This window comes from Polaromonas sp. P1_E3 (genome assembly GCF_056405935.1).
The window spans coordinates 1-56900 of sequence record NZ_JBFUBD010000002.1; the positions used below are offsets into that span (position 1 = coordinate 1).

General features: G+C 63.8%; 50 protein-coding genes and 1 pseudogene (1 of these 51 running past the window's edge). 27 read left to right on the top strand and 24 right to left on the bottom strand.

The features are described 5' to 3' along the window. Positions 1-636 (top strand): phosphoenolpyruvate carboxykinase domain-containing protein (locus tag AC1D0Z_RS00560; protein ID WP_477656297.1); only part of this gene is annotated, 636 nt, incomplete at its 5' end. Between the two features lie 140 nt (positions 637-776). Here the strand turns inward: AC1D0Z_RS00560 and AC1D0Z_RS00565 are convergent. Beyond that, positions 777-1433, bottom strand: coding sequence for a hypothetical protein (locus AC1D0Z_RS00565; protein ID WP_477656298.1), 657 nt, complete (start codon positions 1431-1433; stop codon positions 777-779). Between the two features lie 193 nt (positions 1434-1626). Here AC1D0Z_RS00565 and AC1D0Z_RS00570 point away from each other — a divergent pair, with 193 nt between their 5' ends. Continuing rightward, complete coding sequence (locus AC1D0Z_RS00570; RefSeq protein ID WP_477656299.1) at positions 1627-2583, top strand: LysR family transcriptional regulator; 957 nt, start codon at positions 1627-1629, stop codon at positions 2581-2583. A gap of 218 nt (positions 2584-2801) precedes the next feature. Here AC1D0Z_RS00570 and AC1D0Z_RS00575 read toward each other — a convergent pair whose 3' ends face one another. Beyond that, on the bottom strand, positions 2802-3437 hold the full coding sequence (locus AC1D0Z_RS00575) for a response regulator transcription factor (protein WP_477656300.1): 636 nt from the start codon (positions 3435-3437) through the stop codon (positions 2802-2804). 109 nt (positions 3438-3546) lie between these two features. Here AC1D0Z_RS00575 and AC1D0Z_RS00580 point away from each other — a divergent pair, with 109 nt between their 5' ends. The 5 genes from AC1D0Z_RS00580 to AC1D0Z_RS00600 all read left to right on the top strand — a co-directional run bounded on the left by AC1D0Z_RS00580 (position 3547) and on the right by AC1D0Z_RS00600 (position 14251). Next, entirely contained in the window at positions 3547-5370 is a 1824-nt protein-coding gene (locus AC1D0Z_RS00580; protein WP_477656301.1) for an ATP-binding response regulator, read from the top strand. A 213-nt stretch (positions 5371-5583) separates the two neighbouring features. Further along, on the top strand, positions 5584-8613 hold the full coding sequence (locus AC1D0Z_RS00585) for an autotransporter outer membrane beta-barrel domain-containing protein (RefSeq protein WP_477656302.1): 3030 nt from the start codon (positions 5584-5586) through the stop codon (positions 8611-8613). Positions 8614-9077: 464 nt separating this feature from the next. After that, complete coding sequence (locus AC1D0Z_RS00590; protein WP_477656303.1) at positions 9078-11846, top strand: autotransporter family protein; 2769 nt, start codon at positions 9078-9080, stop codon at positions 11844-11846. 132 nt (positions 11847-11978) lie between these two features. Next, positions 11979-12863 carry a hypothetical protein gene (locus AC1D0Z_RS00595; RefSeq protein WP_477656304.1) on the top strand — a complete coding sequence of 295 codons (885 nt, stop codon included), beginning with the start codon at positions 11979-11981 and terminating at the stop codon, positions 12861-12863. Positions 12864-13273: 410 nt separating this feature from the next. After that, positions 13274-14251 (top strand): Bug family tripartite tricarboxylate transporter substrate binding protein, encoded by a 978-nt coding sequence (locus AC1D0Z_RS00600; RefSeq protein WP_477656305.1) that lies wholly within the window; start codon positions 13274-13276, stop codon positions 14249-14251. 107 nt (positions 14252-14358) lie between these two features. Here the strand turns inward: AC1D0Z_RS00600 and AC1D0Z_RS00605 are convergent, their stop codons facing one another. Next, entirely contained in the window at positions 14359-14535 is a 177-nt protein-coding gene (locus AC1D0Z_RS00605; protein WP_477656306.1) for a hypothetical protein, read from the bottom strand. Between the two features lie 91 nt (positions 14536-14626). Between AC1D0Z_RS00605 and AC1D0Z_RS00610 the strand changes: the two genes are divergently transcribed. Beyond that, positions 14627-16267: a sensor histidine kinase gene (locus AC1D0Z_RS00610; protein WP_477656307.1), complete on the top strand. Its 1641-nt coding sequence runs from the start codon at positions 14627-14629 to the stop codon at positions 16265-16267. A 16-nt stretch (positions 16268-16283) separates the two neighbouring features. Here the strand turns inward: AC1D0Z_RS00610 and AC1D0Z_RS00615 are convergent, their stop codons facing one another. Further along, positions 16284-16703: a DUF1801 domain-containing protein gene (locus tag AC1D0Z_RS00615; RefSeq protein ID WP_477656308.1), complete on the bottom strand. Its 420-nt coding sequence runs from the start codon at positions 16701-16703 to the stop codon at positions 16284-16286. Between the two features lie 127 nt (positions 16704-16830). Between AC1D0Z_RS00615 and AC1D0Z_RS00620 the strand changes: the two genes are divergently transcribed. Continuing rightward, positions 16831-17682, top strand: coding sequence for a metallophosphoesterase (locus AC1D0Z_RS00620; RefSeq protein ID WP_477656309.1), 852 nt, complete (start codon positions 16831-16833; stop codon positions 17680-17682). 88 nt (positions 17683-17770) lie between these two features. Here the strand turns inward: AC1D0Z_RS00620 and AC1D0Z_RS00625 are convergent, their stop codons facing one another. Further along, entirely contained in the window at positions 17771-18346 is a 576-nt protein-coding gene (locus AC1D0Z_RS00625; RefSeq protein WP_477656402.1) for a TetR/AcrR family transcriptional regulator, read from the bottom strand. A gap of 290 nt (positions 18347-18636) precedes the next feature. Between AC1D0Z_RS00625 and AC1D0Z_RS00630 the strand changes: the two genes are divergently transcribed. Continuing rightward, the gene (locus AC1D0Z_RS00630) at positions 18637-19182 is read left to right on the top strand and encodes a hypothetical protein (protein ID WP_477656310.1); all 546 of its coding nucleotides are present in this window, start codon (positions 18637-18639) and stop codon (positions 19180-19182) included. Positions 19183-19423: 241 nt separating this feature from the next. Here AC1D0Z_RS00630 and AC1D0Z_RS00635 read toward each other — a convergent pair whose 3' ends face one another. Both AC1D0Z_RS00635 and AC1D0Z_RS00640 read right to left on the bottom strand, forming a co-directional pair. Beyond that, entirely contained in the window at positions 19424-23491 is a 4068-nt protein-coding gene (locus AC1D0Z_RS00635) for a PAS domain S-box protein (RefSeq protein WP_477656311.1), read from the bottom strand. Between the two features lie 200 nt (positions 23492-23691). Then, the gene (locus AC1D0Z_RS00640) at positions 23692-24636 is read right to left on the bottom strand and encodes a LysR family transcriptional regulator ArgP (protein ID WP_477656312.1); all 945 of its coding nucleotides are present in this window, start codon (positions 24634-24636) and stop codon (positions 23692-23694) included. A 107-nt stretch (positions 24637-24743) separates the two neighbouring features. On the opposite strand from AC1D0Z_RS00640, the gene AC1D0Z_RS00645 reads away from it, so the two are divergent. Further along, positions 24744-26096 carry a D-amino acid dehydrogenase gene (locus AC1D0Z_RS00645; protein ID WP_477656313.1) on the top strand — a complete coding sequence of 451 codons (1353 nt, stop codon included), beginning with the start codon at positions 24744-24746 and terminating at the stop codon, positions 26094-26096. Positions 26097-26114: 18 nt separating this feature from the next. Here the strand turns inward: AC1D0Z_RS00645 and AC1D0Z_RS00650 are convergent, their stop codons facing one another. After that, entirely contained in the window at positions 26115-27065 is a 951-nt protein-coding gene (locus AC1D0Z_RS00650; protein WP_477656314.1) for a helix-turn-helix transcriptional regulator, read from the bottom strand. A gap of 98 nt (positions 27066-27163) precedes the next feature. Between AC1D0Z_RS00650 and AC1D0Z_RS00655 the strand changes: the two genes are divergently transcribed. Together AC1D0Z_RS00655 and AC1D0Z_RS00660 are read left to right on the top strand one after the other, a co-directional pair. Next, positions 27164-27685: a hypothetical protein gene (locus tag AC1D0Z_RS00655; RefSeq protein ID WP_477656315.1), complete on the top strand. Its 522-nt coding sequence runs from the start codon at positions 27164-27166 to the stop codon at positions 27683-27685. 14 nt (positions 27686-27699) lie between these two features. Further along, complete coding sequence (locus AC1D0Z_RS00660; protein WP_477656316.1) at positions 27700-28335, top strand: LysE family translocator; 636 nt, start codon at positions 27700-27702, stop codon at positions 28333-28335. Here the strand turns inward: AC1D0Z_RS00660 and AC1D0Z_RS00665 are convergent. Continuing rightward, a complete protein-coding gene (locus AC1D0Z_RS00665; RefSeq protein WP_477656317.1) occupies positions 28332-28751 on the bottom strand; it encodes a VOC family protein in 420 nt (139 codons plus the stop codon). The two genes, AC1D0Z_RS00660 and AC1D0Z_RS00665, sit on opposite strands and share 4 nt — an antisense overlap. 106 nt (positions 28752-28857) lie before the next feature. Here AC1D0Z_RS00665 and AC1D0Z_RS00670 point away from each other — a divergent pair. Beyond that, positions 28858-29403, top strand: a pseudogene (locus tag AC1D0Z_RS00670) (NAD(P)H-dependent oxidoreductase); the annotation flags it as partial. A gap of 94 nt (positions 29404-29497) precedes the next feature. Next, positions 29498-29794, top strand: a complete 297-nt coding sequence (locus AC1D0Z_RS00675) for a hypothetical protein (RefSeq protein ID WP_477656318.1) — start codon at positions 29498-29500, stop codon at positions 29792-29794. Positions 29795-29825: 31 nt separating this feature from the next. Here the strand turns inward: AC1D0Z_RS00675 and AC1D0Z_RS00680 are convergent, their stop codons facing one another. Continuing rightward, positions 29826-30698, bottom strand: a complete 873-nt coding sequence (locus AC1D0Z_RS00680; RefSeq protein WP_477656319.1) for a M14 family zinc carboxypeptidase — start codon at positions 30696-30698, stop codon at positions 29826-29828. 97 nt (positions 30699-30795) lie between these two features. Here AC1D0Z_RS00680 and AC1D0Z_RS00685 point away from each other — a divergent pair, with 97 nt between their 5' ends. After that, positions 30796-31314: a flavin reductase family protein gene (locus AC1D0Z_RS00685; RefSeq protein ID WP_477656320.1), complete on the top strand. Its 519-nt coding sequence runs from the start codon at positions 30796-30798 to the stop codon at positions 31312-31314. A gap of 23 nt (positions 31315-31337) precedes the next feature. Here the strand turns inward: AC1D0Z_RS00685 and AC1D0Z_RS00690 are convergent, their stop codons facing one another. The 4 genes from AC1D0Z_RS00690 to AC1D0Z_RS00705 form a co-directional block, all read right to left on the bottom strand. Then, a complete protein-coding gene (locus AC1D0Z_RS00690) occupies positions 31338-32330 on the bottom strand; it encodes a M14 family metallopeptidase (RefSeq protein WP_477656321.1) in 993 nt (330 codons plus the stop codon). A gap of 3 nt (positions 32331-32333) precedes the next feature. Beyond that, the gene (locus AC1D0Z_RS00695; RefSeq protein ID WP_477656322.1) at positions 32334-33416 is read right to left on the bottom strand and encodes an asparaginase; all 1083 of its coding nucleotides are present in this window, start codon (positions 33414-33416) and stop codon (positions 32334-32336) included. An 83-nt stretch (positions 33417-33499) separates the two neighbouring features. Further along, positions 33500-34516 (bottom strand): Bug family tripartite tricarboxylate transporter substrate binding protein, encoded by a 1017-nt coding sequence (locus AC1D0Z_RS00700; protein ID WP_477656323.1) that lies wholly within the window; start codon positions 34514-34516, stop codon positions 33500-33502. An 86-nt stretch (positions 34517-34602) separates the two neighbouring features. Further along, positions 34603-35496, bottom strand: coding sequence for a LysR substrate-binding domain-containing protein (locus tag AC1D0Z_RS00705; protein ID WP_477656324.1), 894 nt, complete (start codon positions 35494-35496; stop codon positions 34603-34605). Positions 35497-35571: 75 nt separating this feature from the next. Between AC1D0Z_RS00705 and AC1D0Z_RS00710 the strand changes: the two genes are divergently transcribed. After that, positions 35572-36471 carry a DMT family transporter gene (locus AC1D0Z_RS00710; RefSeq protein WP_477656325.1) on the top strand — a complete coding sequence of 300 codons (900 nt, stop codon included), beginning with the start codon at positions 35572-35574 and terminating at the stop codon, positions 36469-36471. A gap of 9 nt (positions 36472-36480) precedes the next feature. Continuing rightward, positions 36481-37680: a pyridoxal-phosphate-dependent aminotransferase family protein gene (locus tag AC1D0Z_RS00715; RefSeq protein WP_477656326.1), complete on the top strand. Its 1200-nt coding sequence runs from the start codon at positions 36481-36483 to the stop codon at positions 37678-37680. Between the two features lie 6 nt (positions 37681-37686). Here the strand turns inward: AC1D0Z_RS00715 and AC1D0Z_RS00720 are convergent, their stop codons facing one another. The 7 genes from AC1D0Z_RS00720 to AC1D0Z_RS00750 form a co-directional block, all read right to left on the bottom strand. After that, complete coding sequence (locus AC1D0Z_RS00720) at positions 37687-38499, bottom strand: SDR family NAD(P)-dependent oxidoreductase (protein ID WP_477656327.1); 813 nt, start codon at positions 38497-38499, stop codon at positions 37687-37689. Between the two features lie 61 nt (positions 38500-38560). Then, positions 38561-39304, bottom strand: coding sequence for an SDR family NAD(P)-dependent oxidoreductase (locus AC1D0Z_RS00725; RefSeq protein WP_477656328.1), 744 nt, complete (start codon positions 39302-39304; stop codon positions 38561-38563). 123 nt (positions 39305-39427) lie between these two features. Continuing rightward, positions 39428-40357, bottom strand: a complete 930-nt coding sequence (locus tag AC1D0Z_RS00730; RefSeq protein WP_477656329.1) for a branched-chain amino acid ABC transporter permease — start codon at positions 40355-40357, stop codon at positions 39428-39430. 46 nt (positions 40358-40403) lie between these two features. Beyond that, entirely contained in the window at positions 40404-41768 is a 1365-nt protein-coding gene (locus AC1D0Z_RS00735; RefSeq protein WP_477656330.1) for an ABC transporter substrate-binding protein, read from the bottom strand. Positions 41769-41798: 30 nt separating this feature from the next. Further along, complete coding sequence (locus AC1D0Z_RS00740) at positions 41799-42698, bottom strand: NAD(P)-dependent oxidoreductase (RefSeq protein ID WP_477656331.1); 900 nt, start codon at positions 42696-42698, stop codon at positions 41799-41801. A gap of 25 nt (positions 42699-42723) precedes the next feature. Then, the gene (locus AC1D0Z_RS00745; RefSeq protein WP_477656332.1) at positions 42724-44667 is read right to left on the bottom strand and encodes a bifunctional 5-dehydro-2-deoxygluconokinase/5-dehydro-2-deoxyphosphogluconate aldolase; all 1944 of its coding nucleotides are present in this window, start codon (positions 44665-44667) and stop codon (positions 42724-42726) included. Beyond that, entirely contained in the window at positions 44664-45557 is an 894-nt protein-coding gene (locus tag AC1D0Z_RS00750; protein ID WP_477656333.1) for a MurR/RpiR family transcriptional regulator, read from the bottom strand. Before AC1D0Z_RS00750 ends, AC1D0Z_RS00745 begins: the two co-directional genes overlap by 4 nt. Positions 45558-45750: 193 nt before the next feature. Between AC1D0Z_RS00750 and AC1D0Z_RS00755 the strand changes: the two genes are divergently transcribed. The 4 genes from AC1D0Z_RS00755 to AC1D0Z_RS00770 are packed head-to-tail and all read left to right on the top strand — an operon-like array spanning position 45751 to position 48874. Beyond that, complete coding sequence (locus AC1D0Z_RS00755; RefSeq protein WP_477656334.1) at positions 45751-46764, top strand: branched-chain amino acid ABC transporter permease; 1014 nt, start codon at positions 45751-45753, stop codon at positions 46762-46764. Then, positions 46761-47504 carry an ABC transporter ATP-binding protein gene (locus tag AC1D0Z_RS00760; RefSeq protein WP_477656335.1) on the top strand — a complete coding sequence of 248 codons (744 nt, stop codon included), beginning with the start codon at positions 46761-46763 and terminating at the stop codon, positions 47502-47504. The genes AC1D0Z_RS00755 and AC1D0Z_RS00760 overlap by 4 nt, the downstream gene beginning before the upstream one ends. Then, complete coding sequence (locus tag AC1D0Z_RS00765; RefSeq protein ID WP_477656336.1) at positions 47501-48247, top strand: ABC transporter ATP-binding protein; 747 nt, start codon at positions 47501-47503, stop codon at positions 48245-48247. The genes AC1D0Z_RS00760 and AC1D0Z_RS00765 overlap by 4 nt, the downstream gene beginning before the upstream one ends. Before the next feature lie 6 nt (positions 48248-48253). Beyond that, entirely contained in the window at positions 48254-48874 is a 621-nt protein-coding gene (locus AC1D0Z_RS00770) for an ATP-binding cassette domain-containing protein (protein WP_477656337.1), read from the top strand. Here the strand turns inward: AC1D0Z_RS00770 and AC1D0Z_RS00775 are convergent. Further along, positions 48844-50868 (bottom strand): acetoacetate--CoA ligase, encoded by a 2025-nt coding sequence (locus AC1D0Z_RS00775; RefSeq protein WP_477656338.1) that lies wholly within the window; start codon positions 50866-50868, stop codon positions 48844-48846. The two genes, AC1D0Z_RS00770 and AC1D0Z_RS00775, sit on opposite strands and share 31 nt — an antisense overlap. A 92-nt stretch (positions 50869-50960) precedes the next feature. Here AC1D0Z_RS00775 and AC1D0Z_RS00780 point away from each other — a divergent pair, with 92 nt between their 5' ends. From AC1D0Z_RS00780 to AC1D0Z_RS00800, 5 genes are all read left to right on the top strand, one after another. Further along, positions 50961-51404: a ribonuclease HI family protein gene (locus AC1D0Z_RS00780; RefSeq protein ID WP_477656339.1), complete on the top strand. Its 444-nt coding sequence runs from the start codon at positions 50961-50963 to the stop codon at positions 51402-51404. A 103-nt stretch (positions 51405-51507) separates the two neighbouring features. Beyond that, positions 51508-51900: a RidA family protein gene (locus AC1D0Z_RS00785; RefSeq protein WP_477656340.1), complete on the top strand. Its 393-nt coding sequence runs from the start codon at positions 51508-51510 to the stop codon at positions 51898-51900. A 75-nt stretch (positions 51901-51975) separates the two neighbouring features. Then, positions 51976-52596: a TetR/AcrR family transcriptional regulator gene (locus AC1D0Z_RS00790; protein ID WP_477656341.1), complete on the top strand. Its 621-nt coding sequence runs from the start codon at positions 51976-51978 to the stop codon at positions 52594-52596. A 227-nt stretch (positions 52597-52823) separates the two neighbouring features. Continuing rightward, entirely contained in the window at positions 52824-53708 is an 885-nt protein-coding gene (locus AC1D0Z_RS00795; protein WP_477656342.1) for an alpha/beta fold hydrolase, read from the top strand. Between the two features lie 82 nt (positions 53709-53790). Next, on the top strand, positions 53791-55077 hold the full coding sequence (locus tag AC1D0Z_RS00800) for a solute carrier family 23 protein (RefSeq protein ID WP_477656343.1): 1287 nt from the start codon (positions 53791-53793) through the stop codon (positions 55075-55077). A 150-nt stretch (positions 55078-55227) separates the two neighbouring features. Here the strand turns inward: AC1D0Z_RS00800 and AC1D0Z_RS00805 are convergent, their stop codons facing one another. Both AC1D0Z_RS00805 and AC1D0Z_RS00810 read right to left on the bottom strand, forming a co-directional pair. Next, positions 55228-56379, bottom strand: a complete 1152-nt coding sequence (locus AC1D0Z_RS00805; protein WP_477656344.1) for an ABC transporter substrate-binding protein — start codon at positions 56377-56379, stop codon at positions 55228-55230. Positions 56380-56603: 224 nt separating this feature from the next. Beyond that, positions 56604-56900, bottom strand: partial view of a hypothetical protein gene (locus AC1D0Z_RS00810; protein ID WP_477656345.1) — the 3' portion only. The gene runs 54 nt beyond the window's last position; 297 of the gene's 351 nt are visible here — the last part of the coding sequence; its start codon lies off the right edge, out of view — the gene reads right to left on this strand; it ends in the stop codon at positions 56604-56606.

Below are 56900 nucleotides of genomic sequence, written 5' to 3' on the forward strand. Positions count from 1 at the left end.
GCGCTGGACCCGGCCTGGAAYGACCCCGCCGGCGTGCCGATTGACGCCTTCATCTTTGGCGGCCGCCGTTCCAACACCGTGCCGCTGATCACCGAAGGCCGCAACTGGGTGGAAGGCGTGTACATGGCCGCCACCATGGGCTCGGAAACCACCGCCGCCATCACCGGCCAGGTGGGCGTGGTGCGCCGCGACCCGTTCGCGATGATCGCATTTGCCGGCTACAACATGGCCGACTACTTCCAGCACTGGCTCAACGTGGGCCAGAAACTGGAAGCCTCCGGCGCCAAGCTGCCCAAGATCTTTACCGCCAACTGGTTCCGCAAGGGCGAAGACGGCAAGTTTGTCTGGCCCGGCTACGGTGAAAACATGCGCGTGCTGAAGTGGATGATCGACCGCATCGAAGGCAATGGCCAGGGCGTCGAGCACATCACCGGCGTCAGCCCCCGCTACGAAGACATGAACTGGACCGGCCTGGACTTCAGCGCCGAGCAGTTCAAGACCGTGACCAGCATCGACAAGGCGGCCTGGCAAAAAGAGCTGGAACTGCACGCTGAACTGTTCAAGCAACTCGAACATCACCTGCCGAAAGAGCTGGAGGAGACCAAAGCCGCGATCGAGCGCCGCCTGGCTGCCTGACCGGCACGTCACGCGCGGGGCGTTTCGCATGACCTGCGGCGCGCCCCGTTCCTGGCGCATGACTGCGCCAGGGCAAAAAAAAGCCACCGGATCCGGTGGCTTTTTTGTGGGTCGCCGCTAAAGAGCAGCAAAGCTCACATTCAGACGTAATAGCGGTGGTAAGCGCGCAATTCGGCGCCTCCCAGGCGCTTGGCGCGCTGTGTCAGGCCGGCCGGAAGGGCCTCTTCAGCCGGAGCAGCCACAGCCGCTGCGGTTTCCGCGATAGCCTCGGCTTGCAGATAGGCCTTCAGCTCGGCGCCACCCAGACGCATGGCTCGCTGCGACAGGCCGGCTGGAGCGGATGCCACTTCAGCGGTAGCAACAACAGCCTCTTCAACGGCAACTTGCTGGCGCGCCATGGCGACTTGCAGGTCGGCCATCACGCGGGGGTCGTTCTTGGCGGCTTGCCACAGGCGCTGGTCGGCGCGGGCTTCAGCCACGCTGCGGGACCAGCTGTCCAGGCCGACCTTGAGGTGGGCAGCAGCATTGCGTGCAGCGCCGGCGAAAAGCGCCAGGACGACAAAAGCGATGGCCCACACGCCGATCCACATGACCAGCAGGTGGCCTTCAGCAACGCTGTCCATCACCTGGTAAGCCACCACCATCACGGCAGCCACGACAGCCGACAAAAGCAGCGCGGCAAGCCCGCGGGTGCCGGAGAAGGCATGTCCCAGCTGGCGTACGGCACCAAAGGCCGACTCAGCGCGGGCAACGCCGGGGTGCTGTGTGGAGTATTTGATATTGACGAAGCTGGTCATGATGGAATCCCTTTGGTTAACTCCGCTGAACCAAAATTGCAGCGGGTAAGGGGATATTAGGGTTACCACTGATGTTACTCAACTTTATCTTTATGATGTGATTCATTCATACTGGTGATAACCTGACGCTTTGATCATGCAGACCAAAGCCTTTTAACCCCTTTGCCCAAAGCGATCCAAGCCCTTTCAAGCCTTGAACCCCCTCAATTTCCGGACCCTGGACCTGAACCTGCTTCGCGTGTTCGACGAAGTGATGGCCGAGCGCAGCCTGACCCGGGCGGCGCGCAACCTGTCGCTGACCCAGCCGGCTGTCAGCAACGCCCTGCGCCGGCTGCGTGAGACGCTGGGCGACGAGCTGGTGCAGCGCAGCGGACAGGGCATGGCGCCCACCCCGCGCGCGGTGGCGATCTGGCCGGCGGTCCGCGAAGCCCTGCAGCAGCTGCAGGAGTCGCTGGTGCCCAACGAATTTGTGCCCGGCGAAGCCAACACCATTTTTGTGCTGGCGATGGCCGACGCCACCGCAGCCGAATTGATCCCCGGCCTGGTGGAAACGCTGGACCAGGAAGCCCCCGGCGTCTCGATACGCGTGATTCCCCTCACCACGCGCGACCCGCGGCGCCTGCTGGACGAGGAGCTGTGCGACCTGGCGGTGGGCTACTTTCCCTCGGTGCTGGCCGACCTGACGGCCGGCGCGCAAAGCGGCGAGCCCCTGCCGTTTTTGCACCAGCGCCTGTATGACGGCGAATATGTCTGCGTCATGCGCAAAGACCACCCGCTGGCCACCGGCCCCTTCACGCTGAGCAGGTTCTGCGCGGCGCGCCACATGCTGGTGAGTTTTTCGGGCCGCCCCTACGGCTTCGTGGACGAGGCCCTCGCCTCACTGGGACGGGAGCGGCATGTGGTGCTGACCGTCAACCAGTTCTTCACTGCGGGGCGGGTGGTGGCCAACTCAAACCTGCTCACCGTGCTGCCGCGGCATTTCGTCCGGGTGACCGGAATCGCCGAACAGCTGGTGCTGCGCCCCCTGCCGTTTGACGTGTCGCCGGTGCACGTCGACGCTGTGTGGCACCGGCGCTCACAGCAACGCAGCGCCCATGTCTGGTTGCGCCAGGTGCTGGCGCGTGCGGCCGACAAGGCGTTCTCGGCCTGACAAGCGCTACTAAATTCATAGCTGCTGGCGCTCGTCCATATTGATGTTCAGGCCAATATGACGGAAAAAGAGGCGTGCCGGGAGTGTTTTTTTTCAGCACCGCAGCGGCAAACAGCCGCCCCGGTGCCGGAAAGCAGCCAGTTTGAAGCATTAAATCAGGCTTCAGGCCAATATAGACGGGCGCTAGCAGCTATCGATTTAATAGCGGAAGTACCGGCTCAGATCAGCCCGGCCCGGATCGCAAAGGCCGTGAGCTGGGCGCTGTTGTGCATGCCCAGTTTCAGCATCAGGTTGCGGCGGTGCGTGCGCACGGTTTCACGCTGCAGCAGCAGGCTGGCGGCAATGAGCTTGCTGGACGCACCCTCCGCCACCGAGCACAGCACCTGTTTCTCACGTTCGGTCAGCTTGCGCAGCTCGGCCAGCGCGTCAATGCCCGGCGGCTGGCGCAGTGCGGCAATGGATTCTGAAAAGTGCAGGTCGCCTTCGGCCAGCGCACGGATCGCGGCGATCAGTTCGTCCGCCCCGCCACTCTTGTGCAAGGCCCCGTGCGCCGGGCTGGCAAAAATGCGTTCAATGTCGGCGCGCTCCTGGCTGCCGGTGATCAGCAGCACACGCGTCGGGCTCTGCGCGGCCTGCAAGGCCAGCGCCACGGCTACGCCGTCTTCGGGCGGCAACTGGAAGTCGATCACCGCCACATCGGGCGCCAGCGCCAGCGCCTGGGCAATCGCGGTGTCGCTGCCGGCCACTGATGCCACCACTTCGATGTCGTCACAGGAGGCCATCAACGCAGCCAGGCCGTCACGCACCAGGTCATGGTCGTCGGCGAGCAGCAGGCGGATGGGTGTTTGCGTCATATCGTCCAGGCAGGGGAATCAACTACGATCAGCAGGGGCCGGTGAAGCGGGGGCAGCACGGGCTGTGCACCACCGGCATGCCACGCAACCCTGACGGATTCTACGCACCATGACCTCTGCCCATCCTGTGCTGTTCGAGCAGGTCCAGACGCTGTACAAGCAGTCCACCAGCACCTTTCTTGGCACCCTGCTGGCGGGGACTGTCGCCGCCGTGGTGCTGCAGCCGTCCGGCCAGGCTGACCCATTGACCGGCCCACTGCTTTGGGGCTGGCTGGGCGCGGTGGTGCTGCTCACGGCCAGCCGGTTTGTCATGGTGCGGCGCTTTTTCCGGCGGGTGCGCGCCGCTCCCACCGGGCAGCTGGACCTCCACAGCACGCGCCGGGCGGCACGCGCGTTTGCGACCGGCTCTTTCATGTCGGGTTGCCTCTGGGGGATCCTGGGGCTGATGGCGTTTGATCCGCAGGCCTATGTGCCCACGCTGTTTCTGGGTTTTCTGCTGGGCGGCATGGTCAGTGGCGCGCTCGGTTCGCTCTCGGTGTATTACCCGGCCTTCATGGCCTATTCGATTCCCTCGGTGCTGCCGTTTGCCCTGCGCTGCATGACCGAAGGCCCGCGCGAATTTGCCGGCTTCGGCCTGCTGACGCTGGTTTTCATGCTGGTGTGCCTGGGTTATGGCCGCGGCCTGAACCGCAGCCTGCTCACCTCCATCGAACTGCGTTTTGAAAACGCCCAGCTGGTGCGCGACCTGGCGGCCGCACGCGACCGGGCCGAACTGGCCAGCGCCGACAAGACCGCGCTGCTGGCCGCTGCCACGCATGACTTGCGCCAACCCGCGTATGCCGCAGGCCTGTTTGCAACCGGCCTGAAAACCACGCTGGCCAGGGCCTTCACCGGCAGCAGCCAGCCCGCGGCGGTGCAGGCCCAGCGCATGGCCGGCCAGCTCGAAACCAGCGTCATGGCCTTCAACGGTTTGCTTGAAGGCCTGCTCGACCTGGCACAGCTCGACGCCGGCGCCACACCGCTGGCTGCGTCACCGCTGCCCGTCAGCACGATGCTGGATTCGGTCGCCGGCACGCTGGCCGCCACCGCCGCACAGCGCAACATTCAGCTGCGCGTGCGTGCCCGCGCCGACCTGTGGGTGAATGCGCCGCCCGATGCACTGCAACGCATCGTGCTCAACCTCACCAGCAACGCCATCAAGTTCACCACAGGCAACGCGGTGCTGCTGTTTGCCCGGCCACGGGCCGGCCACGTGCACATCGGTGTCGTCGACACCGGCCCCGGCATTTCAGAAGCCGACCAGCAACGCCTTTTCGATGCCTTTGTGCGTTTGCCGCAAAACAGGGAGCAGGCCGGGCTCGGCCTGGGCCTGGCCATCGTCAAGCGGCTGGCAGCGCAAATGGGGGCCGGCGTGGCGCTGAGGTCCGCACCCGGCCGCGGCAGCCTGTTCAGCATCGCCCTGCCCCTGCATGCAGGCGAAGCACCCCGAATCGGGTTGCCGCAGACAGCAAACGATGCATTGGCTGGCGGCTTCACCGGCTGGCAAGCCCTGGTGCTCGACGACGACCCGCTGGCGCTGGCCGCCACCACGCAGGCTGTCAGCGCGATGGGCCTTTCGGTGCAGGCGTTTGACAGCGCTGAAGCCGCCCTCGCATGGCTCGGGCGAGCCGGCAGCCAAGCAAGCGGGCAACCCCATCTGCTGGTGACCGACCTGCACCTGGGCGACGCTGAAGGCCGCGACGGCCTGACAGTGCTCGCCAGCTTTCGTGAGCAACTGCCTGGCCTGCGCGCATTGGTCGTCACCGGCGAAACTGCGCCGGCCCAGCTGCAGCGCATTGCCCATAGCGGCGTGACGGTGGTGCGCAAGCCCTGCCAGCCGCAGGCGCTGCAATCGGCATTGCGTGAGGTGCTAGCGGCAAGCCGGGATGCGTAAATAGTTCCCGGGCCGGCCGCTGTCTGGCAGCGATTTAAGAACCGATTAGTGCGCAGCCCAAGCGCCACGTGCGCCACCAGCTATTAATAACATAGCGACGCCGGTCCGGTCGTTGTCGTTCCAAAACGCCATCTAACCCCTTTGCGGTATTTACGGCGGTGGCCGGCGGCGCTTTTAATCGCGTGCACACAACCACCGAGGGGACCCGCTTCCGTGAAAACACGCCTGAATTGCCGGCTGCGTCCGCTGAACACCGCACTTGTTCTGGCCGGCCTGCTCGCCACGCCCGGTATCGCCTTTGCCCAGAGTACCGACTGGAGTGCTGGCGGCGGTGGCAACTGGGCCGCCGGCGGCAACTGGTTCTCCGGTGTGCCGAACGCAGGGACCACCGCGCGCCTGACCACTGCCGGCGACCAGGCCACCCTCAATGGCGCAGGCACGGCGCAGGCGGTGCAAGTGCTGAACAGCGGTGAGATAGTCGTCGGCGCGGGCGGCTCGCTGGCTGTCGCCGGCGTCATCGCCTTGGGGACAACCAGCGGCGCCGGTGCCGCCAAGCTCACCGTCCAGGGCGGCACGGTGTCCGCCGGACACCTTTTCGCAGGTGATGCGTCCCGGCAGGGCATTGTGACGGTCACCGGCGCAGGTTCTACCTTGACGCTCGCGCCAATCGGGGTGACGCAGGGGACCCGCGTTGAGATCGGGGGCAACGGCGCAGGTGAGCTGCACATTGATGCGGGCGCCAACGTCACCATCAACGGCACAGGCACCCTGCATATGGGCGATACGGCCARCGGCACGCTTTTCATCGGCAGTGGCACCAGCGCCGGCACACTCACGGCCGGCAGCGTGATCTTCGGCACGGCCGGCTCCTCGTTGCAGTTCAACCATACCGGCACCACGACGTTTTCAGCAGCGGTATCTGGCACAGGCACCCTGACCAAGACCGGGAGCGGCACCACCATCCTCACGGGCGCCAACACCTACACCAGCGGCACCGCCGTCAACGGCGGAACGCTGCAAGGCGACACCACCAGCCTGCAGGGCAACATCCTCAACAACGCCATCGTGAATTTTGACCAAGCCGTCAACGGCACCTACGCCGGCGTCATGAACGGCGGCGGCGTCCTCACCAAAACCGGTACGGGCACCCTCACGCTGACAGGCGCCAATTTCTATACCGGCGGCTCCACCGTGACAGCCGGTACCTTGCAGGGCGACACGACGAGCCTGCAAGGCGCGATTACCAACAATGCCGCCGTTAACTTCGACCAGGTTGCCAACGGCACCTACACCGGCGCCATGAGCGGCGCCGGCGCCATCACCAAAACCGGCGCGGGCACGCTGGTGCTGACGGGCGCCAATGTCTACACCGGCGGCACCACCGTGACAGCAGGCACACTGCAGGGCAACACCAGCAGCCTGCAGGGCAATATCACCAACAACGCGGCTGTCAATTTCGACCAGGCGGCCACCGGCACCTATACCGGCGTGATGAGCGGCACCGGCACCTTCGCCAAGCTCGGCGCCGGCAACCTGATCCTGACCGGGGCCAACACCCACAGCGGCGCCACCACCGTCAACGCAGGCACGCTGTCGGTCAACGGCTCCATCGCCAATTCGGCCGTCATCGTCAACAACGGCGGCACGCTAGGCGGCACCGGCACGCTGGGCACCACCAGCATCCTGAGCGGCGGCGTGCTCGCACCCGGCAATTCGATCGGCACGCTGACGGTCAACGGCAACTTGAGCTTCGCGACGGGCTCGGTCTATCGCGTCGAAGTGAATGGCGCCGGTGCGAATGACCGCATCAACGTCACCGGCACCGCAGCGCTGAACGGCACGGTCGATGTGCAGGCCGCCTCGGGCACTTACCAGGCCAGCACGCAGTACACCATCCTCAACGCCGCGGGTGGACGCACCGGAAACTTTGCTGGGGTTACCTCCAACCTCGCTTTCCTGACCCCGACACTGGGCTACGACGCCAACAATGTCTTCCTGACGCTGACCCGCAACGAAACCAGCTTCACCTCGGTCGCGATCACACCGAACCAGATCGCCGCATCCACCGCGCTGCAGAACGCTGGCAATGCAGGCGACATGGCCACGGTGCAAACCGCGCTGACGGGTTTGTCCACTGTGCAGGCGCGTGCCGCCTATGACGCAGCCGGCGGCGCAGGCATCGTCGCTCTGCGGCGCGCGAGCGCCGGCTTTACAACCAGCTTCGGCAGCCACCTGCAGGCCAGGCTGGGTGCCCAAGCCAATGCAGCAAGCGGCTTTGCGAATTCCTTCACCAGCCGACCTGTGCTTCTTGCAGCGAACAACCATCTCTCTGATTTGATGGCGACTGTTTCCGATTCAGCGCCACAAAAGTTTTCATTGGCCGGTGGTGATGCTTCCTCACTTTCTTCTTCACCGGACGCAGCAAGCAAAGGCTTGTGGGTACGCGGCAACGGCGGCTATGGCAATACCGACGGTGACGGAAACGCAGCCTCAAGCCGGCTTCGCAGCTCGGGCCTGAGTGTTGGATTTGATGCTGAAGTGAAAGACGGCGTTCGCGTCGGCGTCGCGGCCACCGGTGGCACGTCGCGCCTTTCCACCGACAACAACGAAAGCGGCAAGACGCGCAGTTCGGCGTTTGGGGTTTATGGCAGCTACGCCACCGGCCCCTGGAACTTCAGCGGCTCGGCCACCCTGGGCTGGGGCAAGAACCATCTGGATCGCAACGTCGTAGTGGGTGCGTTGAACCGTGTGGCTTCATCAGACTTCGACAGCAGCACGCTCGCAGCCTACGGCGAGGCCAGCTATTCAATTCCGATGAATGGCTGGACGCTTCAGCCTCTGGCAGGGCTTTCACTCAGCAGAAGCAAGGCAGACGGCTTTACAGAAACCGGCGCAGGCGCACTGAACCTCCAAGTGGCCGGGCAGACGGTCAACTCCGCCAAGTCGACGCTGGGCGCCAAGGCATCCTTCGACACCGGCCGCATTCGCATTGAGCCCCGCGTGATCTGGGCGCACGAGTTCGGCGACCTGAATACACCGTTGACGGCGCAGTTCCAGGGTGCCGCTACGGCGTCACCGTTCCAGGTTTCGGGCGCAACCCTGAAGCGGGACACACTGATCCTCGGGCTGGGCGCCAGCGGCAGCATCAGCAAAGGGGTGGACCTGTTCGCCGACGTGCAGGCCGAACACAATTCGGCCCAGCGCAACCTGGCGGTGCTGGTGGGTTTGCGCAGCCGCTGGTAAGACATCCCCAGCAGCCCATACCACCCCGGTGGTGCTGTCTGCCAATCAGGACAGGCGCAGATGGCTTTTATAGCGAAAAACTGACCACCGACGTCTGGCGGCGCGTCGGCTGCCTCACTTCGCGCGCGTCGCGATGGCCATGCGGTTTGGGGACGTTCGGCCCCGCTTTGGTAACCCCCACAAAAATTAATTCTTTGGTTTTGCTATTTGGCCGCCTTTGCGTCAAAAGCTGCCAAACGGTCTACTTGCAAAAAAATGTAACGTAAAGCAAAGTTAAAACAGGAGGTACCGCCTCTCGAAGGAGTCCCTTTCTGGCGGGCAGAAATTTCAAAGGAGGCGTTAAAAAATGTTAATGAACTGGTTGCTGGCGCTTCCAACCCGGCGCATGACGTCTTCTGTCGCGGCAGCCGCTTTCGGTTGCGCCGCCCTCCTGGTCTGAACGCACAACAACCAACTTCGCCAGCATGCCCTCCTGTCTGCACCTTTCCTTGAAGCCGCTGTGCCTGGCCATGGCATTCGCCGGCCTGGCCGCAGCGCCACGTGCCGGCCATGCCCAAGCCACCAACGACTTCTCGGCCGCAGCCACCCAGGACTGGAACGACGCAGGTAACTGGAGTGGCGGCACGCCTACGGCCGCCAGCGTGGCAAGGGTCCCGTCGAACCAGCAGGTGGACGTTACCGGGGCAGGCCAGGTGGGCACGCTGCAAGTGGAGGAAAACGGCCAGGTGGTCGTCCATGCGGGCGGCACCCTGGCCGCCGGCACGCTTCTGCTGGGCACCACGCCAACGCCGGGTAACGCGGGATCCATGCTGATTAACGGGAGCGTCACGGCCACGCGGGTGAGCGTGGGCGACACGGTGACCGGAGGGCATATCCTCATGGACGGCGCCGGCGCCAGCCTGAACGTGTCCCCTCCCAGCCTGGCTCCGGGCGACCAGTTCATTGTCGGCAACAATGGAGACGGGACCCTGGGCATCCGCACCGGCGCCACCGTGACGCTGGGCGGCACCCGCACCCTGCATCTGGGCCGTGTGGGCACCGGGACGCTGGTCATCGGCAACATCGGGCCCAGCGGCACCCTGGATGCCGACGCCGTGGTTCTCGGCAATGCCGGCTCCAGCATCAAGTTCAACCAGGACGACGCTGCACTCTACACCTTCTCCCCAGCAATCAGCGGCGCCGGATGGGTCGAAGTTTTCAACCACGGCGGGGGCCCCACCAAACTGACGGGCGTCAACAGTTACACCGGCGGCACCTTCATCAGAACCAATGCCCGCCTGATCGGCACCACCACCAGCCTGCAGGGAGCCATCAGCAACGACGGCGTGCTGACCTTCGAAGGCCCGAGCGGCACCTTTGCAGGGTCTATCAGCGGCGTCGGCGCGCTGGTCAAGGAAGGCACCGGCACGGTGATTTTTTCTGGCGCCAACACCTACACAGGCGGCACCACCATCAATGGCGGCACCTTGCGCGGCACTACCGCCAACCTGCAGGGCTTGATTACCACCAACGCCAACCTGGAGTTCCTGCAAGCAGGCAACGGAACGTTTGGCGGTGTCATCAGCGGCACCGGCAATGTGGTCAAAAGCGGCACCGGCAACGTCACATTGGCCGGCACCCACACCTACAGCGGCAGCACCACCGTCAGCGGCGGCACGCTGTCGGTCAACGGCAGCCTGACCAACTCCGCCGTGCAGGTGCTGAACGGCGGCACGCTGGGYGGCACCGGCTCCGTGCGCAACACCACCATCCAGTCGGGCGGCACGCTGGCCCCCGGCAATTCCATCGGCACCCTCACCGTCGTCGGCAACCTGACCTTCAATGCGGGCTCCAATTACAGCGTGGAGGTCGATGCAGCCGGGAGCAACGACCGCACCAACGCCACCGGCACGCTGACCATCAACGGCGGCACGGTCAACGTGCTGGCCAGCGCCGGCACCTATTCGCCGACCACGCAGTACACCATCCTCAACGCAACAGGCGGGCGAGTCGGCGTCTTCACCGGGCTCACGACCAACCTGGCGTTTCTGACGCCCTCGCTCACCTACGACCCCAACAATGTGTACCTGACCCTGGCACGCAACAGCACCGGCTACAACACCCTGCCCGGCATGACGCCCAACCAGCAGTCGGCGTCCAACGCACTTCAGGATGCTTCCGGCAGCGCGAGCGGCGACATGAGCACCGTGCTGAGCGCCGTCAACAGCCTGTCGGTGCCGCAGGCCCTCGCCGCCTTCGACGCCATAGGCGGCGCCAACCTGGTGGCCTTGCGCCGCGCGGGCCCGAGCTTTGCCGCCGCATTCGGCGAGCAGCTGCGGGCGCGCGTGGGCCGAAGCGACCAGCGCGCGGTATGCGGGAGCGACGACGTCGCGCGCCGCGAAGCCCTGAGAGCGCTTTTCCCGGCCATCGAAGATGGCTGCGGTTTCTGGCTGCGCGGTTACGGCAACCACCAGACCACCGACAGCGACGGCAACGCCATGGCCAGCCGGCTCAACGGCGCAGGCGTGAGCGCCGGTTACGACGCCGAAGTGGGCCCCGGCCGGATGCTGGGCGGCGCCGTGACGGTCGGCACGTCAAGAGTCGGGTTTGACTCGGGTGACCAGGGCAGGGCGCGTACCGCAGCGCTGGCGATGTACGCCGGCTATGCCGACGGCGCCTGGCGCCTGAACGGGCTCGCCAGCCTGGCGTTTCACAACAACCACATGGACCGCGGCATCGTCGTCGGGCCGATCAGCCGCGTGGCCTCGTCAAACTTCAGCAGCAGCACCGCCACGGCGTACGGGGAAATGACCTACGACCTGGACATGAACGGCTGGACACTGCAGCCCATGGCCGGGCTTGCCTTCAGCCGCAACCAGACCAGCGGCTTTACCGAACAGGGTGCGGGCGCACTCAACCTGCAGGTCGCCGCGCAAACCGTGTCCTCGACAAAATCACTGTTGGGGCTGAAGGCCGGCTTTGACGTGGGCCGGCTGCGGATTGAGCCGCGGCTGGTGTGGGCGCATGAGTTTGGCCAATACAACACGCCGATGACGGCGCAGCTGCAAGGTGCCACAACGCCCTACCAGTTCCAGGTGGCGGGCGTGGCCCTTAATGCCAACACCATGATCCTCGGCGTGGGGGCATCGGGCCGCATACACGACAACCTCAACCTCTTCGCCGACCTGCAGACCGAACAGAACGCACGTCAGCGCAACCTGTCCCTGCTGATGGGGTTGCGCGGCAAATGGTGAACTCGGCAACCCGACGCAAATGGCCCTGCTTCGGCCCACCGTTTGCCGGTTACCGGCTTAGCCACTAACCGACTTGATAAAAACCACCCCCTCTTCATACCAGCCGCGTCATACCTCATGGCTTACAAAAGCATGCCTCCCATTCCACCACCATCCCTGCCGCCTCTCCCGCCGCGCAAACCCAAACCGAAGCCCGGCAAGGACGCGGGCGCCCAGCGATACGACACCATCGTTTTCCTGCTCATCATCGGCCTGGCGATTGTGGTGGCCGGCAGCGCGGCGCGTTACACCCTGGTAGACCGGCCGGCGGCGAAGGCGCAGAAGGAAGCGCAGCTGCTGATGCAGCAACTGATGGCCGCGAACCAGAAGAACCAGCAGCAGCTGGAGCAAAAGCTGGCCGAGGCCAAGGCCCAGACCGAGGCATTGCGCGCCAATATGGAGCAGATGAAGGCCGAGATCCAGCTACCCAAGGCCGCGCCTGAACCTGTACCGGAGCCCGTACAGAAGCCGGTGCCCGACGCCCAGGCGGCGGAACGCAAGCGGCTGGAGCGGGTCAAGGCGGTCGATGAACTGGTGGACTCCCTGGCCCCCAACCTGCAGGTCAAGTTCCAGCAAAAAGTCACCTGGCAGGACCACAGCGTGTCTTTCGGTTTTGCGCTGACCAACGCCAGCCGCCGCGCCATCCGCGTGGGCCAGCCACGTATTGCCCTAACCCTGCACCCGCTGCCGAACATGCGGGCCGCGGCGCTGGGGCTGAAGCCCGGCGACATCCAGGCCGACATTTGCCCCGCCGGATTGATCGGGCCGGGGGAAACCATCAACTGCAACGTGGCCCTGCGCGCCGAAGCCTCATTCACCGGCGTCGGCCACATCGCGTTTCGTACCCTCATCTCGGCGCGCACCGACCTGCCCGCCACCAGCGAAACCTGGAAGACGGTGCGCTCCGCCTACAAGGACGCGTACCTGGAGGAGCGCATGGTCAAGGATGTCGCCCTGAGCGGCGAGCTGTGGCGCTGATGGCGAGCTTGCGCCGGAGGGGCCGCGCACCGCTAACGGCCGCCCCGTCGTGGATGGGTTGCCGCCCGCATCGCTATCAAATACATAGCTGCTGGCGCTTACCCTGATTGGGTTGCAGGCCTGTTTGGTACCCGAAATCGAGGGGATTGGCACTTTTTTGCGGCTTGGGCGACCGTTCGCGTGCGCTGAGCGCCAAAACCCCGGCTCCCCGTATTTTCCCTTTGCATTCAAGCGCTCAATTGCCACCAAAGGCAATAGGGATGGGCGCAAGCTGCTATCTTTTTTATAGTGGCACGCCTGGCTGTAGCCTGCCGGCCACTCCTTTCGAACGGTCGCGGCCCCAGGGCATGGTTCCTGCATACAGTCTTGGACCCAAACTGTATGCAGGAATCACCATGCCAGGCCACCCCATGCCCTTACACCCACTTGCGCGCCGCACCGCGCTGAAGATTCTCGCCAGCGGTGCCGCATCCGTGGCGCTGCCGGCCTTTGCCGCCTGGCCCGACAAGCCGATCAGGATCGTGGTGACCTTTCCGGCTGGCGGCGCCAGCGACATCGTCGCGCGCGTGATGGCCGAACAGCTGGGCAAAAAACTGGGGCAGGCGGTGGTGGTCGACAACCGGCCGGGCGCGGGCGGCAGTGTGGGCGGGCTCGTGGTGGCGCAGGCGCCGGCCGACGGCTACACGCTGATGCTGAGCAACTCCACGCCGGTGTCCATCGGCCCGTTTGCGCTGGAAAAGCAGCCTTATGACCCAGTGGAAGGTTTCACGCACATCGCGCTGATCGGCAATGCGCCCTGCGTGGTGATGGCCAATCCGCATGCGCCTATCAAGACGATCACCGACGTCGAAGCGCAGGCGCGCAAGGCAGGCCGGCTCGACTTCGGCTCGGGCGGCCCGGCCTCGATCGGCCACATTTACGGCGAGCTGATGAAAAAATCCATGGGCGTGAACCTGGTGCACATCCCGTACCGCGGCGGCGCGCCCATGACGACTGACCTGATCGCCGGCGTGATCCCCGTGGGCATCGACGTGCTGACGGCTTTTGTGCCCTACTTCAAGAGCGGGCAGCTGGTGCCGCTGGCAGTGACGTCGGCCAGCCGCTCACCGCTGGTGCCGGATGTGCCCAGCGTGCTGGAATTTGGCTACCGCAAGCTGGTGCTGGACAACTTTTTTGGCCTGAGCGGCCCGGCGCACATGCCGGCCGATATCGTCGCGCGGCTTAACAGCGCGTGCAACGAAATACTGGCAACGGCCGAGATCAGGAAGAAGATGCTGGAGCTGGGCATTACCACCCAGCCCATGAGCCCGTCAGCGTTCACCAGCTTCGTGAAGGACCAGGTGGCCGTGCTGGCGCCCGCCGTCAAAGGGGCGGGGGTCAAGCTCTAAAGGGAAAAGCAGGGAAGGGAAATGGGTGGCCGTGGCTGCGGCCCGGAACAGGCGTCTGGGCGCCACGCGTCGGCGCAAGGCCGCTGGCGCGAACTGGCCAGGCAGGCTCAGCGAACCACGCTCAGGTAAGCGTAGGCGGCGCTGCGCAGTTCCTGGGCTTGCTGCGGGTCGCGGCCGGCACCGGCTTCGGCGCGTTCCATCAGGTTGTGGGCCACACCGTTCACAGGGGCCACGCGGGTTGCGGCGGGCAGGAAACGGGCGATTTGGGAAAGCAGGCTGTACATGTCAGGGTCACCCTCATGGGGTGAAAAAGTTGCGGTGAATGAAGAATAAGGGTTTTCCCTAGGGTTTCAAGCCTAACTCAGGGCCAAAGCCATGCAAAAAACGCATACCGTGCCGCGCGGTGGCACATGTGCGTCATTTCTACGTGATTTCCGGGCAAAACTTCACGAAGCTGGCGGCTATGCTTGGGCGGTGGCCCATCCCCCGAGTCCTCCTTCTCCACCCCAGGCTGAGAGCCAGGCGTCAGCGCCGGGCGAGGCGCTGGCGCTGCTGCGGCAGATTGCCTCGCATATTGACGCCATGCTCTGGTCCTGGGACCCGCAGACCGGCTGCATCACTTACACCAACCCGGCTTTCGAAGCGTTCTGGGGCCTGTCGGCCGACACGCTGGCAGACCGGCCCTGGCAATGGCTGGAGCATGTGGACCCGATAGACCGCGAGCGGGTGCTGAGCCTGCAGACCAGCGCCCTGAAGCGCAGCGAAGAGTACAGGGTCATCCGGCCCCAGGGCGGCAATGCCCGGCTGAGCCAGCGCGCGCTGCCCATGCACAGCCCTTCCGGCAAGTTGCTGCGCGTCATCCACCTGGCCAACAACATCACCTGGCAGCTCGACACGTCCAAGCAGCTGCGTGTGGAGATCGGCCGGCGTACCGATTCCGAGGCCAAATACCGCGCCGTGGTGGAAAACGTCAGCGAGGGCATTCTGGTCACGGCGGCCGGGCGCATTCTTTACGCCAACCCGAAAGCACTGGAGCTGACCTCGCTGGACGAGGAAACCGCCAAGTCCCGGCCCTTCATCGAATTCATCCACCCGGACGACCGCGAGAAGGTGCTGAGCAACCACATGAAGCGCCTGCGTGGCGAAGCGGTGGACAACTACTACCAGTTTCGCGTGCAGCACAGCCGCAGCGCCACGCGCTGGCTGGAGATCAGCGCGGTGATGTTTGAATGGCAAGGCGCGCCCGCCACGCTCAACTTCCTGACCGATGTCACGCGCAAGCGCCAGGCGGAGGAAGACATGCTCAAGACGCTGGCGCACGAGCGCGAGCTGTCGGAGCTCAAGTCGCGTTTTGTCGCCGTGACATCGCACGAATTCCGCACGCCGCTGGCCGCCATCCTGTCGTCGGTGGAATTGCTCGACGCCTACGGCTCCAGCTTTCCGGCCAGTGAGCGCCGCGAGCTGCTCGGCCAGATCAAGACAGCGGTGGCCCGCATGAACAGCATGGTCGAGCAGGTGCTGCTGACCAGCCGCCTGGAGCTGGGCAAGTTCCAGTTCGAAGCCGCTCCGCTGGCGGTGCCCGACTGGCTGGTGCAGGTGATGGGTGAGCTCGAACGCGGTAACCCGCAGGCCTCGCGCGTGTCGCTGACCTGCGATGCCCTGGATGCGCCGCGCACGGCGGACCAGCAGCTGCTGCGCCACATCGTGGTCAACCTGGTGGGCAATGCGCTGAAATATTCAGACCCGGACACGCCGGTGCAGTTTGCCGTTCGCGGCGTGGGCGACCAGATCCACCTGCGCATCAGTGACCACGGCATCGGCATCCCTGACGCCGACCTGCCGCGGCTGTTCGGCAGCTTTCACCGCGGCACGAATGTCGGCAACATCTCCGGAACCGGTATCGGCCTGCACATCGTGAAGGAATGTGTGGAGCTGCACCAGGGGCAGATTGAAGTCGCCAGCAAGCCCGGGCAAGGCACGACCTTCACCGTGCGCCTGCTGGCGCCGCTGGCCTGATGCGCCCTGGCTGGCTTCACCGGCCTTTTTCTTTTGCCAGGTGGTACGTCAGCGCCGCCTGAATGCAAAACGACAAGGTGTCCCTCGGCAGTGCATCGGCCGCATCCAGCACGATGGCGCGGTTGCCTTCATAGTGCAGCTCGTGCGGAAACAAGGTGCGAAAAGTATCTACCAGTGTGGTGTTGCAGTTGAAGTACAAGGCGTACTGCGACGGGCTGGATTTAACCGGCCCCAGGCGGATGGTGCTGCCGCTTTTGCTGGCCGACGTGAGGTAGGCCGGCTCGCCCCATTTGAGGGTTTCCTCCAGCGCGCCGACACCGGCCGTGGCCGACGCCGTGTCAAGGACCAGCTGGCGCAAGGCCAGCAGCTTGCGGCGCAGCAGCGGTGGGTAAGCTGCGAAGGTCTGCGCGACGGCGGGGTTCTTGATCTGCTTCAAAGGCGGCTCCTGCTTTCCCTGTTTTGTTTTTCTGCCGATGCCACGGGAATACGGCTGACGGACAGTTGAGGCGCAAACGAAAAGCCTGCCATCCGCACGCCCATCGTCTTCCCGCACAATCGACAGGGTGAACATCCAGCTCCTGTCCGACCTGCACCTTGAGAGTAACCCCGACTTTACGGCGTTGCCGGTGCCCGGCGCCGACCTGCTGGTGCTCGCCGGCGACATCGGCTCCTACCAGCAGGGCTCGCTGCTGGGCGAACGGGGCATCGCCGACTTCGGCCTCGCGCGCTTTTCACCCTTGCCTGCGGACCAGGGCGGCGCCGGCTGGCCCACGCCGGTGCTGTTTGTGCCCGGCAACCACGAATACGATGGCCTGGATTTCGACGACACCCATGCACGGCTGCGGCAGACCTGCGAGCGCCTGGGTATGGTCTGGCTGGAGCGTGAAACCGCGGTGATCAACGGGGTGCGTTTTGTGGGCTGCACGCTGTGGACGGACTTTGATGCCCTGAGCGCAGGCCAGGCCCAGGCGGCAGACATCACCACGGGAGAGCAATTGAAGGCACGGGAAAAAGCATTCCGCGCAGCCAACTTCTACCTCAGTAAAAACCATGCCTTCCGCGCCGGGCAGCCGCTGCTGGCGGCCGACGTGCGCGAAGAAGGCCTCAAAAGCCAGGCCTGGCTGAGGCAAGCCCTGGCTGTGCCGTTTGAAGGGCCCACCGTGGCCGTGACCCATTTCGCACCCAGCCTGCTGAGCGCCGACCCGCGCTATGGGCTGGTCCCGGGCACCGCGGGCTTTTGCAATGCGCTGGATGACTTGCTGCCGCTGGCGGACCTGTGGCTGCACGGGCACCTGCACTGCGCCATCGACTACACCCGCCGCGGTTGCCGCGTGGTGGCCAACCCGCTGGGGTATGCGCGCAAGCAGGAGCAGGATGGATTTTTACCCGATCTGCTGATCAAAATCGGGCTCTAGCCCTTTAAGGACGTGCGCAAGCAGCTATTAATTTAATAGCAGTCCCGCCGCGCGCCAATGGGCCGGTGGACGGCCGGTTAGCAGCGGGTTAGTGGGCCCTCAGGCCATCAAAGCAGGTGGTCATCACGAGGGTGATGATTTCTTCGTCGCTGTGCTGGCCGCTGGCACGCATGAACTCAAGCACCGGGTCGCAGGCGCGCGCATACAGCGTGTACAGCACCAGCAGCGGCGGCAACGCGGGGTTGAGGCTGCCGTCTTTTTGTGCCTGCTCAATCCAGCCACCGATGACGTCGCTCACCTGCATGAGCCCGTCCAGGTAAGCCTTGTTGCCCATCAGGGCGGCGCGCAGGCTGGAGTTCTGGCTGGGCAGCGAAGGCATGTCACCGGCCTGCTGCATCTGCATCATCCAGCGTACGACCGCCTTGAGCTGGTCCACCGGCCGCGCGCCGGGCGCCAGCGTGCCGAGGAACTCGCGGGCGCGATCCAGCACGCGCACCATGGCGGCGGCGGCCAGGTCTTCCTTGCTGGGAAAGTGCTTGTAAAGGCTGGCCTTGGCGATGCCCACGTCCGCAGCGACCTGGTCCACCGTCATCAGGTCAAAGCCTTTTTCTGCCAGCAGGCGGTTGGCCGCCTGGACAATCGCCTCTTCGCGCACCTGCAGCATCTGTGTCTTGAAAGACAGCCTGGGCGGGGCAGGTTTTGCGGCGGCGGTCCTGGGACTGCGTAGGGGAGGGGCGCCGGGGGGAGTCATGGCTGCATTTTAGACACCGGCTCGCCAGTGCGCCTGTAAAGCAGCCGCACCGCTTCTTTTTTGAACTTTGAGGCTGCCGCATGACCAGACAGTAATAACACTTTGTTCCAATTGATGGTTTGCGCAGCTTGTGGCTTGCATGTATCTTGCAACAGAGGGCTCGTGCAACATTTCTTGCACCGCAGCCGCACCGGGAGAGCACCATGAAAAACAACGCGTCCTATCTTGGCGCCTGGCTGGTTGCCGTGGGCCTTGCATTTGCTTTGGCGTTTGCGTCCCCGAATGAGGCCAGCGTGATGGGGCATATGCCGGCCTTCATGGCGCAAACCCTGCTGCGCCAGCCGGTCAACGTACCCGATGGCTTGCCCTCCGACCGCACCCTGGCCCTGATCACCTTCCAGCGCGGCCAGCACGCCGAGGCCGAAAGCTGGATCCAGGGATTGAACCTGCGCAACGATTCGTCCATTGCCTGGATGCGCATGCCGGTCGTCAATGATCCCGGCACACTGACGGGCCGCAGCGCCGTCGAAAACAAGCTGCTCAAGCATTACCCGGCCGACACCGAGCGCGCCAGGCTGGTGCCGGTCTTCACCGACCGCGCCAGCTTTGTGCGCGCTGCCGGCCTCAATGGCACCGACCAGGCCTACGCCGTGATCGTCAACCGCCAGGGTGATGTGCTGGCCCGGGTTGAAGGCCAGTTTGACGCAGGCAAGGCGCAAACGCTGCGCGAAACTCTGAAGAACTTTTAGCCCCCACGCTTGCTCACTGCGTGTAGCCGCTGCCCCCCGAGGGGGCGCTGCGCCTGCGGTCTGGCAAAGCCAGTCCCGCGGCCCCGGCTGGTGTTAAACGGCTCGCTTCGCATCGCACCTGAGGCCCTGCACTCTCCCCGCTTGAAGGCCCGCACGAGCCGTGAAACCGGCTTTGCCGTACCAAACGCCCCCTCGGGGGGCAGCGATCTACACGCAGTGGGGAGCGTGGGGGGCTCAACTCCTACAAAGTCTTTTCGCCCAGCGTGAAGTAAAACGTAGCGCCTTGCCCCAGGGATGATTGGGCCCAGACCTTGCCGCCGTGCCGTGCCACGATGCGGTGCACTGTGGCAAGGCCGATACCGGTGCCGGCAAATTCCGAGAGCGAATGCAGGCGCTGGAATGCGCCGAACAGCTTCTCGACATAGGCCATGTCAAAGCCGGCGCCCTTGTCCCGGACAAAATAAACGGTCTCTCCATTTTCCCCGGTCTCACGGCCAAAGGTGATTTCAGTGCGCTCATGGTTGGCGCTGAATTTCCATGCGTTGCCCAGCAGGTTCTCCAGCAGCTGCTTGAGCAGGCGCGGGTCGCCCTGCCCTGCCAGGCCCGTTTCAACATGAAGCGCCACGGGCCTTTCAGGCTCGCGCTCACAGTAGCCGTCAAGAATGCCCTGCGCCAGCGCACTGAGGTCGACGGGCTCCCAGCGCAGGCTTGAGCGCGACACTTGTGCCAGCGTCAGCATTGCGTCGATCAATTCCCCCATCTGGCCCACACCGGCCCGAATACGCGCCAGGTAATGCCGGCTGCGCTCTGACAGTGGCGTGCTGTCGGCCTTGTTGATGGCCCGCTGCAGCAAGTCGCTGAATCCGTCGATGGCGCTCAGTGGGCTGCGCAGGTCGTGGGACACGGAATAGGAAAACGCTTCGAGCTGCTTGTTGGCGAATTCAAGCTGCGCTGTGCGCTGCTGCACACGCTCTTCCAGGCTGGCGTTGAGCCGCAGGATTTCTTCACGCGCGCGCCGGCGCTCGCGGATGTCCGTGTTAATGCCGAGCACCCCGCTGACTTTGCCTTCTGCGTCGCGCACCACCGTCCAGCGCGCTTCGATGGCCACTGCCGAACCATCCCTGGCGCGTTGCTCCAGCTCACCGGTCCAGTCCCCGTCATTGGCCAGCGTCTGGGCCATGGCATCAGCCAGCACCCGGGGATCCGAGTACATGAGCTCCTCCATGGACCGGCCCAGCACTTCTTCGGCTGTCCAGCCGTAGAGGCGTTCAGCGCCCTTGTTCCAGAAGCGTATGGTCCGGTCCAGGTTGCGGACCATGATGGCGTCCTGGGCCCTGTCAAGCAGCGAGGCCTGCTCGCGCAGCTGGACCGCGGCCTGGCGTGCTGTTTCCTGGCTGCGCTGGCGTTCCAGCCGCTCCCTCAGGCTGACAATGCCAAATGCCAAGTTGTCGGCGAGCTCCTGCAGGAGCTTGATCTCTTCAGAGGTGAAATGCTGCGCCTCGGCCGAATAAAGGCACAGCACGCCGAAACTGCGGGGGCCCTCACGCAAGGGCAGGCAGACCGCGCTTTGGTAGCCCCGCTTCATCGCATCGTCATGCCAGTAGAAATGATTTTCAGCCTGGCCGATGTCGCCGCTTTGCTGCGGCAGACCTGTGCGAATGGCCTGGCCCGCAGGCCCCTGGCCCGTGACCTCGTCATCGCGCCAGGTCAGGCGGATGACCGTGAGGTAGCCGCCTTCGTTGCCGGCGTGGACCATGGGCTGTATGGTGCGCGCTTCGTCGTTCTGCGCATACCCTACCCACGCCATTCGGTAGTTGCCTACATCGACGGCGACGCGGCAGACTTCAGCCAGCAGGGCCTCCTCGTCTTCAATCCGGTTGATGGCGATGCTGGACTGGCTCAGCATCTGCAATGCCCGGTTGGTGCTGGCCAGTTCCAGATCGGCCAGCTTGCGGTCGGTGATGTCGCGCGCGGTACCCACCACACGCTCCAGCACGCCTGCAGCATCAAACACCGGATAAGAGTGGTCGCGTATCCACCGGAGCTTGCCATCTGCAGACAGGATGCGGTATTCGATGTCGGATACCTCCCCGGTGCGGTTGAGCTTGCGCGCAAGTTTCAGCAGGGGCCTGTCTTCCGGCAACGCGGCATCGGCATACGACAGCGGGTTGGCATACAGGCTCTCCCGGCTTCGGCCCCAAACCTTTTCATAACCGGGGCTGATATAGAGAAGGTGTCCCGAACGCGGGTCTACGTTGTAAAAAACATCGTTGATGTTTTCCGCGAGCTCGCGAAAGCGCGCTTCGCTGCTGACCAGCGCCGCCTCGGCGCGGGCGCGCACCAGTGCGATGCCGGCCAGCCGCGCCGCGGTGGCAATCAACTCCAGGTCGTGCGCCTGGGGGACACACGGATGCCGGTGGTAGATCGCAAACGTGGCCAGCGGCTCGCCATCCTTGGACACCACGGGGTGCGACCAGCAGGCACGCAGGCCATGCGTGGCCAGGAGCTCGCGATAGTCCTTCATCAGCGGATCCAGCTGGGTGTCCTCGACCACGACCATTTCGTTGCGAAACGCCGCAGTGCCGCAGGCACCCACACCTTCACCCACCGGCAGGCCTTCAATGGCCTGGTTGTAGCTTTCCGGAAGGCTGGGCGCGGCACCCAGGTGCAGGTGCTGCCCTTCCAGCAGCAGGATCGAGCACAGGCTGCCCGGCGCACTCGTCTCGATCAGTTGCACCACAGCTTCAAGCGAGCGCTGCAGGGGCGCGCTCCCGGCGATCAGCGCCAGCACCTGTTCCTGGGCCTGAGCGAAATCTTCTGCGGCCTTGGCCTTGGTGATGTCGTTGAACACTACGGCACCGCCTACCAGTGTGCCGGCATCGTCCTTCAAGGGCCGGATGCTCATGCGGAGCACGCGGTCTTCGGAGCCAGGCCTGCGAATGACCAGGTCCAGGTTGTCCATGCTCATGCCGCGCATGGCGCGTACCAGCGGCCGATCAGCCATCGGCAAGGGTGTTTTCCCATCAAGCATCAGCAGTTCGTGGCTGAGGCGCCATTCCCCAACCCGCACATCCCAATCCGGCGCTGCACCAAAGAGTTTGCGGGCTGTGGCGTTAAACACCAGAAAGCGGCCCTCAGTATCCGCCGCGATCACGCCCTCACTCATGCTGTTGAGAATTAGATCGAGCAGGGAGCGTTCCCTGTCCACGCGGCTGAGCACCGCATCGAGCTGTTCCTGCCGCGCCTGAAGCGACTCCGCCATGCGGTTGAAGGTCTGCCCGATATCACCCAACTCGCCCCGGTAGAGGGGGCCCATCCGGACACGTGCCGCAAGATTGCCCTCAGCAACCTCATTGGCCTCCTTCAAAATTGCTTTGGCCGGATTGACGATCAGGCGATTGCCCATCCACCACGCGCAGGCCGCGCTGAACACGGCCATGGCGAGCAAGGCTGCCAACTCCGAAATCAGGTTGTCCCGGCTTTCCGCGCCGACCATTTCCTGCGGCACGCTAACCGCCACAAACAGCCCGTCGTTGCCTTCGCCGGCGACCGGCGCAAAAGCGTAGACCCGCTGGCTTCCCTGCGCGTCGGACGCCTGCACCACACCCTGATGGCGGGCTTGCATACCCTGACGCACGGCAGGGTCCGGATGCTGCCGGCCCAGCCAGGACGGCATTTCGGGGTACACAGCCAGCACCACACYCTCCCGGTCAAGTACCGTCAACCTTGCTCCCGGCATCATGGAGGCAGCGGTCAGAGGCTCCGCTAGCGCCTTCATGCCCAAGGAGGCAAAAGCCACACCACCCACAGCGCCTGAATCACTATGAACCGGTATGGCAAAGACAAGACCTGGCAGCCCACTCATGCGACCGATGCCGTATGTTCCGATGGAAAAGCGCTGCCCGGCCATGATTTGCGCAAAGAATGGCTGGTCGTTGACCTGGGTACTGCCAGAGGGAGCGCCCAGCGAGCTGCAGACCACGCGGCCGTCTGGCGCGGCAACGCCCAGATGGGTGAACTCGGGATGCTCCTGGTGGATGCTTTTGAGCTGTTGCCCRCACTGACCGGATTCGTGGTTCTTGATGGCAGGCGCACTTGCCAGGCCATTGAGAAGCTCACGGACCCTGTCCACCGTGCGCTGCTGGTGGGTGGCGAGCAACGAAACCTGTGCCTGCAGGTCGCTCTGGGCATGTTCCAGCGCAGCCCGCCGGCCCTGTTCGGCGTAATAGGCGAGCAAGCCAAATACCGGGAGCAGCGCAAGCAGCACCAGCAAAACCAGACGGGTACGCAGCCCGAGCCATCCCAGCATTCGTTACCTCGTACCTTTCACTGCAGTGCAGCGCCAAGCGCGCATCAGGTCACAGTGTGCGGAAGGTGGTGGCTTTTGTAAATGGGATTACCCCCCAACCCGCCTCCACGAGCGTCACCGAGTGAAACAACGGGCTCAAACAGCTGACTGCCGCGCCTGCGAGCACAGCTTCGCCCTGGCACGGCCGCTCCGCTATCCCGTCAGGGCACCAGCGATTGCGCGGCCGTTTGTTTGAGCGCGGCGGTGAGCGCATCCAGCACTTCGGATTCCAGGTTCCAGCAATGCCAGTAGAGCTGGATCGGCAAGGTGTAACTAGGCACGAGATTGACGAGCTGGCCCTGGTCTATCAAGCCCTGTGCCAGCAGGCGCGGCACCACGCTGACACCCCAGCCTGCCAGCACGGCCCTGACCATGCCCTCCGATGAAGGCACAAACAACTGGTTCAGCGTGACACGCTTGAGCCCGAAAGCCTTGCCGACAAAATCGACCGGCAGTTCGTCCTTCCGGTTAAACGCGATGAAAGGCACATCGCGAAAGTTGTATTGCGTTAGGGCCGGTGCATTCTGTTTGCCGCTGGCCCCCTCACCGAGACCCAGCCGCTTTTTTGCAAAGTCCGGTGTGGCCACCGCGATGTACTGCATCGCACCCAAAGGTTCGACCTTGCAGCCGCGCAGTGCCTGCTTGAGCGTGGTGACACAACCCAGAACCTGGCCTTCGCGCAGCCATTCGTGGGTGAAGTTCTGGTCGTCGTGAATGATTTCCATCGGCAGGCCCTGCTGCGCCAGTTCAGTCAGCGCCGGCAAGGCCCAGGTAGCAATGCTGTCGGCATTGATGGCAATCGAGATGCGCTCTTCTTCGCGCGCACCACCGAGGGAGCTTGGCGCCAGCTCCTTCATGTCTCGCTCAAGGTCAGCGCGCAGCAGGCGCAGCATCTTGGTATGTTTCAGCAGCAGCTGGCCGGCTGAAGTGGGCTTGAGCGGCCTGCTGCGCACGATCAACACAGTGCCGACCTGCGCTTCCAGCGCCCGCAGCCGCTGCGAAACCGCCGATTGCGTGATGGACAGGCGCTGCGCAGCGCGTTCAAAACCACCCTCCTCCACGATAGCCGCCAGGCATTCAAGCGCATCCGGGTCAAAAGTGCTCATCCAGAGCCTCCTTTGTATTAGTTGTACTGATGTTTTCACTGATAGTTTAATTTTTCTATTAATTGAAAGCAACATCCTTCACACTTGAAAGCTGTAAAGGGGGCTGTATGAAAGTAGTGGTTTTAGGGGCGGGAATCATCGGCGTCAGCACCGCCTGGCACCTGCTGGAGCGCGGCCACGAAGTGACCGTGGTTGACCGGCAGCCCGGCGCTGCCCTGGAAACCAGCTTTGGCAATGCCGCACAGATTTCAGTCAGCTACTGCGAACCCTGGGCGAACAGGGACGCGCCCCTCAAGGCGTTGAAATGGATGTTTCGCAACGATGCGCCGTTGCTGTTTCGCCCCCAGTTGCCCTTCGGGGAGGGCTGGCAGCAGTGGCGTTGGGGCCTGCAGTTTCTTTCGCAATGCAATGACGCCGCGTTTGAGCGCAACGTGCAGCAGCTGGTGGCGCTCGGCGCCTACAGCCATGCCGCCTTGAAAGAAGTGATCAGGTCCACCGGCATTGAATACAACCGGCTGGAGCGCGGCATCGCGCATTACTACACCGACCAGAAGTCGTTCGACACCGCCGGTGAAGCCGCTGCATTGATGCAGAAGTACGGTGTGGCACGCCGCGTCGTGAACACGGCCGAGCTGCTGGACATTGAACCGGCGTTCAAATCTTTTGCGCACCGCATCGTCGGGGGCACCTATACCGCCAGCGACGAGAGCGGTGACGCGCGCGTCTTCACCCAGGCGCTGGCCCAGCGCTGTGCGGGCAAGGGTGTACGCTTTCTTTACGGGCACGATATCGAGCGGCTGGAAAAATCCGGGGGTGCCATCGAGTCAGTCGCCGTACGTCCGCGCCCCGGCCACGCGGGCAGCCAAAGTTCTGCCATCCACCTCAAAGCCGACGAAATCGTGGTGGCTTGCGGTTCGTACACCGCCCCACTGTTGCGCACGGTGGGCGTAGACCTGCCGATTTACCCGGGCAAGGGCTACAGCGCCACCTTCCGGTTGCGCAAGCCCGAGCTTGCGCCCTTTGTCAGCACCATCGACGATGAAGTCAAGTGCGCCATGAGCCGGCTCGGCGATCACCTGCGCGTGGCCGGCACCATCGAAGTCGGCAGCTACGACCTTTCGCTGGACACCCCGCTGGCCAGGGCCCGCTGCAAAATGCTTGCTGACCGCATCGAAGAGGTACTGCCGGGTGTATGCGACACCCGCCTCGAAGAACAGGGCGGCACGCCCAATTTCTGGGCCGGCTTGCGGCCCGCCACACCGACCAACATTCCCTACATTGGCAAAACCAGAATCGGCCGGCTGTGGGTGAATGCCGGACACGGTACGCTGGGCTGGACGCATGGCGCAGGGTCTGGCAAGGCCATGGCCGAGCTGATTTGCGGAGAAGTTCCCGCCATGGATTTTGGTTTCTACGGGCTGGCCCGGGCACGCGGCCGCCTGCAACCTGAAATGGCCTGATCCGCCGGCGCCGCCTGCTCAGGCCGCGTGCTGGTCCAGCGTGCGTTGCGCATGCTCACGCAGTGCAGCCCGCAGAGCAGGAGGTTCCTGTATCTCAAAGGAAAACGGCAGCCGCGAGAGCTGCCTTGCAAACCATGGGATGTGGTCGGTCTGGCTGTGCAGCAGAACGCCTTTGTCGCTGGGCTGGAACACGCCAATACTGTCGGGGAGTTCCGTCTGCGCTGTTTGCAGGTCAGTATGCAGCAGCAGGCGTACGGTATTTGTGCGCGGCATGGTCGCCAGTCCCAGCACGAGATACTGGGCGGCGTTGAAATCTGCCGGCGGCGTAAACACCACATTGAGCGGCCGCACTTCCTGCACCCGGTCCAGGCGGAACGAGCGCAGCGCCCCACGCAGGTGGCACCAGCCCACAACATACCATCGGCCCCGGCGGAATGCCAGGCCATAGGCGTCAAAGTCCCGCTCGGTGATCTCATCGTCGGCGGAACGGTAAGCCATGTGCACACGCTGCCAGCCATGAGCCGCAGAGCTCAAGGCCAGCAATGCCGTGTTGTCACCCGGGGCCGCAGCATGGCGCATGTCCAGCGTCACTGTTTCGCCAAGCGCCCGGACACGGTTTTTGAGCTGGTACGGCATCACACGCTCCAGCTTGGCCTGCGCGCTTTCCGAGGCCGGCGCTGCCTCGGCCAGGCCCAGACCGCGTGCGGCGAGCAGGCCCAGCGACAGGGCCAGCGCCTCATCGTCCGTGAACATCATCGGCGGCAGCTTGAAACCGGCGATCAGGCTGTAGCACCCATAGCGGCCGCGTTCAGCCACCACGGGGATGCCCAGATCTTCCAGTTTGGCGATGTAGCGGCGCAAGGTGCGGCCATCCACTTGCAACCGCCGCGCCAGCTCGGCGCCGCTCAGCCGGCCGTGGGACTGCAGCAGCTCCAGGACGGTGAGCACGCGCGTGGTGGGGGAATACATGGTGAAAAAGTCTAACGCTTAAATAGGGCCGAAATAGCCCTAATATATTTTTAGACTGGTTTTCACCCCTCACTGCGGTGCCACAAGCACTTCAAGCCATGACCACCACCTTGACCCCTACACCGGACCTTGCCGAGCTCACCGACGGGCGCCATGACTTCAATTTCATCACCGGGCGCTGGCTGGTCAGCAACAGGCGCCTGCGCCGCCCCCTGGAAGGCTGCACTGACTGGGAAAATTTCGAAGCCGTGCAGGACGGTGCGCTGCTGCTGGGCGGGCTCGGCAACATGAACGACCTGGTCACCGGGGACAAACAGACCATCGGCATGGCCTTGCGGTTTTTCAACCCGCAAACACGGTTGTGGAGCATCTATTGGGTCAGCCAGGACAACGGCCTGCTGCAGCCACCGGTGACCGGTTCGTTTGCAGGCGGCGTTGGCCGGTTTGAGGGCAACGACAGCCATGAAGGACGGCCGGTGCGCGTTCGTTTCACCTGGTCCGGCATCACACCCTCCCGGGCCCGCTGGGAGCAGGCCTTTTCGGAAGATGGGGGGCGCCACTGGGAAACCAATTGGGTGATGAGCCTGTCGCGCCCGGCTTACCACGCGGTGCACCGCTAAAAGGCAGGCCATTGATGGATCACTTCGCACACCTCTGGCTGTTTTTCCTGATGGTGCTGGGCATCATCATCCTGCCCGGCATGGACATGGCGTTTGTCATGGCCAGCTCATTGACCGGCGGGCGCAAGGCCGGGCTCTTTGCCGTCGCGGGCATTGTGGCGGGCGGCATTTGCCATGTTGTGGCGGGCGCGTTGGGGCTGGGCATCCTGCTGCAGCTGGTTCCTGGCATGGTCAATGTCATGCTGGTCGCAGGCAGCCTGTACATCGCCTGGATCGGATGGTCATTGATGCGCAGCACATCGGTTTTCGGCGCCTTGCCCGACATTGAGCAGCCTTCGCCGTGGCGCACCTTCCGGCAAGCGGCGCTCACCTGCCTGCTCAACCCGAAAGCCTATCTATTCATGCTGGCCATCTTTCCGCAATTCTTGCGGCTGGAATACGGCTCGCTCTGGGTCCAGGCCATGGCACTGGGGCTGATCATTGCTATCACCCAAGGCAGCGTATACGGTTCGCTGGCGCTGGCCGCCGCCGGCACGCGGCGGTGGCTGGCGGAGCGGCCGGGCGCCAGTGTTGCCATGGCGCGTCTGGTGGGTGCGGTGCTGATTGCAGGGGCAGTCTTCACGGCCTGGCAAGGCTGGCATCAGTTTTAGCGTCTACCCTCAGGCCATGCCGGGCCTTTGAGTTCCACAGTATTTCCTTCTGGATCGCTGAGATAAATCGAAGGCCCTTCGCCTTCGGCACCGTAGCGCGACTCCACCTTGCCCGCCTCAACGCCATGGGCAGTCAGGTGGCGATGGATAGCCTCCGCATCAAAAGGCTCCACACGAAAGCAGAAATGGTCGACGTTGCGGCCCTCCTTGCCTGGAGCCGCGCCGCCAGCCCGGCCCAGCGGGCCATCCACAGGCACCAGATCCACCAGCGAACGCCCGGCCCGCAACTGCACCAGGCCGATATCATCCTGCCGGCGCTCCAGGCTGCAGCCCAGCACCTCCGCGTAGAAGCGCACCATGCCCTCCAGGTTCACGACCCGGAGGACGATGTGGTCAATGTCGCGAATATGGATCATGGCGCCGGGTAAAAAGTGATGGGTCAATTCATTCTGGCATGCGGGCCCAGACCCTGCACGGGCAAAGACCCGCAGCTGCCGGTACCATGGCCGCCATGAGTCCGACCCCCGATTTCTTTTTCTCGCCACTTCCACACGTGAACCCGGCGCCGCAGGCAACACCGAATGGCTGGCGCGGCAAGCCGCTGCCGCGCTGCCGGCCGGCACGCCCCAGACCTGGCATCACCTGTCCCGCATGCAGATGCCGCTGTTTGTCGACCAGCGCCACACGACCGGCCAATATGCCATGCCAGAGGGAGACATGAAGACTTTGCTCGACGCCACGATGGATGCCACCGACATTGTGTTTGTGGCGCCGGTGTACTGGTACAGCATCCCGGCGCCGCTGAAGCTCTACCTGGACCACTGGAGCGCGTGGATGCGTGTGCCGGGGCTTCCATTCAAGGAAGAGATGGCGAAAAAAACCCTGCGTCTGGTCACCACCAGCGGTGACCGTACCAAAGCACAACCCATGGTGGATTCGATCCGGCTGTGCGCACAGTTCATGTCCATGAACTATGGCGGGGAGCTCTGGGGCAAGGGCGGACCACCCGATGCAGTCAAGGCCGATACGGCAGCGGTGGCGCAGGCCGCAGGATTTTTGACCGCCTGAGCGTGCAGGCCCCGCGACAAAAGGGGTTTTTCCTACAGTGCGTGGCTTGTGGCGCTGACAGCGTCCTGCGGAGCGATAGCCGCACAGTAAGGGCATGAATTCTTCCCAACGCGGCAACCCCAACCCCGGTACGCCGGCCTCTCCTCCAGCCGGCAAAGGCATGCCATCCAGAGAACCGCGTGTGCAGCGTTCGCGGCCGGGCCAGCATGACACCATGAAAGACGGGGCCGTCGAGGCCAGCCTGGAGTTGCCGCACGAGCGTGACCAGGCTGTGGACATGACCAACGCCAGGCCCAACCCCGCAGTTGAGCAGGCCGGCAAGGACGTCAAGAGAGGCCTCACCGACACCACCAAGGGTGTTGAACTGGACCGGGCCTACAAAAAACTCTGAGCCCACCTCGAGCGTCCTGCGCGTGACGCGCTCAGGGCACGGGGTTGACAGAAGGCGATACGCCCCTGTTCGGCGGGTTGGCCGGAACGGCCACTTTCTCGCTCATCCAGCGCAATAAATCCAGCCACATCTGGCGCATTTCGGCATCCAGTGGGGTACGTGTCGAATTAGGCAGCTCGATGGTCACCACCGGCACGCCCTTGTGGACCCCGCCATAGTTGCCCAGTGAGCCGGGGAAAATGCCGACCTGGTCCAGGTACAGGCGCCCCAGCCTGGAGGGCGGCACCGAAGGCCCGTCAAAATCAAGCACACCGTAAGGCGCATGGATGCTGACAATCAGGTTGGGTTTGAAGCTCTGCATCTGCTCGTGCAAAAACCGCGATTCGGGCTCGGACAGCGGCCTGGGGCCGGGCCAGCGGCGCGGATCCTTGCCCGTGCGCTTTTCCCAGTAAACCTTCGCGTCCCGCTCCCAATTGGGCGTCGGAAAGTTGCGGTTCAAATCCACACCGCGCGCATTGGCGCGGCGCGGTGGCCTCGAAAGCACGCCGTCCGGATTGAGTACAGGAACAAACCGCCAATGGATCGCCTGCGGCGAGTCTTGAGGCGGCTGGGAAGCCAGCCTGATCCAGTGCAGCGCCACGGCCCCGGAAGACAGCTCGTCGCCATGGATGGCTCCGACGACCAGCACGCGCAGGCTTGGGGATTCCGGCTTGACGTCTCGCACCCACAGCGCGTGACCGTTGACCGAACGGGCGCCCGAAGGTTGCAGTTGCGCTGCTTCGCACAGCTCCCGCTTCACATTCGGAAGTTTTGAAGAAAAATCGGCGCAGGGCGAATCAGCGCGCGCGCCAGCAGCTATCAAATAAATAGCGGCCAGGCAGGCCGCGGAACGGGAAAATGGCATGGCAGCCAGTTTACCCGCCAGCCGTAAGCACCCGCAAAGATGCTGCCTAAACCCTGCTGCAGGTACGCCTGCGGCGCTTCAGTTAAATTACCCTTCTATGCTGACCCCCACCATCCCCCGCAAAGCGAGCAGCCCCAGCTTCTCCCAGCGGGAGTTTCGGGCTTCGCTGGCCATGTTTGCCACCGGCGTCACCATCGTCACCGCCCGCACGCCGGAAGGCGCGCTGGTCGGGCTGACCGCCAACTCCTTCAATTCGGTATCGCTGCAGCCGCCGCTGGTGCTCTGGAGCCTGGCGCAGGCGGCAGGTTCAATGGCCGCACTCAGTACCGGATCACACTACGCCATCAACATCCTTGCGGCTGACCAGAAAGAGCTGGCCGAGCGCTTTGCCAGCCGGCGCGAAGACCGCTGGAAAGGCGTGCTGTTCACGGAGGGGGTCGGCGGCGCGCCGCTGCTGACGGGCGCCGCCGCCACTTTCGAATGCTTTAACCGCAGCCGGTATGAAGAAGGCGACCATGTGATCTTCGTCGGCGAGGTGGAGCGCTGCACCCACCGCGCGGGCGCTGCGCCACTGCTGTTTCACGGCGGCAGGTTCTACACCGAGCATCCGCTGTAAACGGCGCCCAAAGCGGGCCGTTTTCAGGCCAACCGGCCCAGCCGCACGGTTGTCACGCCGGGGCGTAACTGCCGCACCGACGGCATGACCAGTACGCAGTCGTCATAGGGCGTCACCACCGGCTCGCCCGCATCATGCGCAATCGGCGTGCCGGCGTGGCGTATGGTTTCGCCGCCGCAAAAATCCTGCACAAATGCAAAGTCCATCGAACGCGCAACCACGCGATGCGTCACCGTCACGGGCGGCGGCGGCGGTGCATCGGGCAGCAACCAGCCTGGCGGCACGTCGCCGCGATCAATGACACCCGCACACACCAGAAACCGCATGAGCGTGTTACGTGCCGCCTGCAGCGACGCCAACTCCCAATGCTGGCCGGCTTCCAGGAGCAGGGCAATGCGGTCACCGTTTTCATCACCAAACGCCCCGTAGTCCCGCATGCGAACGCCGTCGGCGTGGCCGGCATCGATAACCACCTGACCCGTCGTACCCAGGCTTTGCGCAAAAGCAATATTGCGCGGCAGCATGCCCGTCACCAGCAAAGCCCCGCCAGGCTCATGCATGGAATGCAGGTCCAGCAGATGGGTGGCGCGGTCAACAAACGGCCGGATTTCGCGGGCGCGTAGCAGCTCGGTACTGCGCTGGGCGCCGTCCAGAAGGTCAGCGGACCACACGCGGTTGAAATCGTCGTCAACAAAACGGGAGGCGTCGGGCTTGCGGTTGTCAAACCGCATGAAGGCCTCGGTGTTGCAGAACACGGCGGTGATGCGCCCGCGCCGCGGCTGCAGCCCGCTGAGAAGAAATGCGTCCAGCGCCCAGGCGCCCGAATATTCGTTGCCATGCACCAGCGCCGTCACCAGCACTTCCGGGCCGGCTTCGGTTGAAGTGCGCTCCTGCACATGCGCCACCCCTGTGGAAGAGGCCGCCCAGAATGACAACCCGGGCGGCTGAAGCTGCACCGCATGGGCTTTCCTTATAACTTCGCCAGACTTCGCTTGATCGCTTCCTGATCGTTTCATGTGTCAGTACCGCCAGAAGATTTTCTGCAACTCTTTGGTGTCCTTTGTCTTCGTCAAGGCCAGGGCCAGAAGAATTCGGGCTTTCTGGGGATTCTGGTCGTCAACAACGACCCAGTCATTGACGTCATCCTTCACCGAATTGTTCCGAATCACCACACCGCTGCCGGTACGGGTTGCCCGAACGACAAACACCCCCTTGGCGCGAATCTCGTTAAGCGGGCCAGCTATGTACTCAGGAACGCTTCCCGCACCGACACCCGCATGAATGATGCCTTTGGCCCCGGATGCAACCAGCGCGTCGTATGCCGCGCGGTTCATGTTCTGATAGCCATAGGCAATGTCTACCTGCGGCAACGTCTGAATCTTGTCAATGTCGAATTCACTTTGCACCGTATGCGGGCGAATCAGCGCACGGTAGAACCTGGCCTGACCTTCGATCACGAGACCGAGCGGACCGTAGGGAGATTTAAAGGTGTCCACCCGGGTGGCATTGGTTTTAGTCACATCGCGGGCGCTGTGAATCTCGTCATTCATGACCACCAAAGTCCCTTTCCCCACCGCTTCTTTACTCCCGGCTACCGCCACCGCGTTGTAGAGGTTAAGCGGCCCATCAGCGCTGAGCGCCGTGCCGGGCCGCATGGACCCGAGCATCACGACCGGCTTGTTGCTTTTGACAGTCAGGTTAAGAAAGTACGAGGTCTCTTCCAGGGTATCGGTGCCGTGAGTGATCACGATGCCGTCAACCTCGTCCAACTTGAGGAGTTCAGACACCCGGCGGGCCAGTTGAAGCAGGCGGTCGTTGGTGACGTTGTGGGAGCCGACCTGAAAGATCTGTTCACCCTTCACGTTGGCAATAGCCTGGATTTCCGGCACCGCGGCCATGATTTTGTCGACAGCGACCACGGCTGCCTGATAGGCGCCGGTATTGGCGCTCGATGCGCCGACGCCGGCAATCGTGCCGCCGGTGGCGATGAGCACCACGTTAGGTTTCTTCGCTTCCTGGGCCAGCGCCGAAGCCGAAACAGCAAGCGGCAATAGCAGGCCGCAGGCGAGCCCGCGCAACGTTGATACGACAGATACGTGCATGACAATTCCTCCAGTGTCGAGTTATAAAAATTGGGCTGCATCGCGCTGCAGCTGTATCACAAGCGCTTTGACAAATCCCACGCTCACGAAGCCGCTCCCGTGCTGACCGCCTTGTTGACCACGTTGCGCACGCGCTGGGTTTCAGCCCGGATAAAGGCCGTGAGCGCCTGTGGCGTGCCGCCGTCATTGGAGATGCCCGCTTTCTGGAGCTTTTGCCAGACGGCTTCTTCGCGCAGGATTTCATTGAGCTCCCTGTTCAGGCGCGCCACCATGGGCGCCGGTAGCTTGGCGGGCCCGAAGAGGCCGAACCAGACGTTCATGTCGTAACCCTTGAGCTTGGGGTTCTCGCCGAGTGCAGGGATTTGCGGTGCGGCGCGCGAACGCGTCGGCGTCGTGACGCCCAAAGGGATCATCTTCCCAGACTCGATATGCGGCAGCGCGGAAGACAACACGGAGACACTGAACTCAATATTGCCGCCCAGCAGATCCTGCAGCTGCTGCCCCGCGCCGCGATACGGCACATGGCGAAAGGTGGTCCCGGCCATGAGGTTGATCAGTTCGCCCGACACATGCAGCGGCGTTCCGATGCCGGACGACGCGAAGCTCAGCTGGTTGCGTTCGCGTTTGGATTTGGCGATCGCTTCCTCCATGGTTTTGACGCCGGTTTTGGTGTTGGTCACAAAAACCATGGGCGTGATGCCGATCAGCGCTACCGGGCTCAAATCTGTTTCGCCGTTGTATTTGACAGCGGCATTAAAGAGCTTGGCAATCGAAATTTCACTGCCCGAACCCAGCAGCAGCGTGTAGCCGTCGGGATTCGCGCTGACGACCTTCTGCGCGCCTATGGTGCCGCCGGCACCGCCTACGTTTTCAATGATGACCGCCGTGCCCAGGCGCTTGGCCAGCGGCTCGGCGATGATGCGCGCCACCAGGTCGACGCTGCCGCCGGCGGGGTAGCCTACGACCAGCGAAATTGGTTTGGCCGAGGGCCAGGTCTGAGCCTGCGCGGCTGACAGGGCCAGCAACGCCAGAAATGCGGATGCGGCTCCGCGAAGTAAGCGGCCGAGCCGGGTGTGACGGGATGAAAAACGAGGGGGCATGACAGTCTCCTGATGGGTGGAGCCAGTCTAGGAAGTGATCCCCAAGCCCGCATGCGCATCACGCATGGGTGCATGCGCATGTACGCTCAGGCGCCGCTGGCCGCCCAGATGCGCCGCACCAGTTCGTTGCGCGGATTCCGGTTACGGTAGAGCCGGATCTCAAAGCGCACTGCCACCGCCTGCGGGTCAGCCGCCACCAGCCGGCCGGCGCGCAGGTCATCACCCACAAGACCCCGCGGCAGCCAGGCCAGGCCCACGCCTTGCAAAGCCTGTTCATGCAGGGACTCGGCAAAGTCTGACTCGGTCACTGTGTGCAGGAAGAGCTCGCGCGAATCGCGGCCCAACCCGTCCTGCAGGATCTGGCTAAGCGCCAGTGTGGGCGCATAGCCCAGCACCCGCACCGGCTCGCGCGTGGTGCCTGGCAAGGCATGCAGCGCCTGCCCCTGGGGGCTCGGCGCGCTAACAGCCACCAGCTCATCGGTACCCAGCGTTATCGCCTCGTAGGCCTGGTCGTCCAGCAGCATGGGTAACCGCGGATGCGTGAAGGACAGCAGGAAGTCGGCTGCGCCCTGCTCCAGCGCCATGGCGCCTTCATGGATGGAACCCGTCAGGATGCGCAGACGGAATTCACCGGCACCGCGCTTGACGCGCGCCAGCCAGGAAGGCACATGGGTGCGTGAAAGCGTGCGGCCGGTAGCCAGCGTGGCCCAGTCAAGGCCGCCCTGGACATGGTGGATGCGGGCGCGTACGTCCCCCAGGCTCGCAACGGCACGCCGGGCCACCGGCAGAAACTCTTCCCCGGCAGCCGTAAGTACCAAGGGAACGGCGGCGCGGTTGACCAGGTCGGCACCGGCCCACAGCTCCAGGGCACGCACCCGGCGCGAAAACTGCGGCTGTGTGACATGGCGCAGTTCCGCCGCACGCGAAAAGCTGCGCTCACGTGCCAGCGCGATGAAGTCTTCCAGCCATTTATGGTCCACGGCAGCACCTCGTTCGGGAAATGAAGCGATGGTATCGCCTGCAGCCCGCGCCCAGTCCCGCTACCATCACTCCCAATGACTGTACGCAAGACCCATCTCGACGCCCTCGCCATGTCCCTCTTGCTGGGCTGTTGCCTGTTCTGGGGCCTGCAGCAGGTCCTGATCAAGGCCACCATCAGCGAAATCCCGCCCATGTTCCAGGCCTCGCTGCGCCTGGTGGGCGCCACCGTGCTGCTGTGGCTCTGGTGCCTGTGGCGCAAGATCCCGCTGTTCAGCCGCGACGGCTCGCTGAAAGCCGGCCTGCTGGCGGGTGCCCTGTTCGGCGCGGAGTTCGCCTGTATCTATGTGGGCCTGCAGTACACCACTGCCTCGCGCCTCACGGTGTTTTTGTACACCTCACCCTTCTGGGTCGCGGCGCTGGTGCCGTTGTGGGTCAAGTCCGAGCGGTTGCGCGGCTTGCAGTGGCTGGGCTTGCTGTGCGCGTTTGCCGCCGTGGTGTTCGCGCTGCGCGAAGGCTTCACCGAAGGCCACGCCTCGACGGCGCGCGGTGACCTGCTGGCGCTGGCCGCCGGCATGCTGTGGGGCCTGACCACCGTGGTGATACGCGCCACCAAACTCGTCAGTATCTCCGCTGAAAAGCTGCTGTTCTACCAGCTGGCCGTCAGCGCCGCCGTGTTCCCCTTCCTGTCGCTCTACCTGGGCGAGCAATGGTCCTGGCACTTCAGCTCTTTCGCCATCACCTCCCTGCTGCTGCAGACGGTGATAGGCGCCTTCGCCAGCTACCTGGCCTGGATGTGGATGCTGGGGCGCTACCCGGCCACCAAAATTTCGGTGTTTGTGTTTTTCACGCCGCTGTTCGCGCTGCTGTTCGGCGCGCTGTGGCTCAAGGAAAGCGTGACCACCGGCCTGCTGGTGGCGCTGGCCACCGTGGCGGCCGGCATCGTTCTGGTCAACCGCAAGCCGTCAGGCGCATAATTTTTCGGCATGACGTCCCACCCACGCATCCCCGGCCATCGATTCCTCCACTCACCCGGTCCCACGCGGGTGCCCGACGAGGTCATGGACGCGATGCGGCGCCAACCCATGGACCTGGCCGACCCGCGGCTTGATCGGGCGGTCCAGGCCTGCGAGAACGGGCTCAAGGCGTTGCTGCAAACCGCCGCGGCCGATGTCTTTATGTATGCCTGCAACGGCCACGGCGCATGGGAGGCGGTGATCGCCAATCTCCTGGCGCCGGGGCAGCAGGTACTCATCGCCGGAACAGGGCATTTCTCCGAGTCCTGGGCCATACAGGCCGAGGCCATGGGCGCAGCAGTCATCCGCACGCCATGGCGCGAAGGTTATCCGATTGACGTGCAGGCCATCGAGTTAGCGCTGCGCAACGACACCTCACACGCCATCGTGGCCGTGTTCGTGGTTCACACCGACACTGCAAGCGGCATGACCAGCGATCCGGCCAGGATCCGGAAGGCGCTTGACGATACGGCGCACCCGGCATTGCTGGTGGTGGACGTAGTTGCCTCGCTGGGCGCGGCGCCTTTTTCAATGGATGCACTGGGCGCCAATGTCGTGCTGGGCGCCTCGCAAAAAGGCCTGATGGTGCCGCCCGGACTGGCCTTTGTGGCCGCGGATAGCGCCGCAATGAAGGTGGCCGCAGCCAATCCCTCACCACGCTTCTATTGGGACTGGGCGCGGCGGCAAAGCCCGCTCAGCTACCGCAAGTTTTGCGGCACGCCGCCGCAAAGCCTGCTCTTTGGCCTGGAAGCCGCGCTGGGATTGATTTTTCATGAGGGTGTGAGCGAGGTCATCGCCCGCCATCAGTTGATCGCCAGTGCGGTTCATGCGGCTGTTGACGCCTGGAGCGAAGGTGGCGCGCTGGGGCTGTTTGTACGCGAACCCGCAGCGCGATCTGTCTCGGTCACCACGGTGTCAGTCGGTGCCGGCATTGATCCCGAAGCCTTGCGGACGGTTGCGCGCGAACAATTTCAGGTGGCGATTGCGGGCGGCCTGGGTCCTTTGGCGGGGCGCACATTTCGCATCGGCCACCTGGGTGACATGAACCCGGCCATGATCCTGGGCTGCCTGGCGGGCGTGGAAGCGGCCATGCAGGTGCAGGGTATTCCCATCGGCAGCGGTGGTGTACAGCATGCTGTCGCCGCCCTGGCCGGCAAGCGCCAAAACTGAAGGAACTTATTGGGAAGCGGTGATGCCGCCATCCAGGTACAGTACCTGCCCCGTCACAAACCGGGATGCGGGCGCCGCAAAGAACACCGCCGCACCGGCCACGTCTTGCGGATACGCCACGCGGCCCAACGGAATGCGCTCCAGCACCTGCTTGCGCGTCTCGGGGTTCTCCAGCCAGTGGCGCGCCATCTCTGTCTGCACCACCGTGGGCGCGATGCCGTTGACGGTGATGCCGTGTGGCGCAAGTTCACTCGCATGCTGGCGGATCAGCATGACCAGGCCGCCCTTGCTGCTGCTGTAGGCCGAATAACCGCGTCCGCGCAGACCCAGTTGCGCGCGCACCGAGAGCAAATGCACCTGCGCGCCGCCCTTGCCGCCTGCAATCTGGTGTTTGGCCGCCGCCTGCGCCAGGAACATCGCGGCCTTGAGGTTGACCTGAAGTACCTCGTCAAAGGCTTCCTCGGTGACCTCGAGCAAGGCCTGTTCGCGCTGCATGCCCACGCAGTTCACCAGGATGTCGAGGCCGCCCCACTGCGCGGCCACGGCATCAACGGAGGCCTGCATCTGCGGTACTGAATGCGCGTCCATGGCCAAACCCATGGCCTCATGCCCCGCCGCCTGCAAGGCCGAAGCTACGGCCCACGCCTTGGCCTCGTCGCGGCCCGACACCGCGACACGTGCCCCGGCCATCGCCAGACCCCAGGCAATCGCCTCGCCAATGCCGCCGTAGCCGCCGGGTACATAGGCGGTTTTTCCGCGCAGGTCGAACAGGCCCGTCAGCGCGGTGCTGAAATCGACAGAGGGTGTGATGCTGCTCATGGATGGCGAAATTGTGGGCGCAAAGCTGGACCAGCGGCGAAAGGGCTTTCCCTGCCTCTCCTCAGTCCATCAGCAAGCCGCCGTTCAGGTCGATGATCTCGCCGGTGATAAAGCCCGACAGCGGCGAGGCCAGGAAGCGCACCACGTGGGCGAACTCCTCGGGTTCGCAGAAGCGGCCAACCGGGATGTCCTTGAGCAGCTTCTGGCGCTGCTCTTCAGTCAGCTGTTCGGTGATCATGGGTGTCCTGACGTAGGCCGGCGCGACGGCATTGGCCGTGACGCCAAAAGACGCAAGCTCTCGTGCCAGGGAAAAAGTCAGTGCACTCATCGCACCCTTGGACACCGAATAGGCCGTGCCCGCCGTCAGGCCGCCGGTCTTGGCCGCCAGCGAACTGGTGTTGATGATGCGGCCAAAGCGCCGCGCCTTCATGGCCGGCACCACCTGCTGCGCGAGGTAGAACGCGCCGTCGAGGTTGGCGCCCAGCACACGCCGCCACTCGCCGGCTTCGGTGGCTTCAACCTTGTTGTTGGACAGGATGCCGGCGTTGTTGACCAGGATGTCGACAGGCCCGAAAGCCTTGACGATCAGCGCATGGCCGTCGCTCACGGCGGCGGCGTCGCTGATATCAAACGAGAAGGACAAGGCGCGTGAGCCCAGCTCATCGGCCAGCGCGCGGTTGCGCTCCTGGCTCACGTCGACCATCGCGACCGTGCAGCCGTCTTCGAGCAAGGCCTTGACGACGGCCAGGCCCATGGTGCCGGCCGCGCCCGTGACCAGTGCGACTTTGTCTTGAAGCGGTTTCATCAATTAACCTTCATACATTAAAGAACTTTCTGTACCAGAACACCGCGGAACCGGCTTCGCCGGGCCGCTGGTGTTGCCCCTTGGGGGGTTCCGGCTACACGAAGTGAGACGAGGCAGGGGGTCTCACTGATCCAGGACGCTCTTCTTGCCAAAGAGGCCGCGTGAGCGAAACGTCACGACGGCAATGAACAGCAGATACATGGACATCAGCGACCACTCGGATGCATAAGAGCCAGTGAGCCCCACCACCATCCCGACCATCAACCCGGCAATCACCGCACCCCACAGCGAACCGACGCCGCCCAGCACAATGATCAGGAAGGCCGGCACCACCGCGTCCACACCCACATGCGGGCGTATGCCCCAGATCGGCGCCATGACCACGCCGGCGATAGCCGCCAGCGCCACGCCCAAGCCGAAGACGAAGAGGCGCAGACGTGAAAGGTTGATGCCGAGGGCGCGCACCATTTCGCTGTCGTGCGCGCCGGCCTTGATGATGGCGCCGTAGGGCGTCTTCTGCAAAAACACCCAGAGCAGCACAATCATCAGGACGGCAAAACCGCTGGCGAAGAAACGGTACTTCGAATAGACCAGGTCGCCCATCAGGAAAGCGCCGGAGACAGCCTCGGGCAGCATCAGCTGCTTTTCCGACGAACCCCAGACCAAGCGTATGCCCTCCTCAATCACCAATGCTGCGCCGAAGGTCAGCAGCAGGCCGTACAGCGGGTCGCGGCCGTAAGTGCGCCGCATGCACAGCTCCAGCAGCATGCCGAAGATACCGACAAAGATGGGCGCAAAAATCAGCGCCACGCCGTAACGCGTTCCGAGCGGCAAACTCATGTACCAGGCCTGCAGGTTAGGAAACATGCCCAGCTGCGGCGCGATCAGGAAGAGCGCGAGATACATGCCCAACGCGAACAGCGAGCCGTGCGCGAGGTTGATGGTCTCCATCACCCCCACGATCAGCATGAAGCCCAGCGCGATGAGCGCGAACAGCAGGCCCAGCGAGATGCCGTTGACGAGGTGCGGAATAAGCTGGAGCAGGAAATCCATGTCGGTCTTTGTCGGTCTTTGTCGGTCTTTGAGGATCAAGGGCCGGTCAGGCTTCGTAGCTGGGCGTCGCGTCGTAACTCTCAAGCTTGCAGGCGCCTGTGGAATCCTTGTCCATCACGTCCTTGGGATCGGCCTGCGTGAGGATCTTGAAGATGTCGTCCTTCTCGGCCGGCTGGTCGTTGTAGCTGGCCATATAAATCGTCTGCTGGCACTGGTGGGTGACCGGGTCCATCCACGCGTCGTAGTGCTGCAGGCGGTCGGCCGCGCTCATCTTCCGGCCCTCGAGCTTCTTGATGACCGCGATGTTGTTGGTGGTGCCGGCCTCTTCAACGCAGCGCAGCAGTTCGCGCGTGGCCATGTATCCGTTGTGATACACATTTCCCGGCACACGGATGGCCATGCCCGGGAACTGCTTCTGGTAGGCCGCGACGAATTCCTTCACGCCTGGCAGGTTCAGGCGCCAATACCAGGTGGTGCCGAAGACGCCAAAGATCGCCTCGGGGCCCAGGCCGTAGACATCGGGCCAGTCCTGCTGGTTATTGATCCAGGCCATGGTCTGGTTCATCTTGAGCTGCACCACCTGCTGGCGCAGTGCCTTGATGTCGTCTCCGCCCACAGCCGTGGCCACCACATTGGGCTTGAGCTGCTGCAGCTTGAGCAGGTAGGACGAGAAGTCGCGCGTGTTCTGCGGCACCAGCAACTCTTCCACGATCTTGCCGCCGTTGGCCTCCACGATGGCGCGCGTCGCCTTGGAGGTGGTGTGGCCCCACACGTAATCGTTGGTCAGCAACACCCAGTTCTTGCCGCTGGCCTTGATGGCGTTCTTGACGATGGCGTTGGAGAAATTGGTGCCGTTGCCGTCCCAGACGAACTTGGTGCGGTGGCAGTCCTTGCCGGCCTCGGTCGGGCTGCTGGAGTTGGTATTAAAAAATACCGTTCCGTATTTCTGCGCAACCTGCGAGATGGCATTGGAGACGCCTGAGTGCACTGCACCGACCAGGAAGGAGGCCTCGTTGCGCGTGATCATGCGTTCGGCCACGCGCGAGCCGGTGGCCGGCGTGGTTTCGGTGTCGATGTGGATGGCCTCGATGCGCCGGCCCAGCACGCCGCCCTTGTCGTTGAATTCCTTGATCGCCATCATGGCGCCAAGGCGCTCTTCAGCGCCCGAGGCCGCGTACAGGCCGGAGGCGTCCATGGTGAGGCCAATGGTCAGCGGCTTCTTCTGGCCAGTCTGCGCCCAGGCGTGATTGTGCTTCCACGGGCCCATGAAGGGCGCCGCGCCATACAGGCCCGCACCCACCAGCGCCAGGCTGGAATGCTTGAGCAGCGCCCGGCGCGAAGTGGCCGCGGCGTCTTGCTTGTCGTCTGTCTGGGATTGAGGGGCTGCGTCGTTTTTGTTGATATCGCTCATGGTTTGTCTCCTGCTTGTTGAGGGGGTGGCTTAACGGGGAACGATCTTGACGTCGTTGAGTTTTTCCTGTGCTTCGAAAAGGGAGGCGATCAGCTTGTCGCCGAAACCGGCGTTGCTGGCCTGGATCAGGCTCTGGTGCGTGGCCTCGCCCATGAAGCTGGTGACCGGCAGCATCTCGGCCATATGGGTGTAGTAGCGCAGGTCTTTCTGCGCGTTGGCAATGCCGAACTTGAAGCCTGTGACGTCGCCTTCTTTCAGCGTCTTGGTCGCCATCATCTGGAAGATGCCGCAGTTCACGCCGCCAGCCGAGATCACGTCGTAGAGGCGATTCAGGTCCAGCCCGCTTTTGGCCGCGACCGCGAAGGCTTCGGCGATCGAGGCCGCGAAGCTCATGGCCATCATGTTGTTGACCAGCTTGAGCACATGGCCATGGCCGGGGGGGCCGACGTGGAAGATGTTTTCGCAAAAGGCCTTGAGCACCGGCTCCAGCGTCTTGAAGTCTTCGGGCTCGGCGCCGACCATGGTGTTGAGCCGGCCTTCCTCGGCCTCCTTGGGCGTGCGCGCCAGCGGCGCATCGATCAGCTTGATGCCTTTGGCCGCCAGGTCATTGCGGATGCGGGTGCTCGAGGCCGGCTCGGCCGTGGAAGTGTCGACCACGATCAGTCCTTTGCGGCCGTCCAGCAGGCCGTCCTTGCCGTAAACAATCTCTTCGACCTGGGGCGAGCCCGTGACGCAGATGAACACGATGTCCGATGCCTGCGCGCATTCGGCGTTGGTTTGGGCTTCCTTCGCGCCGGCGGCAATGAGGTCGGCCAGGTTGTCGCGGTTGCGGTTGATCTTGAATGTCAGGCTGAAGCCCTTGGCCAGCAGGTTTTTGGCCATGCCGTGGCCCATCATGCCGATGCCGATAAATCCGATTTTCAGTGTCATGTTGTCTCCGTTCTGTTTCTTGTTTTCAGTTCACGGCTTCAGCCGCACCGGCTGAAGCGCCGCTTCGTTTGCCCACCCGCGCCTGATCCCACAACACGATCAAGCGCGCATAACGCTCGGCAATGTCCTTCACGACCGCCGCGTCATTCATGGCGCCCGAGAACCAGCCGTTCGCAGCATCGGCAAAGATCGAACGCCCCACCGCGAAGCCGCGGCAGACGGCGTGCGGTGCCGCGATGCGAAAGCTCTGGTCGAGTTTTTCCTCGCTGGCTTCCAGGCCCAGCATCAGCACGCCACGGCAATGCGGGTCATGCTGGTGAATGACCGCAGCGATCTTTTGCCAGGCAGCCGTGTTGGCGGCGGGCGGCAGCTTCCACCAGTCGGGGAAAATGCCGGCCTGGTAAATCTGCTCCAGCGCCAGCGGCACGGTGTCGTCATCCGTTGGCATGTCTTTGGGCGGAATGACTTCGATGAGAAATTCGTGAAAGCTGTCCACGCTGGCGCGCTGCAGGTCGGCCAGTCTGGTGAGCTGGCTTTCGCGCAGGGCCGGCGTGTCCTGCGGGTGGTAATACACCAGGCACTTGGCGACGTGCTCGCCGGGCCAGGTCCGCATGGCGGCGCCCAGGCCGGCGCCGGCTTCGAACTGCAGCGGTCGTGAACCCGGCAGCTCGACCGGCCTTGCGACCCACCAGCCTTTGCCGGTCACCGTTGGAAGCACCTCTTCACCAAAGCGTCCGTCAACGATCACGCCGACGCCACTGCGCTGGCCGGCTCCGAGCCGCGCACCTTCGGCGATCAGGGACTTGAAAAGCGGGATGCGTTCGCTAGGCGCGCCATGGCGTGCCGCCACCTCTTCCAGCTGCATGCGGTGGTCGAACGCCAGGATGACCAGTTCTTCCCAGCGGCGTGTGCGCGTGCTGACACGGTGCAGGTGTTCGAGCTGCGCGTCTTCGCGCAGGCGCCGAGTGGCCGAGCCATGCATCAAGAAAAACTGCAGCTCTTCCCAGCTCGCCATGGCCGGCGCGCAGCCATGGCGCGACACCACCAGCGCGCCGCAGGCGTTGGCATAGGCGCAGCAGCGTGTGAGCGGCTCCCCCGGGATCCAGCCGCGCAGAAACCCCGACATGAACGCATCGCCGGCGCCCAATACGTTGTAGACGTCCACCGGAAAGCCGGGGCCTTGCAAACCCTTTTCCAGTGAGTCGGGAATCGCACCGTCGAACACGACGCAGCCCATGGGCCCGCGTTTGACCACCAGGGTGGCCTGCGTCAACTCACGCAGGCGGCGCAATGCGGCGAGCGTGTCGATGCTGCCGCCGGCGATGTGAACTTCTTCTTCGGTACCGACAATGAGGTCGCAGTGACCGACGATGGTCTGCAGGTGCGCGCTGACTTCGCCCGAAGGCACAAAGCGCTGCTCGCCCATGCCGGGGCTGGTCAGGCCCCACAGCACGGGGCGGTAATCAATATCGAGCACCACGCGCGTGCCCGCGGCTTTGGCCATCATCATGGCGCGCTTGCAGCTTTCATAGGTGAGCGGCTGCGACAGGTGCGTGCCCGAAATCAGGAGTGCCTTGGACGAGGCGATGAAGGCAGCATCGAAATCGTCCGGGCTGATCGCCATGTCGGCGCAGTTGTCGCGGTAGAAAACCAGTGGAAAGGTGTCGCGGTCCTGGATCCCCAGAAACACCAGCGCCGTCAGGCGCTTGGGGTCGGTGGCTACATGGCTCACATCCACACCTTCTGCAGCCAAAGTTTCGCGCACAAAACGGCCGTTGTGCTCGTCGCCCACACGGGTCAGCATGGCGGGCTTCAGACCCAGGCGCGCCACGCCCACTGCGGTGTTGGCCGGCGAGCCACCCAAATATTTGGTGAAGCTCTGCATGTCTTCGAGGCGGCCGCCGATTTGCTCGCCGTATAAATCAACGGCAGCGCGGCCCACGCAGATCAGGTCCAGCGAGCGACTCATGCGGCCCCCTTGCGCACTGATTTGGCCGCAGCCTTGCCTGCTGGTTTTCCTTTGGCTTTCGCTGCGCCTTGCTCGGCCAATTGGTGCCCGGTGCTGACCACCAGCGCCTGCGCGAGGCACAGCGGTGCGACCAGCGAGCGGAAGGGTTTGGACGAATCGTCGGCCAGTTCCAGGCAGACCTTGGCATGCGTCTTGAGCGGCGAGAGGGGGCCATCGGTGATTGCAATCACCAGCGCTCCCAGCTTTGCGGCCTCCACCGCAGCAGCGATGACTTCAGGCGAATAGTTGCGAAAGCTGGCGGCGATCAGCACGTCGCCGGGCGCAATGGAGCGCTGGCTTTCACGCAACATGCCACCCGTGCCGTCAAGTAAATGGGTGCGCAGTTCAAGTTGGCTCAGCGCATACGCGAGGTAGCCCGCCACCGGAAAAGCGCGGCGCTGGGCCAGCACATGTATGCGCGGCGCGGAGGCCATGAGCTTGACGGCCGCTTTCAGGTCGGTCTGGGCGATGCTTTCCTCCAGATGGCCGAGCTCGGCCACCGATTCGCCCACCAGCTGGTGCAGCACACCGGCCGGTGCGCGCTCGCCGTTGAGTTGCTTGCGGCGCAGCTGGTCTATGCGTTCGCGGTAGCTGTCGGAACGCTCCAGCAGGTGGCCGCGAAACACCTGCTGCATTTCGGAAAAACCGCCGTAGCCCAGCGCGTTGGCGAAGCGGATCATGGCCGAAGGCTGCACCTCGGTGGCCTCGGCCACCGTCGCCACCGTGCCCAGCGCCAGGTCGTTGGGCTGCTCGAGCGCGAAGCGCGCGATGCGCTGCAGCTGCTTGGACATGTCCGGGTAAGTGCGGCCAATCAGCGCTTTCAGTTCTTCGTAAGTCGTTGCAGAGTCCATATGCCGTTGCCGCCTCGGGAAATGCGATGGGCCGGGCCGGCCTGCATCGCGTCAATTTAGAATAAATGTTCTTGCTTATCTAAATAATAGAACGTATATTCTGTTTTGTCCAGCCCTTTTTCGGCCGCTGTTTTCAGCAGCTATTTTTCAAGCCTGAGCCCTCACCCATAAAAACCGAAGAGACAAGGTCCCCATGCAACTCGCCTCCGGCCGCGCGCCGCTGATCCCCCTGCCCATGCTCGCCACCCTGCTGGTGCTGCTGTCCACACCGCTCTGGGTGGGCCGCGTCGGGCTGTACCAGTACCTGGCCCTGGAAATCATGATCTGGGTGCTGTTCGCGTTGGGCTACAACCTGCTCCTGGGCTTCACCGGCCTGCCCTCCTTCGGGCACGGCGCTTTCTTCGGCACAGGTGCCTATGCCTTCGGCCTGCTGCAGCTCAAGGTCTGGCCCAACCTGTGGTTCGACCTGGCCGGCGCGGTGCTGGTCACTGCGGCGCTGGGCGCGCTGGTAGCGCTGTTCATCTCGCACCGGCGCGGCATTTACTACGCACTGCTTACGATCGCCTTCGGCCAGGTGTTCTGGTTCATCGCCAACAAATGGCATACCGTCACGGGCGGCGAAGACGGGCTGCTCAACATCAAGCGCCTGCCGGCCGATTTCGGTTTTGTGTCCTTCAACCTTTCGGGCAACAACGCCCTCTTTTTCTTTTGCCTGGCGCTCTTCGCGCTGGTGCTGCTGGGGCTGTGGCGGCTGATCCATTCGCCGCTGGGCCGCATCTTCAGTGCCATCAAGCAGAACGAAATGCGCGCGGCCTTTGTGGGTTACAACGTCTGGCTCTACAAGTGGCTGGCCTTCACGATCTCCACCGCGGTCGCGGGCCTGGCCGGCGCACTGTTCGCCATGGCCCAGCAGTCGGCCTACCCCAACGTCATGAGCCTGCACAACTCGGGGTTTGTCGTGATGATGGTGCTGATAGGCGGCGGCCTCGTGAGCTTCTGGGGCCCCGTCATAGGCGCGACCTTTTTCATCCTGGCGCGCGACCTGCTCGGCGCCTATACCGAGACCTGGCTGCTGTGGTACGGGCTCATCTTTATGGCCATGGTCTTGTTCAAGCCCGAAGGCGTCGCCGGTGCATGGCAGGCCTGGAAAGCCAGGCCGCGGCGCAACGCGCCGGCCAAGCCGGTCCACACGGGAGGTGCGCTGTGAAGCTCTTCGAGGCCAGCGGCCTTTCCAAACGTTTTGGCGCCCAGGTGGTGCTGCAGGACATCACCCTCAGCTTCGATGAAGGCCAACTCAACGGCATCATGGGCCCCAACGGCGCGGGCAAGACCACCTGCTTCAACGTGCTGACAGGCCGCTACAAGCCTGACCGCGGCCGCGTGACCTTTGCCGGTGAAGACATCACCGGCCTGTCGCCGCGCGAGATCGCGCGCAAAGGGGTGTCGCGCTCCTTCCAGATCATGAATCTGTTCGACAGCTACACCGCGCTCGACAACGTACTGGTGGCCACGCCTCACGTGCGCAGGCAGGGCTTCAACCCCTGGCGCGACCTGGGCGCCGACAGCACGGCGCAGCAGCTGGCCGCGGCCATCCTCGAGCGGGTGGGCCTCAAAGGCAAGGAACGCACGCTGGCCAGCAGCCTGTCTTACGGCGAGCGCCGCGCGCTGGAGATCGGCGTCGCGCTGGCGGCCGAGCCGCGCATGCTCTTCCTCGACGAACCCACCGCCGGCCTGGGCGCCGAGGGCACGGCGCGCCTGATGGAGCTGGTGAAAGAACTCAAGCGCCAGCTCACGATTGTGATCATCGAACACGACATGAATTTTCTCTTCAAGCTCGCCGACCAGATATCGGTCATCCACTGGGGCCAGGTCATCAGCCAGGGCACGCCCGACCAGCTGCGGCAAAACGAGTGGGTGCGCCGCTCCAACCTGGGAGCGTTGGCATGAGCGCGGTGCTGAGATCCGTCGTCCCAACCGTTTCGCCGCAAACCGACATGCTGGCCGTGGACCGGATAGACACCTTCTATGGCGAGACGCAGGTATTGTTCGACGTGTCGCTGAAAGTCGGTGCCGGTGAAGTGGTGGCGCTGCTGGGCCCCAACGGCGCGGGCAAGACCACGCTGCTGCGCTCCGTGCTGGGCCTGACGCCGCCGCGCAAGGGCGCCATCGCCTTCGATGCACGCGACATCACGCGTTTGCCCACGCACGAGATCGCCAAGGCCGGCATGGGCTGGGTGCCCGACGACAGGCGTATCTTCCCGACGCTGACGGTGGCGCGCAACCTGGCGATTGCGCGCAAGGCCACACGCTTTCGGTCATGGCACGAAAAGGAATGTTTTGAGATTTTCAGCGCGCTCGAATATCTGATGCACCGCGAATGCGAAAACCTCTCGGGCGGCGAGATGCAGATGGTGGCGATCTCGCGCGCGCTGCTGGGCTCGCCCGGCCTGGTGCTGTTTGACGAGCCCAGCCAAGGCCTGGCGCCCAAGGTGGTGCAGGACGTGATGAAGACCATCAGCCGGCTCAAGGCCGAAGGCATCGCAGTGCTGGTGGTCGAGCAGAACGTRCAAAGCGCGCTGCAGGTGGCCGACCGCGCCTACGTGATGAACCAGGGCGTGATCGTCCACGAGGGCCCTGCGGCCGACCTGCGCAACGACGCCGCCTTGTGCCGGCAGCTTTTAGGAGTCTGAGCCAGCATGACCCATCCACTTTTACGCGTTGAAAATGTCGCCAAGCAATACCAGCGCGGCGTCTTTCGCAAGACCACAACCTTCTCATTGAACGCCGATTTTGAGGTGCACAAACCCTGCGTGGTCGGTGTCATGGGGCCCAACGGATCCGGCAAGACCACGCTGTTCGAGCTGATCACAGGCAGTAACCTGCCGAGCGCGGGCCGCGTGCTGGTCAACGGCCAGGACATCCACCAGGTGCGCACGCGCGAGCGCGACCGGCTGGCGATCCACTACCACCAGTCCTACCAGGTGCGGTCATTTCAAAAGACCAAACCCGACTTCATGCTGGCGCATGCGCAAAGCGATTCGCCGCTGGTGCATCTTTTCGACGAACCGCAGTTCAACACGCAGGACGGCTACATCGGCTTCATGCTGGACTTCTTCGCCAAGCTCAAGGCCAACGGCCGGCTGGTGTTTTTATGCCTGCACCCGAACGAGCCGTATCACGTCGACATCCTGCGGCAATGCTGCGAGCGTTTCATCTTTGTGCAGAAGGGCGCGATCAGTGAAGCGCCGGACTTCGACGCGCTGGCACGCGACGAGAAGGTCAGGGCCTACTTGGGGGCGCTGGCACCGACGCGTTGACGTGCGAAGGCCACATACCAGTCCAGGCTGCCCGGATTGGCCATAGCGTCTTTGTTGACGACTTTTTCCAGCGGCTGGCCTAGCAGCAGCTTCTTGATCGGCAACTCCTGCTTCTTGCCCGAGAGCGTGCGCGGAATTTCGGGTACGGCGAAGATGTCGTTGGGTACAAAGCGCGGCGACAGTGCGGTCTTGACGGCCTGGTTGAGTTTGGCTTTCATTGCCTCGTCCAATACCTGGCCGGGCCGCAGTACGACAAAGAGCGGCATATAACTTTCGCGGCCAAGGTATTCAAGGTCGACCACCATGGAGTCCAGCACTTCGGGCAGCGCCTCTATCGCACTGTAGAGTTCGCTGGTGCCCATGCGCAGGCCGTGGCGGTTGATGGTGGCGTCGCTGCGGCCATAAATGATGCAGCTGCCCGAGGGAGTGACCTTGAGCCAGTCGCCATGCCGCCAGACGCCGGGGTAGGTGTCGAAGTAGCTCGCGAGATAACGCTGGTGGTCTTTATCGCCAACGAAGTAGAGCGGCATGGAAGGCAGCGGTTGCGTGCAGACCAGCTCGCCGACCTCATCGACGACGGACTCTCCCTTGTCGTTCCAGGCTTCGACGGCGCAGCCGAGGATGCGGCATTGCATTTCACCGGGGACGACGGCGAGCTCCCTGTTTCCACCGATGAAGGCTCCTGCGAAATCTGTCCCACCAGAAATATTGCACCACCAGATATTGGGACTTCCGATCTTGGTGAATTGCGCGGTGCCCCATCGCTGCGTGTCTTCACTGAGCGGTGATCCCGTCGTACCCAGCGTACGAAGCCGACTCAGGTCTCCGCATTGCGTAATATCAATACCTGCCTTCATGCAGTTGGCAAAGAACGCTGCACCCGCACCAAAGAAGGTCGCGCGGGTGTTCGCGACGAAGCGCCACAGCGTGGTCCAGTCGGGTTGGTCCTTGTTCGTGCCGGCCGGGTTGCCGTCGTAGATACAGCAGGTCGTGCCGTTGAGCAGGCTGGCGGCCTGCACGTTCCACATGATCCAGCCGGTGGAGCTGTACCAGTGAAAGCGTTCCGGATTGGCCGGGTCGGCATAGCTGGGTGCCAGGTCGTTATGCAGGCGCAGCAGCGCCAGCCCCACCAGCGCGACACCCCCATGACCGTGGACGATGGGTTTGGGCAGGCCGGTGGTGCCGCTGGAGTAGACGATCCACAGCGGATGGTCGAAGGGCAGCCAGAGCGGCTCGAAGGCCTCTGTTTGTGCATCATTTCGGGCTGTGGCGCTTTGCAGACGTGCGCAACCAGCTATCAAATCAATAGCGCCTGAATTCCCGGGCAGCACCTCCTGAAGGATCACGTGCGTGATGCTGGGCAGCGCGGCGGCCAGCTCGGCCACCACGCTGCGGCGGTCAATGTCCTTTCCGCCGTAGTGCACGCCGTTGCAGGCGATCAACACCTTGGGCTCGATCTGGCGGAAGCGGTCCAGCACAGCGGGCGTGCCCATGTCGGGCGCACACACGCTCCACACGGCGCCTATGCTGACCGTTGCGAGGAAGGCGACCATGGTTTCGGGCGTGTTGGGCAGGTAGGCGGCCACGCGGTCGCCGGGCTGCACGCCCTGCGCTTTCAGGTGCAAGGCCAGCGACGCCGACTGCCGGCGCATCTCGGCCCAGCCCAGCTCGCGCGCTGCTTCGCAGTTCGCCAGGCTGGCTTCGCCATGGCTGACGATGGCAGGCACGCCCGCCGCTTCCGCCGCGGCCGTGTGGCGGAACACCTGCTGCGCGTAGTTGCCCTGCGCACCGGGGAACCACTCAGCCCCCGGCATGCTGCGCCGGCCCAGCACGGCCGTGTGCGCGGTAGGCGACTGCAGTTCGAAGTAATCCCAGATGCTTTGCCAGAAGGCGTCGAGGTCGGTCACTGACCAGCGCCACAGCGCGTCATAGTTGTCGAACGACAGGCCGCGTGTGGCCTGAAGCCAGTTTTGGTACTTGCGTATCTGGAACATGGACGCAACCATAAACCAGGACGAGGCGGATGTGACCCGGTGGTATCCCGCCATCGCCTATATTGGCTGACTCCCTATGAAAGAAGCGTTCATTGAATAGCGAGCCCTGGGTCATCTACTGCGACGGCAGCGCCGTGCCAAACCCGGGCCGCATGGGCCTGGGCGCTGTCGTCACCGCACCAGACGGCAGCCGGCACCCGCTGTCCATCGCTGCGGAAGGCCGCGGCTGCAACAACGAAGCGGAATTGCGTGCGCTGATGTCGGCCATGCAGTACGCCAGCCAGCAGGGTGCCACGGCACTGCTGGTGCATTGCGACAACAGCGTGGTGGTTCAACAGCTGACGGGAACCGCCGCCGAGCCCTTCCTGCGGCTGGCCCCACTGTTTGACGAAGTGCGCGCCTTGCTGCGGTCTTTCCCCGTCGCGCGGCTGGTGTGGATTCCGCGCCATCGCAACCGCGAGGCCGACGCCCTGGCCAGGGCGGCAGTGGGACTCATGCCCAAAGGCCCGGCTCCAAAAGCCAAGCGCCGCCGTTAATTGCACGTGCGAATGCTTCGTTCCCGCGCGAAGCAACGGAGCGCCGTAGCCACGTACAAACGTGGAAGTATCCACACACCCTGCACACCACCAGGAGCAACCCATGGCCAAAGAGACAGTTCGCGTCGAACCGCTTTCCACCTGGCTGGAGCGATGGAAGGCGCCCACCTCTGTTGTGACGCGCCATGGCGATACAGTTTATGTCTCCGGCTTGCCGCCGTTCGACCCCGTGACGGGCGAAGTCATCCAGGCGTCCATCGAACGCCAGGCCGAACGGGTGCTGGAGCAAATGAAGTTCTGCCTGGAAACAGCAGGTTCATCGCTGGGCCAGGTGCTCAAATGCAACGTCTACTGCACCTCGGTCGAGCAGTTCGCGGCGGTCAACGCTATTTATGCGCGTTACTTTCCCAAGGACCCACCGGCCCGGATTTTCATCTGCGTGCCGGCATGGCCCGGTCACTTTGACGTTGAGATGGACTGCATCGCCGCCTGCTAGCCTGCGCAGAAGATCCGAAAACCGTGCCACGGTGAGGGGATTGAACTTTCGCACAATCGTGCTAATATCTGCCGCATGGACGCCAAAACCCAGAAAAGCGAAATGACCCGCGCCGCCATCATCGGCGCGGGCCTTGACCTGGCTGCGGCAGAGGGCCTGGAGGCCATCACCTTGCAGGCCGTGGCAGACCGCATCGGTATTTCCAAGAGCGGTGTGTTTTCGCGCATCGGCTCGCGCGAGGCTTTGCAGAAGGCCGTGATTGAAGAGTTCGGCCGGCGCTTCATTGCCGACGTGTTCGTGCCGGCCATGCAGCAGCCCAAGGGCCTGCCGCGACTGGACGCGATTGTGCAGCGCTGGATTGTGCGCATGCGTGACGTGGAGATCCAGTCGGGCTGCATTTACACCGCGGGCGCCTTTGAGCTGGATGACCGCGAAGGCGAATTGCGCGACACCTTGTTCGGCGAGATCACCCGCTGGCGTGCGGCCTTGCGGCGCACAGTGCTGCAGGCCGTGGAAGCGGGCCATTTGCAGGCGGACACCGACCCCGAGCAGCTGGTGTCGGAGATTTATGCGCTGTCGGTGGGCTTGTTGCACGATGCACGTTTTCTGCGCGACAGCCGCGCAGCCGACCGCGCGCAGGCATCCTGGAAGCGCCTGCTCAAGAGCTACCAGACAGAGGCGATCACCCCAAAATAAAGAGACAAGCAGGGCGGAAAGGGCAGCCGCGCCATTTCCGGTGTGTCGGTAAGTTTAAATTTCGCACGACTGTGCGGAGAAATGAGGAAATCATGTTGATCCTGATCATTGGCTTTGGCATTTATTTTGGCGTTCGCGCCGTGATGGCGGTACAGGCTTCGCTGCGCACACTGCCGCGCAGCAACGAAGACTGGATCTGGTACTGAAAACCGCGGAGACAGCTGACCATGACACGCACATCGCTTGAGGCCACTTCGGCCTTCTACAACGCCAGTCCCCTGACACGCATTTTCCGCTGGGGGCTGGGCGCTTCGCAGCAGCTCTGGCCGGCGCTCGCCGTGCGGGCGGCTTACCGCCTGTTCGGCACACCGCTGCCGCCCAAGTGGGTGAGCCGCCGCAGAAAGTGGAGCCCTGACTGGCACATCGAACAATGGCCATTTGAAGACGCCAGCGTCACGATGTACCACCGCCCCGTCGCACCGGCCGGTCCGGTGGTGCTGCTGGTGCATGGCTGGGGCGGACACGCCGGACAAATGCTGGCGTTGGCGGAGGTCTTGAGTGCGCAAGGCCTGCGACCCGTCATCATTGAAATGCCGGCGCACGGCCGCAGCAGCGGTTCGGTCAGCAACCTGCCGCAGTTCGCGCGCGTGCTCGAGTATGTGACCGCACGGTTGCAGCAGCAAGGCCATACGCTGCGCGCGGTGGTGGCGCATTCGCTGTCTGCCAACGCAGGCGCCTACGCAGCCAGCCGCGGGCTTGCGGCCGGCCGCCTGGTGTTGCTGGCGCCGCCCGCCTCGCCGCTGGAATACACGCGGCTGTTCGCCCACGTATTTGGCCTGCGCGAATCCACGCGTGCGGCCATGCAGCGGCGTATCGAGGCGCGCGAAGGCATCCTGATGCCGCAGTTCGAACCGGCGATGGTCGGCCCGCGTATCAGCCTGCCCACGCTGGTGGTGCATGACCGGCAGGACAGCATCAACCGCTTCGCCGACGGCGTGGCGTACAGCCAGGCGATTCCCGGCGCGCACCTGGTGGCCACAGAAGGCCTGGGCCATCGCAAGATCCTCAAGGATGACGAGGTGCTGCGCCAGGTCGCCGCGTTCCTGGCCTGACAGGTCTGCTCCTGGCGCGCTGCCCTTGTGCGGCGTCCACATTCCCCCTAGCATTGCCTCACTTTTATAAAGAGGAGACATGATGGGAATGCTGAACTGGACGGAAAAAAGCAGCGCGGTTTTGCAACAAGGCGGCGTCATCGGACCCGACGAGCGCCTGCCCTGGCCACAAACCGCGGTGATGGGTGTGCAGCACGTGATTGCCATGTTCGGCGCCACGGTGCTGGCCCCCATCCTCATGGGGTTTGACCCCAATATCGCCATCCTGATGAGCGGCATCGGCACGCTGATCTTTTTTGTCGTCACCGGCGGCAAGGTGCCCAGCTACCTGGGTTCAAGTTTTGCCTTCATCGGTGTGGTGATTGCCGCCACGGCGTACGCTGGCAAGGGGCCGAACGCCAACCTGGGCGTGGCGCTGGGCGGCATCATTGCCTGCGGCGTGGTGTACACGCTGATCGGCTTCATCGTGCAGTCCATCGGCACCGGCTGGATCGAACGCCTCATGCCGCCTGTGGTGACCGGCGCCGTGGTCGCGGTGATCGGCCTGAACCTGGCCAGCATTCCCGTCAAGAACATGGCGGCCGGCAATTTCGATGCGTGGATGCAGGTGGTGACATTCGTCAGCGTGGCCCTGGTCGCCGTGATGACGCGCGGCATGGTGCAACGGCTGCTGATCCTGGTTGGCCTCATTGTGGCGAGCGTGATTTATGCGGTACTGACGAACGGCCTGGGGCTGGGCAAGCCGATAGACCTCTCGGGCATTGCGGGCGCAGCCTGGGTCGGCCTGCCGGGCTTCACGGCGCCGGTGTTCGAGTTCAATGCCATGCTGCTGATCGCGCCTGTCGCCATCATCCTGGTGGCAGAAAACCTCGGCCATATCAAGGCAGTCACAGCGATGACCGGCAAGAACCTGGACGTCTACATGGGCCGCGCCTTCATCGGCGACGGCGTGGCGACCATTGTCTCGGGCAGCGCGGGCGGCACGGGCGTGACGACGTATGCCGAAAACATCGGCGTGATGGCGGCGACCAAGATCTATTCCACCGCCGTCTTCGTGGTGGCGGCGCTGATCGCCGTCGTGCTGGGCTTCAGCCCGAAGTTCGGCGCGCTGATCCAGGCGATCCCGCTGCCCGTGATGGGCGGTGTAAGCATCGTGGTGTTCGGCCTCATTGCCGTGGCCGGTGCCAAGATCTGGGTGGACAACAAGGTGGACTTTTCCGACAACCGCAACCTGCTCGTCGCGGCCATCACGCTGGTGCTGGGCACGGGTGACTTCACCCTGAGGTTCGGCCAGTTCGCGCTGGGCGGCATCGGCACCGCGACCTTTGGCGCCATCCTGCTGTACGCCTTGCTGAGCCGCAAACCCTGATGCACAGCTTGCTATCTATTTGATAGCTCCTTGCGCACGTCCTGATTGGCTTTCAGCCTCTTTTAATGCAAAAAGCCCCGTTGACTCAACAACCGGGGCTTTTTTCTGGCTGCCGGCAACGGGGCGTTGCCGGTCAGGATCAATGCCCCATCAGCCCAGGAAGCGTCCACCGGCGCCGAGCACACCCAGCTCCACAAACTTCGAGCCCGCGAACGGCGGCGCGGCATAGTCGACACTGAAACCGCCGAGGTCGAACTTCTGCAGGCCGGCCAGCGCGGTGCGCAGCCTGGCGCGCGTCACATCGCGGCCGGCGCGTTCCAGGCCCTCGGCCATCACATGGGTGTTGATGTAACTCTCCAGGCTGCCGAGCGAGAACTCCTGCTGGCCGATGGCGCGCATGGCGGCCTGGTACTCACGCACCACCTGCAGCTTGGCGCGATACGGGTCCGGGAACACCATGGTCAGCGCCAGGCCGGAACCGGCTGCGCCCAGCGCCTTGATGCCGTCGCCCGACAATGTCACGCTCAGGCCTGCGACAGGCAGCATGGGTGAGGCCTTCTTCAGCGCGGCAATCAGGCCGACGGAGGCCGACCCGGCGGTGCCGAGCAGCACGGCACCGGGTTTGCCCGCGACGACCTGGCCGACGACGTCGTTGAGGTTCTTGCCGTCGATCGCCAGTGCCGCCTGGGCCGCGGCCTTGGCGCCTTGCGCCAGCAGCGCGCGGTTGACGTCAGCCAGCACTTCCTTGCCGTAGTCGTTGTCCAGGTAGACAACGGCCAGGTCCTTGATGCCCATGCTCACGATCCGCTGAACCAGGCGCTGCGTTTCGTCGGTGAAGCTGGCGCGCACGTGGAACACATTGCGCATGCCGGGCTTGCGCAGCGAGGACGCGCCCGAGCGAGGCCCGACGTAAGGCAGGTTGGACTCTTCAATCACCGGCACGATGGCGGCGTTGTTGGGCGTGCCGACACAGGACATCAGCGCAAAAATGCTGCCGTCGCCGATCATTTTTTTGACGTTGTCGGCGCTGCGCTGCGGCACGTAGGCGTCGTCCAGCATCTGGAACTGCAGCATGCGGCCATTCACGCCGCCTTTGGCATTGATCTGGCCCATGGCCGCATCCACGCCCTGCTTGAGCTCTGCACCCACGCTGGCCAGCGGGCCGCTTGTCGCGCCCGTGCTGCCGATGGTGATGGCCTTGGCCGTCAGGCCCTCCTGGGCGTAGGCATTGCGGATGAAAGCGGGAGCGGCGGCAAAGGCAGCCATTTGGGGGGCAAACGAAAGGAAGCGGCGGCGAAGCATCGCGATTCTCCAAAAGGTGGGGTAGCCGTGAAGGCCAAAGACAAGGCCGAGTGACCTTGCGGGTAAGAACCGCCCGCCAATAGGCGCACAGCAGCGCGCCGGATGACAGGCAAATCATTTAGGGTTAAATGATTCTAGGGGTAAACCCTTACCAATTGATGACACAGCGCGTGCCGCTGTGATTTGCCGGAGCAGGGCCCCGCTCGCCGTCCGCTGAGGCGGACTTACTTGGCCTGTGATTGGCCGGTAGCCCTGGCAAGGGCTGCCTTGGTTCTGGCGAGCTCACGCTCCAGATCGGCCCGCTCGCCAATTTCCTGTTCCAGGGTTTCATTGACCTGTGCAAGGTCTTCCGCGGATTCCTGAATGCGGGTTTCGAGCGCGTCGGTTTTTTGCAGGGCCTGGGCCACTTCACCTGCCTGCACATGCGGCGGCAGCTCCTGCTTGAGCACGGTGTTGATCACCAGCAGTTCAGCGGCCGACTGCTCCACGGTGTCTTTGACGGCCTCGTTTTGCCCGAGCGC

Coding starts and splice junctions, on each gene's coding strand:
- AC1D0Z_RS00565 (WP_477656298.1), bottom strand. CDS start 1,433: ATGACCAGCTTCGTCAATATCAAATACTCCACACAGCACCCCGGCGTT.
- AC1D0Z_RS00575 (WP_477656300.1), bottom strand. CDS start 3,437: ATGACGCAAACACCCATCCGCCTGCTGCTCGCCGACGACCATGACCTG.
- AC1D0Z_RS00580 (WP_477656301.1), top strand. CDS start 3,547: ATGACCTCTGCCCATCCTGTGCTGTTCGAGCAGGTCCAGACGCTGTAC.
- AC1D0Z_RS00595 (WP_477656304.1), top strand. CDS start 11,979: ATGCCTCCCATTCCACCACCATCCCTGCCGCCTCTCCCGCCGCGCAAA.
- AC1D0Z_RS00600 (WP_477656305.1), top strand. CDS start 13,274: ATGCCCTTACACCCACTTGCGCGCCGCACCGCGCTGAAGATTCTCGCC.
- AC1D0Z_RS00605 (WP_477656306.1), bottom strand. CDS start 14,535: ATGTACAGCCTGCTTTCCCAAATCGCCCGTTTCCTGCCCGCCGCAACC.
- AC1D0Z_RS00610 (WP_477656307.1), top strand. CDS start 14,627: ATGCAAAAAACGCATACCGTGCCGCGCGGTGGCACATGTGCGTCATTT.
- AC1D0Z_RS00625 (WP_477656402.1), bottom strand. CDS start 18,346: ATGCTGCAGGTGCGCGAAGAGGCGATTGTCCAGGCGGCCAACCGCCTG.
- AC1D0Z_RS00630 (WP_477656310.1), top strand. CDS start 18,637: ATGAAAAACAACGCGTCCTATCTTGGCGCCTGGCTGGTTGCCGTGGGC.
- AC1D0Z_RS00640 (WP_477656312.1), bottom strand. CDS start 24,636: ATGAGCACTTTTGACCCGGATGCGCTTGAATGCCTGGCGGCTATCGTG.
- AC1D0Z_RS00645 (WP_477656313.1), top strand. CDS start 24,744: ATGAAAGTAGTGGTTTTAGGGGCGGGAATCATCGGCGTCAGCACCGCC.
- AC1D0Z_RS00650 (WP_477656314.1), bottom strand. CDS start 27,065: ATGTATTCCCCCACCACGCGCGTGCTCACCGTCCTGGAGCTGCTGCAG.
- AC1D0Z_RS00655 (WP_477656315.1), top strand. CDS start 27,164: ATGACCACCACCTTGACCCCTACACCGGACCTTGCCGAGCTCACCGAC.
- AC1D0Z_RS00660 (WP_477656316.1), top strand. CDS start 27,700: ATGGATCACTTCGCACACCTCTGGCTGTTTTTCCTGATGGTGCTGGGC.
- AC1D0Z_RS00665 (WP_477656317.1), bottom strand. CDS start 28,751: ATGATCCATATTCGCGACATTGACCACATCGTCCTCCGGGTCGTGAAC.
- AC1D0Z_RS00675 (WP_477656318.1), top strand. CDS start 29,498: ATGAATTCTTCCCAACGCGGCAACCCCAACCCCGGTACGCCGGCCTCT.
- AC1D0Z_RS00680 (WP_477656319.1), bottom strand. CDS start 30,698: ATGCCATTTTCCCGTTCCGCGGCCTGCCTGGCCGCTATTTATTTGATA.
- AC1D0Z_RS00685 (WP_477656320.1), top strand. CDS start 30,796: ATGCTGACCCCCACCATCCCCCGCAAAGCGAGCAGCCCCAGCTTCTCC.
- AC1D0Z_RS00690 (WP_477656321.1), bottom strand. CDS start 32,330: ATGAAACGATCAGGAAGCGATCAAGCGAAGTCTGGCGAAGTTATAAGG.
- AC1D0Z_RS00695 (WP_477656322.1), bottom strand. CDS start 33,416: ATGCACGTATCTGTCGTATCAACGTTGCGCGGGCTCGCCTGCGGCCTG.
- AC1D0Z_RS00700 (WP_477656323.1), bottom strand. CDS start 34,516: ATGCCCCCTCGTTTTTCATCCCGTCACACCCGGCTCGGCCGCTTACTT.
- AC1D0Z_RS00710 (WP_477656325.1), top strand. CDS start 35,572: ATGACTGTACGCAAGACCCATCTCGACGCCCTCGCCATGTCCCTCTTG.
- AC1D0Z_RS00715 (WP_477656326.1), top strand. CDS start 36,481: ATGACGTCCCACCCACGCATCCCCGGCCATCGATTCCTCCACTCACCC.
- AC1D0Z_RS00720 (WP_477656327.1), bottom strand. CDS start 38,499: ATGAGCAGCATCACACCCTCTGTCGATTTCAGCACCGCGCTGACGGGC.
- AC1D0Z_RS00725 (WP_477656328.1), bottom strand. CDS start 39,304: ATGAAACCGCTTCAAGACAAAGTCGCACTGGTCACGGGCGCGGCCGGC.
- AC1D0Z_RS00730 (WP_477656329.1), bottom strand. CDS start 40,357: ATGGATTTCCTGCTCCAGCTTATTCCGCACCTCGTCAACGGCATCTCG.
- AC1D0Z_RS00735 (WP_477656330.1), bottom strand. CDS start 41,768: ATGAGCGATATCAACAAAAACGACGCAGCCCCTCAATCCCAGACAGAC.
- AC1D0Z_RS00740 (WP_477656331.1), bottom strand. CDS start 42,698: ATGACACTGAAAATCGGATTTATCGGCATCGGCATGATGGGCCACGGC.
- AC1D0Z_RS00745 (WP_477656332.1), bottom strand. CDS start 44,667: ATGAGTCGCTCGCTGGACCTGATCTGCGTGGGCCGCGCTGCCGTTGAT.
- AC1D0Z_RS00750 (WP_477656333.1), bottom strand. CDS start 45,557: ATGGACTCTGCAACGACTTACGAAGAACTGAAAGCGCTGATTGGCCGC.
- AC1D0Z_RS00755 (WP_477656334.1), top strand. CDS start 45,751: ATGCAACTCGCCTCCGGCCGCGCGCCGCTGATCCCCCTGCCCATGCTC.
- AC1D0Z_RS00770 (WP_477656337.1), top strand. CDS start 48,254: ATGACCCATCCACTTTTACGCGTTGAAAATGTCGCCAAGCAATACCAG.
- AC1D0Z_RS00775 (WP_477656338.1), bottom strand. CDS start 50,868: ATGTTCCAGATACGCAAGTACCAAAACTGGCTTCAGGCCACACGCGGC.
- AC1D0Z_RS00785 (WP_477656340.1), top strand. CDS start 51,508: ATGGCCAAAGAGACAGTTCGCGTCGAACCGCTTTCCACCTGGCTGGAG.
- AC1D0Z_RS00790 (WP_477656341.1), top strand. CDS start 51,976: ATGGACGCCAAAACCCAGAAAAGCGAAATGACCCGCGCCGCCATCATC.
- AC1D0Z_RS00795 (WP_477656342.1), top strand. CDS start 52,824: ATGACACGCACATCGCTTGAGGCCACTTCGGCCTTCTACAACGCCAGT.
- AC1D0Z_RS00800 (WP_477656343.1), top strand. CDS start 53,791: ATGGGAATGCTGAACTGGACGGAAAAAAGCAGCGCGGTTTTGCAACAA.
- AC1D0Z_RS00805 (WP_477656344.1), bottom strand. CDS start 56,379: ATGCTTCGCCGCCGCTTCCTTTCGTTTGCCCCCCAAATGGCTGCCTTT.